Origin of the sequence: Arthrobacter sp. NPDC080073 (genome assembly GCF_040686575.1) — a bacterium.
Taxonomy (GTDB): Bacteria; Actinomycetota; Actinomycetes; order Actinomycetales; family Micrococcaceae; genus Arthrobacter.
Genome location: NZ_JBFBKR010000018.1, coordinates 1 through 57421 on the forward strand (window position 1 = coordinate 1; position 57421 = coordinate 57421).

Consider the following 57421-nt stretch of genomic DNA (forward strand, 5'->3'; position numbering starts at 1 on the left):
CGGACGTCGAGGCAAGCCACACCTTCCTCGTCCCGTGCGGCTGCAAATAATACTCATGCATGAACTCACGGATCTCTTCCCGCGTAAAACCCTTGCTATCAACGGCCATCGCCGGCTCCTTCAATCAACAGGTAATGAATGACTCACAACCAGCTTGACGAAGAGGGAGCGTCATCAAAACGACCCACATACGTGAGCGAGCGTCTCCGGGGGATGATGCAAAAATGCCCGCCGCCTCGGGAGGCAACGGGCATTCACGCTGTAGGAAGTATCTCTACTTCTTATTGCGACGCTGGTGGCGGGTCTTACGAAGCAGTTTGCGGTGCTTCTTCTTTGCCATACGCTTGCGGCGCTTCTTAATAACTGAACCCACGTAAGTTCCTAACCAAACTAGATTGAGACTCTGTCTGCTGGGTGAGGTCCTTGAACTGAGCAACAGACTTTACAACTGACAGATTCTTACAATGACGTAAAACGTTCCTTAACAGGGTACCGCCTATCGGGGGCACCCAATGACCGCTGGCCCTTTGGAGACCAAGCCAGACTCAAGCCGTCTCCGAGTGTCCGTCGACGACCGCGCCCTTGAGGTACTGGCTCACTGCATCTTCGGGGACACGGAATGATCGTCCAAATCGGACGGCCGGCAATTCTCCCGAGTGGACCAGACGGTACACGGTCATTTTGGAAACCCGGAGGACTTCGGCAACTTCAGCCACTGTCATGAAACGCGCGTTCGAGAAGTTAGTCTCTGCGGACATTTCTCCATATTCCTTTGCTCTCAGCGGTTAGCGGCGAACCCCAGCATTCATTACCTGGTGTGCCGATGCTGAGCCATCAAACAACCATGTGCTAGATACTCTAGAGGCTGCTGGTACCAAAGTGAAAGTCTTTCGGCCAAGTGGAGGCTACGTTTCCTTTAGTTGGAGGCGGCGGTCCGACGCTTGCGGGCCGAGGCCGCCAACTGGTTCAGGACCGACACCGTGACGTCCCATTCCATGCAGGCGTCGGTGACGCTCTGGCCGTACACCAGCTCCTGCTCGCCAGCCGACTGCCGCTCCACATCCAGGTTCTGCGCCCCGCCGACAAGGAAGCTCTCCAGCATGACTCCCGCGATCGGCGAATCAACGTCGTCTTCCAATTGCGCACCGATTTCCAAGGCGACTTCGGCCTGGCGATGGTGGCTCTTACCGCTGTTGGCATGGCTCGCGTCAACGATCAGCCGCGGATTCAGCCCCTTCGCTCCAAGCTTCTCCGAGGCGGCAGCAACCTGGTCGGCGGCGTAGTTAGGACCCTTGCGGCCACCGCGCAGGATCACGTGCGTGTCCGGGTTGCCCGAAGTCGCCACCAGGGCGGCGCGGCCATCGCCGTCGATCCCCAGGAACGCCTGGGGTGCGGCAGAGGCACCGCAGGCATCGATCGCTACCTGGAGGTCGCCGTCGGTCCCGTTCTTGAAGCCAATCGGCATGGACAGACCGGAGGCGAGCTGGCGGTGGATCTGGCTTTCGGTGGTCCGTGCACCGATGGCGCCCCACGCCACAAGGTCGGCCATGTATTGCGGACTGATGGGCTCCAGGAACTCGGTGGCCGTCGGCAAGCCGAGGGCCGTGACTTGCTGCAGGAATCCACGCGCAGCACGAAGCCCGGCCGCAATGTCATGACTGCCGTCCAAGTGGGGATCGTTGATGAGGCCCTTCCAACCCACCGTGGTGCGCGGCTTCTCGAAGTATGCCCGCATGACGATCAGAAGGTCTTCCTTGTGCTTCTCCGCCTGGCTGACCAACCTGCGTGCGTATTCAAGGCCGGCCTTCGGATCGTGGATGGAGCACGGGCCCACGATCACCAGAAGGCGATCGTCCACGCCGTCCATGATGGCGCGGACCCCATCGCGTCCGCGCTCGACGACGGCGGCGGACCTCGCGTCGAGCGGCAGTTCGGCGCTGATTTCCTGCGGCGTGGGGAGCGGCTCGAAGCGGCTGACGCGAAGGTTCGACGTCGACTGGGCGCCGGCATTCTCGACGTCGACGTTATGTGTGCTGGGCTCTGCTGCGATGCTGGTCATGAAAGGGGTCCTGTTCCGAAAAGGTGCGGACCCTACTCAGAGCCCGCCTGGAAATGGCGAAGGGCAGAGAATAATCTCTGCCCTGCTGGCTCTGAAGGAAAGTTGGATGCGTGTCAGTTAGACGCGGGCCCCTCCAGAGCCAACGAAAAATACGCATACCAACGGTTAGTCATAGCCAAACCATAGCGTCAGGCTCCGGATGCCCGCAAATCGAAATGCAACGACATCAAGGGAAACCGTTTCCCCACGCACTATAAACTTCACCTCAGAACAATTGTTGGCGCCGCGTTGGAGCAGGGCGGCCGCAGCTCAAGGAAGGAAACCATGCCAGGCAGAAGGAACACCCGGCGGGTGGGCATCGCAGATGTGGCATCCATGGCCGGCGTTTCGCATGCCACGGTTTCCCGCGTCATGAACGGAAATACAACCGTGGACGCGGACATTGCCGCTCGCGTGCGCGCAGCCGCCTTGGAGCTGAAGTACAAGCCGAACCCGGTGGGCCGCAGCCTGGCCCTGGGAAAAACCGACACTATCGGAATCGTGGTGCCGGACCTGTCCAACCCCACGTTCCAGGCCATTCTCCGCGGACTCAGTATTGCCGCGGCCCGCGACGGCTACCGCGTGTTGATCGCGGACTCCTCCGAGGTCTCCAGCGAAGAAGCGATCCTCGCCGGGGAAGCGCGGAGGCGATGCGATGGCGTCGTTCTTTGCGCCCCCCGCATGAGCGACGCGGAACTGGAGGAACTCGCCCCCACGCTCTATCCGCTCGTCCTCATCAACCGGACCACCGAGTCGGTGCCGACTCCCAGCCTCGTGGTGGACTACGGCCAAGGCATCCAGGAGCTCGCTGCCCATCTGGTGGAGCTGGGCCATCGCAAACTGGCCTACCTGACGGGACCGGACCGCAGCGGGTCCAACGTGCAGCGCCTCCGCGGGCTTGAGAAGTTCACGGCCGAATTCCCGAACATCGAATTGCAGTTCATTCCCGGAGGCAACACGTTCGACGCCGGGTTCGAGTCAAGCGATGCGGTCGCCTCATGCGGTGCCACAGGGATACTCGTCTTCAACGACGTCGCGGCGATGGGCCTCTTGAGCGGACTAAGCGAGCGCGGGATCCGCGTGCCGGAAGACTTGTCGCTCACCGGTTTCGATGACATGCCCTTCGCCCGGTACACCATGCCTCCACTGACCACCGCAGCCGTGCCGATCTCCGACCTCGGAGACCTTGCGTGGCGCCGCATGCGGGAGCAGATCCAGACCAACGACGCCGCCTCCCCCACGAACTACTTCCCGCCGCGTATTGAACTCCGGGGCAGCACCGGACCCGTCAAGGCCTAGGTTCCGCAGGGATCTGCCCCAGCCCTGCCTCCCGGTAGTACCCCAAGATGTGTTCGGCAATGAGGGTCGCTGCCCGGCCGCCGTCGGCGTCGTTCACCGCCGCCAAAATGGCGCGGTGCTCGGACCTCAGGCGCCGTGCGGTGCTATCCCAATCCGGCAGGTTTGCCGTGAGCGCCGCGGCGTAACCCTCAATCGCTTCCCGGAGCGATCCCATGATGGTGCTCACCACCGCATTTCCGGCGGCTTCCGCCAGCGCCAGGTGGAAGGCGACGTCCAGCGCGAGGAAGTCGTCGACGGCGGAACTCGCCTCCATTTCGGCCAGGAGCCTCGCTGCTTCCCCGAGTTCGGGGGCGTCGGCCTTGGCGCGTGACACCGCCCATGATTCGAGCAGGACCCGCGTCTCCACGATGTCGGCGATCGGCAAATGCTGCGTGGCCACATGGAGGCGGAGCGCGGAGCCGAGGGCCGTGGCCGGTTCCGCGATGACCACAGTCCCGGCATCCTTGCCGGAGCCGACACCTGCCCGCACCACGCCCATGGCTTCCAGGATGCGGATGGCTTCGCGGACCGACGTCCGCGAGACCTCCAACTGCTCGGCCAAAGCTCGCTCAGCGGGAAGCCGTCCCCCAAGCACCAATCGTCCCTCGGACAATTGCTTTTCGATCCAACTCAGGACGAGCTCGTGCGTTCGCATGGATAAATAGTAGTTGATGTGGTCGGACCACATGGCATAGAGTGTGGTCTAACCACACCAGCACACTGGAGACAGCACCATGACGCAGACCGTCCAGCCGAGCAACGCCCCTTCCCTTGAGGCGCCCGCGAACGCCTCCACCGCCGTCGGGCGCCCCGCAGCGCTCAAGCGCCGGGTACCCAAATACGCCGACCTGGCGCCGCTCATGAAGTTCAAGAAGCCCGAGTTCAGCAACGCGGCGAAGCTGCGCCGCGCATCCACCGTTTGGGAACTGCGGGACATGGCCAAGCGACGCACTCCCCAGGCACCGTTCGACTACACGGACGGTGCAGCGGAGGCGGAAATCACGCTTCGCCGGGCCCGCCAGGCGTTCCAGGACATCGAGTTCCGGCCCGGAATCCTGCGCGACGTCTCCAGCATTGACCTCAGGACCGGGATCCTGGGCAAGGAATCCCGGCTTCCTTTCGGCATCGCTCCGACGGGATTCACCCGCATGATGCAGTCCGAGGGTGAGTACGCGGGCTCGCAGGCGGCCGAAGCAGCCGGCATTCCGTACACCCTTTCCACGATGGGCACTGCCTCCATCGAGGATGTGGCCGCCGCGGCTCCGAACGGCCGCAACTGGTTCCAGCTGTACCTCTGGACCGATCGGGACCGTTCCCTGGAACTGATCGAGCGCGCCGCCAAGGCAGGAAACGACACCCTCATGGTCACGGTGGACACCGCCGTCGCGGGCGCCCGGCTGCGGGACGTCCGGAACGGCATGACCATTCCGCCGGCGCTCACCCTGAAGACGGTCCTGGATGCCTCGTACCGGCCCGCATGGTGGTTCAACTTCCTGACGCACGAGCCGCTGACCTTCGCCTCGCTCTCCCGTTATACAGGAACCGTGGCCGAGCTCATCAACTCCATGTTCGATCCCACCCTGACCTTCGAGGACCTCGACTGGCTGCGCGAAACCTGGAAGGGCAAGCTTGTAGTCAAGGGCATCCAGACGGTGGAAGACGCCCGCAAGGTGGTGGACCACGGCGCGGACGGCGTCGTGGTCTCCAACCACGGCGGGCGGCAACTGGACCGGGCGCCGATTCCGCTGCACCTCGTTCCGGAGATCTCCGCGGCACTGAAAGCGGATAACAGCGACGCAGCCATCATCCTGGACACGGGGATCATGAGCGGCGCCGACATCGTCGCGGCCTTGGCCCTCGGCGCCGACTTCACGTTGATCGGCCGCGCCTACCTCTACGGGCTCATGGCCGGCGGCCGGGCAGGCGTGGACCGCACCCTCCAGATTCTGGAGAAGGACATGGCACGCACCATGGCCCTGCTCGGAGTCACCAAGATCTCGGAACTGAACCCGGATCACGTGCGCCTGCTGCAGCGCTAGGTCGGGCTGCCCAAGTAACTCGCAGTAGGTGTCGTTTTCGGCCCTCTAAACGACACCTACTGCCAGTCAGTTGGGGCCTAGATGAGGCCCTGAGCCAACATGGCGTCTGCGACCTTCACGAAGCCGCCGATGTTGGCACCGAGGACATAATTGCCCGGCGCGCTATATTCCTCCGCGGTTTCGGCACAACGATCGTGGATGCCCACCATGATTTCCGTAAGGCGTGCTTCCGTGTGTTCGAAGGACCAGGAATCGCGGCTGGCGTTCTGCTGCATCTCCAACGCCGACGTCGCCACACCACCGGCGTTGGCCGCCTTGCCCGGGGCAAACAGGATGCCCGTATCCTGGAAAACCGCAACGGCTTCGCGGGTAGAGGGCATGTTGGCGCCTTCCGCGACTGCCAGCAGACCGTTGCTGACGAGCTTGGCCGCGGCCTCGCCGTCGAGCTCGTTTTGCGTCGCGCACGGCAGTGCAACGGTGCCGTTGACGTCCCAGACCGAGCCGCCGGCCACATAATTGGCACCCCGGCGACGCTCCGCGTATTCAGTGAGGCGGCCCCGTTCGACTTCCTTGATCTGGCGGAGCAGCGCGACATCGATTCCGGCCTCGTCCACGATGTACCCGGCGGAATCGGAGCAGGCCACCACTGTGGCGCCAAGGGCCTGGGCTTTGGCGATGGCGTAAATGGCGACGTTGCCCGAACCGGAGACCACGACGCGTTGGCCATCGAAGGACTGGCCCCGGGTCTTGAGCATCTCCTGGGCAAAGATGACCGTGCCGAAACCAGTAGCTTCCGGCCGGACCAAGGAGCCGCCCCACGACATTCCCTTGCCTGTGAGGACGCCCGACTCGTAGCGGTTGGTGATGCGCTTGTACTGGCCGAACAGGTAGCCGATCTCACGGCCTCCCACGCCGATGTCGCCGGCAGGAACATCAGTGTATTCGCCGATGTGGCGGTACAGCTCGGTCATGAAGGACTGGCAAAAGCGCATGACTTCGGCGTCGGAGCGGCCACGGGGATCGAAGTCCGAGCCGCCCTTGCCGCCACCGATCGGCATGCCTGTCAAGGCATTCTTGAAGATCTGTTCGAAGCCGAGGAACTTGACGATGCCCAGGTAGACCGAGGGGTGGAACCGCAACCCACCTTTGTAGGGGCCCAAGGCTGAATTGAACTCGACGCGGAAACCGCGGTTGACGTGAACGCGGCCGGCATCGTCGGTCCAGGGGACGCGGAAGATGATTTGGCGCTCGGGTTCGCACAGGCGCTCAAGGACGGCGCCTTCGAGGAATTCCGGGTGCCTGTCGTGTACCGGGCCGAGGCTTTCAAAGACCTCCGTAACAGCCTGGTGAAATTCCAGCTCGCCCGGGTTCCGCGCCAAGACGGTGTCCCGGACTGCTTCCAGCCTCGAATCCATGTGACTTCCTAAAACTTCAGCGCCGAGGGGCGGGTCTGCGTACGATCCCGCTTATGCTCCCATCAGACGCGCGGCAGTCTCCATCTGAACCGATTACGACCGGGCAGCGCTGAGGGCAGAGGCCAGTCGAAAAGCGGGATCACCGCGGCTTGCTGCTACTTCTTCCGCCCGAACTTCGGCAGGTTGGGTAGGTTCGGCAGGTTCGCCAAGAGGTCCGCAGCCTTGGTGGCGGCACGGCCAACTGTGCGGCCGATCTGCTGCGGCCTGGTGTCGTCGGCTCCTGCGGCGGAGGCAACAGCTCCGGAGGCGGGAACGGTTTCAGGCGCGCGCTCGACGTCGGTGCTCGCCGGAGAAGCGAGCGGCTCGCCGTCGGGCTGGGTCCGCGCGGCGCCCTGCTGGCCCGCCGCTCCCGGCTGGCCAACCGAACGTGTGCGGGGGCTGCGTGCCGGCGTGGCGGCTTCGGCTGCAGCATTGGCGGGTCCGACGTCGAACGTCTCCAGCCAGTTGGCAACCCCGGCGAGCGGCTTCGGGTTCAACGCGTAATAGCGTTTCTGTCCCTGTGCGCGCATGCTGACGAGATCCGCCTCGCGGAGTACCTTCAAATGCTTCGAAATGGTGGGCTGGCTCGCGGCGAGCTCCTCCACCAGTTCCCCCACAGCCTTGTCCCCAGAGCGGAGGGAAACCAGAATGTCACGCCGGGTTGCCTCAGCAATGACGGCAAATACGTCGTCAGTCACCATGCCTCCCACCCTAGCGACATATACGCCAAAAGGCATCAACTATTTCGCATGTGCGCGTGGCGTTGCCCTCGGCTTTGCGCCGGCTGGTCGAACACGCATCAGTCGAACCAGGGATCCAGTCCGTAGAGCGGGAAAATCTCCTTGCGGGTGGCGATGATCGTGCGGTCCACGGCATCCGCGGGGTCGTACCCGACCTCCCACGAACGCCACCAGGTGTCGACGCCGTCGCCCATGAATTCCGGTACCGCTTCCCCGTACTTTTCCCGGACATAGCTCCGGAAAGCCTCCGGGACCGGAGCCGTCAGCTGGACGGGGTGTTGGGCCACGATGCCTATCAAGTGGCTCCATGTGCGTGGTACCACTCCCGTGATGTCGTACCCCCCTCCCCCGGTGGCGATCCAACGGTTTTCGCAGAACCTGGCGGCGAGGCCCGCGACGGCGGTGGCCGCCTCGCGTTGGCCGTCCACACTCAGGTTGAGGTGAGTGAGGGGATCGAGTTTGTGGGAGTCGCAGCCATGCTGGCTGACGATGACTTCCGGTTCAAACGCCTGAACGAGTTGCGGCACCACGGCATGGAACGCGCGCAACCACCCGGCGTCGCCCGTCCACGCAGGCAGTGCCACGTTGACGGCTGTGCCGAGTGCGTCCTGGCCGCCGATCTCGTTGGCGAATCCCGTTCCGGGGAACAGCGAGAGGCCGCTTTCGTGCAGGGAAATCGTCAGGACCCTCGGGTCGTTCCAGAAGATGCTCTGGGTGCCGTCGCCGTGGTGGGCATCGACGTCGATGTACGCGACCCGGCGGACACCGCCGTCGAGCAGCCTCTGCACGGCGAGTGCGGCGTCGTTATAGATACAGAAGCCGCTGGCACGCCCACGGGAGGCATGATGCATGCCGCCGCCGAAGTTGACGGCGCGGACCGCGGTCTCGGACAGGATCGCCTCGGCCGCGAGCAACGACCCTCCGGCAAGCCGGGCGCTGGCTTCGTGCATGCCGGCAAATGCCGGATCATCTTCGGTGCCGAGCCCGCGTTCGGGGTCCGGCGTCGTCGGGTCTTCGCTTGCACGCCGCACTGCGGCGACATATTCGGCACTGTGCACTGCCTGGAGTTCGACGTCGGACGCGACCTCGGGCGCCTGGACGGACACATGCTCCAACTCGAAGAGTCCGAGCGCCGCTGCGAGCCTGGCCGTCAGTTCAAGCCGCGCGGGGGCCATCGGATGCGAGGGACCGAAATTGTATGCGGTCATGGCGGGATCCCACGCCACCGTCGTTGGCAGCGGGGACGGACGGAGGCCTGCCCAGGAAGTCATCAATGACAGGCTACCCGAGCGGCGGGAACGCACCTGCCCCGTTACGGCGGGCGATTAGTGGTTTACTACTCAGGAAAGCAGAATCAATCGACCAGAAGCGAACAGCACTGCCATGACTCAGAGCCAGTCGAGGTCCCGAGACCCGGCCAGCTGGCAAACCGTCCAGCCGGAGCGGGGAGGCCTGTGGATTTTCACGGGTATCCGCGACTTCATCGACAACATCGCCAACTCCTCACCGGCGCGATTGGCGCTCACGGCGTACGTCTTCGCGATTCTCTTCTTCACCGGCCTGCTTTCCCTGCCGGCGGCATCGGCCGACGGTGCGGTCACTCCGATCCACCAGGCCTTGTTCACCGCTGTTTCCAGCGTTTGTGTCACAGGCTTGACGGTTGTGTCGACGGCGACGCACTGGACCTTCTTCGGCCAGCTCGTGATTCTCGTGGGCATTTTCGTGGGTGGATTGGGAACCCTGACACTCGCATCCCTCCTGGCACTCATGGTCAGCAAACGGCTGGGCGTGAGGGGCAAACTCATCGCCCAGGAGGCCATGAACAACGCCGGACGCTTGGGCGAAGTGGGTACATTGTTGCGGATCGTCATCTCGACCTCCGTGACCATCGAAGCCGTCCTGGCCATCGCGATGATTCCCCGGTTCCTGACACTCGGCGAGGACTTCTGGCAGGCCGTCTGGCACGGGGCCTTCTACTCGATTTCGTCCTTCAACAATGCCGGTTTCACCCCGCATTCCGACGGAATCGTGCCCTACGAGACCGATCTGTGGATTCTTGTGCCGCTCATGCTTGGCGTATTCCTCGGCAGCCTCGGCTTCCCGGTGATGCTGGTGCTTCGACAGCACGGCTTCAATTGGAAGAAGTGGAGCCTCCACACCAAGCTGACCATCCAGGTTTCCCTGATCCTCCTCGTCGCCGGCGCAGCCCTCTGGGCCTTGATGGAGTGGGACAACACCAACACCATCGCCAACATGAGCGTCGGCGACAAGATCACGCATTCCATTTTCGCCTCGGTCATGACGCGCTCCGGTGGCTTCAACCTGGTCGACCAGGGCCACATGGATTCAACCACCAGGCTGTTGTCGGACGCGCTCATGTTCGCCGGCGGTGGTTCGGCGTCGACGGCGGGCGGCATCAAGGTGACCACGATAGCGGTCATGTTCCTCGCCATCGTCGCTGAGGCCCGGGGCGACGACGACGTCAAGGTCTACGGCCGCACGATCCCGGAAGGCACCATGCGGGTAGCCATCTCGGTGATCGTCGCCGGTGCCACCTTGGTGTGCGCATCCGCATTCTTGCTCTTGGCCATCAGCGGCGCCAGCCTGGACCGGGTGCTCTTCGAAACCATTTCAGCCTTTGCAACCGTGGGACTCAGCACGAACCTCAGCGCCGAACTGCCGCCGTCGGGGGTCTACGTCCTCGCCGCCCTCATGTTCGCCGGCCGCATCGGCACCATAACCCTTGCCTCCGCCCTGGCGCTCCGCCAGCGCAGGCAGCTATTCCATTATCCGGAAGAGAGGCCGATCATTGGCTAATTCAACAGGCGCCCCCAACCGGCCGGCGCACAACGCGCCCGTCCTGGTGATCGGCTTGGGCCGATTCGGTGCAGCCACCGCCGAGCAGCTCGTCAAACAGGGACGCGAAGTCCTGGCCATCGAGCGGGACCGCACGCTCGTCCAGAATTGGGCTTCCGTGCTGACCCACGTAGTCGAGGCGGACGCCACCAATATCGATGCCCTCCGCCAACTCGGCGCGCAGGAATTCAGCTCTGCCGTGGTGGGTGTGGGAACGTCAATCGAGTCCTCGGTGCTCATCACGGTGAACCTCGTGGACCTGGGCATCGAACACCTTTGGGTGAAAGCGATCACGGCCTCGCACGGCAAGATCCTCACGCGCATCGGCGCCAACCATGTCATCTACCCCGAGGCCGACGCCGGCGTCCGTGCGGCACACCTGGTGTCGGGGCGCATGTTGGACTTCATCGAGTTCGACGACGATTTTGCCATCGTGAAAATGTACCCGCCCAAGGAAACCGTGGGCTTCACACTGGATGAATCCAAGGTCCGGTCCAAGTACGGCGTGACCATTGTCGGGGTGAAGTCCCCGGGCGAGGACTTCACCTACGCCCGGCCGGACACGAAGGTTTCTGGCCGCGACATGCTGATTGTGTCCGGGCACGTGGACCTGCTGGAACGGTTCGCGGCGCGGCCGTAACTGACCTTGGGGCGACGCTAGGCGAGCTGCTGCGTGATTTCCGCGGCCCGGGCCGCGGCTGCCCGGGCTCCGTCGGCGATGATCGCGGGAAGGCCGCCCTCGTTGAATGCCGCAATGGCGCGTTCCGTGGTGCCGTTGGGGCTGGTCACTGCGATGCGGAGCGCGGTCGGGTCGGCTCCAGGCTCGGCAAGCATGAAACCCGCGCCTGCCACGGTCTCGCGGGAAATCATGAGGGAGAGCTCAGGGTCAAGGCCAAGTTCGACGCCGGCGGCCGCCATGGCCTCGGCAAGGTAGAACGCGTACGCCGGGCCCGAGCCGCTGATGGCGGACAGCGCATCCACCTGTTCCTCGGGGATTTCCACGACAGTGCCGGCGGCGGAGAGGATGTCCTTGGCCTGCTGGAGCTGCTCGGGCGTGCAGTTGGTTCCGGGCGAAACGGAGACCACCCCGCGGCCGAGCTTGGCAGGCGTGTTGGGCATCGTGCGAATGACAGGCTGGCCCGCCGGCAGGGCTGCCTCCAGCTGGGCGATGGACACGGCTGCGGCAACGCTGATCACAATGGTGTTCTTGGCAAGCGATGGCGAGATCTCCCGGGCGAGATCGGCAATTCCCACAGGTTTGACACCCAGGATGACAACCGAAGCGCCCTTCGTGGCCAGCTTGTTGTTGTCTGGCTCCTCGGCGCCGGCGATGGTCATCACATGGTGTCGCTGAGCAAGTTCGGCGGCGCGTTCTGCTCGACGTACCGTGGCGACGACGTCAGAGGGATCCGTGCCGGCGGCCAACAGGCCACCCAGGATGGCCTCGTTCATGGACCCACAGCCAAGGAATGCGATTCGGTTGCTCATGGCTCCATAATGCCAGTTCAGCTGCGCCGCTGCCGAACCAGTTCCAGGGTTCCCCGTAGGGCCCGGGATTCCCAGCTAGTTCCCAAGGTTATTGCAGGCTGCACCCAATATCGCTGCGTAACTTAGTAGTTACCTCATTGAGGGTGCGAGTGATGAGGCGGGCATGGGGATGTCCGCCACAAGCACCGGTGGTCGAACGGGTTTCCCCCCATTTTCCCGTATCGGCCGCCGGTGCTTTCTCGTTTAAGGATCCTAGATCTCGAAGGCTCCCACGAGCGGCGCCCCCAAGTGCTGGCGCGCGAAGCGGAGCGTTTCGGCGAGCCACTCCTCGCGTTCACCAGCAGCCTTGGCCTTGCGCGTTGAGATCTCGGCAACCACCGTGCCCTCGAAGCCGTTGGACGCGAGATACTGCAGCGCCTCGGCGCACTGTTGGGTCCCGTAACCGGGGATCAGGTGTTCGTCCTTGCCCGAGCCCGAACCGTCCGTGAGGTGGACGTGACGCAGCTTGCTCCCGAGCGCCCGTATCGCCTCAAGGCTGTTGGCCCCCGCGGTGGCCGCATGCGAGAAGTCCCAGGTGACGTCGTCGTAATCCTGCCCCATCGGATCCCAGTGCGGGAGGTAAGCGAGCGCCTCCCGGCCGCGCACTCGCCACGGGTACATGTTCTCTACCGCGATGTGCACTTGGTACATCGCGGCGATCTCGCGCACGCCGGCAGCGAAGTTCTCCGCATAGTTCGACTGCCACCGGAACGGCGGATGGACCACCACGGTGTTGCAGCCGACCTCGCGCGCCATCTGACAGGACATCTCGATCTTGTTCCATGCCGGGCCCCAAACCTGCTGGGTCAGCAGCAGGGTGGGCGCGTGGATGGAGACGATCTGCTGCTCGTAGCGATGGCTTAGCTGGATGAGGGCATCCGGGTTCTGGCTGGTGGCGTTGTTGGTCACCATCACCTCGACACCGTCGTACCCCAGGTCCTGGGCCACGGCGAAGGCGTCATGGACGCTGAGCGGATAGACAGAAGCGCTGGATAGCGCCACCGGGATCCTCGGCGTGTCTTCTTCGGAGTGCTCGACGTCGGTGCTCATGTTAGTTGGCCTGCCTCCCGGCGATGGGGATTGGTGTAGATACTGCCGCGGGCGCGGCCGTTTCGGTGTTGGCGCCTAGGCGTCGTACCGGTACCGTACCTCCGAGCCCCACATGCGGGGCCGGAGCAAGCGGGCCGTCGAAGATCAGCTGGTCGAGCCGGCGCAGGATCAGTCCCTCGCGCAATGCCCAAGGGCAGATCTCCATGCTGGGAAACTCGAACATTTCCAATGCGGCCTCGGCCACGAGGGCACCCGCAAGGATCTGTGCTGCCCGCGCATCCGAGACGCCCGGGAGGTACAGCCGGTCCTCGACGGTCATGGCCGAAATCCGCTGCGCCCAGAGTCCCAGGTCCGTGGCATGGAGTTCGCGCTTGACATAAGGGCCGGCCCCGCTGGGGGCCGCGCCTGCGATGCGGGCAAGCGAACGGAAGGTCTTGGAGGTTCCGGCCACCAGGTTGGCCCGGCCCAATTGCTTGAACTCACGCACGACGGGCTTGAGCGTGTGGCGGATATACTTGCGGAGCTCTTTGACGCTCTTGGCCGTGGGCGGGTCATTGTGGAGCCAGTCCCTGGTCAAGCGGCTGGCCCCAAGCGGTACTGACACCGCCAGCTCGGGCAGTTCGTCCTGGCCGAACGCCATTTCGAAGGAGCCGCCGCCGATGTCCAGGTCCAGGATCGGCCCGGCCCCCCAGCCGTACCAGCGTCGCACCGCGAAGAACGTCATGGAGGCCTCTTCGCTGCCGGTCAGTTCCTGCAGGGTCACGGTGGTTTCGTGCTTCACCCGGGCAAGGACTTCGATGCCGTTGGTGGCTTCGCGGATGGCCGAAGTACAAAAAGCCAGGAGGTCCTCGGCCTTGTGGCGGGCCGCGAACTCCCACGCTTCGAGGACGAACTCGATCAACTCGTGTTGGCCGGCGTCGTTGATGTTACCTTCGGCGTCCAGGAACTGAACCAGCGAAAGTGGTCGCTTGTGGGAGGCAAACGCGACCGGGCGTGCGCCTGGATGCGCGTCCACCAAAAGCAAATGGACGGTGTTGGAACCGATGTCTAGGACGCCAAGACGCATTCTGCCATTATTCCCCGATTCGAAGCGTGTGAAGCAAGTACGACCGCCGATTCGTACCGGCAGGTAGTCAATTAGTCTTGGGGTCCGTCGGTGCCGGCTTCTTCGGCCGGGGCAGCGGCTTCGTCGGCGGCCGGCTCGGCGGCCGGGGCGGCGGCCGGCTCGGCGCGGGTGAAGTCGCGGCGGACGTTGGCGATGCCTTCCGGGCCCATCTCGAAGCCGTGCTCGCTGCCGGGGTTGATTACCAGGCCCAGCTCGTCGCCGATGCTGTCCAGGATCGCAGAACCGTGGGTGCCCAGGACGTTGGGCGCTGCCTCGAGGAAGTGTGTTTCCACGCGGCTCGGGTGGCTGAACACCGCGAGGACAGGCTGGCCCTCCGAGTTGGCGAGGACAAGTGGCTCCACGGCGGCGTCAGGCTTATCCAAGGAGTCCGCGCTCAGGATGTAGACCTCGTTGTTCAGGAAGGCCAGGATGACGTCCACCGGGTTCGCGTCGGGTTGCCCGGCCTTTGCGAGCTTGGATTCGAGGTCGTTCAAAGGCAGGGATTCCGGGGCTGCAGGCTGATCTGTCATGGTTCCACTCGATCACGGTTCCCCTGCTCGAAGCAATTCCCGGTCCGCCCGTGCCCCGCTCCCGGCCCGCTCGCCCGCCGAGATCGTGGGTCCGGGCCGAGGGCTACGTTCCGGAACGTAGTCCTCGGCCCGGGCCCACGATCTCAGCCCCGAAGAAGCGTGAGCAGACGTACTTTCAGGCCGCGTTCGTCGAAAAGGTCCTTCCAATCAATGCGCAGGATCCGCCAGCCCTGCTCAGTCAGCAGCTTCTCCCTTTGCCGTTCTTCGAAGATCACTTCCGCAGTTGGCTTGTAGTCGAAGTATTTTGCCTTGCCGTCGAATTCGAGCGCAGCCCGAAGGTGCGGCCATGCGAAGTCGAACCGGTAAGCGCCACGAGGTGTCCGAACCCGCAACTGGAGCACGGGATCCGGGAATCCGAGCTTGGCGATCGCGTCGCGGGTCAATGTCTCCCCTGGGGATTCGGACAATGGGTTAGCGAAGGCCAGGGCTTTTCGGAACGCCGTGACTCCCCGGGCACCGACCAGATTGGCGCACGCTGACTCCAACCACTCGCGATTGCATCCGCGCCTCAAACCGTGGTCCAAGAGAATCAGGCCCTGCCGATAGTTCAGTATCTGCGCGCAGTCCAGAACGGTCCGGTCAAGTGATGTCACCGGAAGTCCATCAATCTCGATCCGTTGCCCGGGGAGGAGGAGGCCTGAATGAGCCCTGACGTCTGCAGCATGGGATCCACTAGCTGCGTGGTAGGGGATGATGACGTGGATCAACTGATCAGCCTTCCACAAGTACAAACGGTGCAGACGTGCGGCGGAGGTGTGGCTGAAGGTCAACCCGTCCGCCGTAACGCGGAGGGTCCGATGGCAATACGCCGCCAGTTGACCGCGTTCCCGGCCATCGTCCGAAAGCCCATTCCAGAAGCTGCCACGGACAAGGACGCCTGTGCGGACCCTCACCAGTGAGCCGGAGCGGAGGTGCGCATTGATCCATCGCTTGCTCAGTCCTTGGGACAGCAATTCCTCTGTCCTCCACATGTTTCCATGCAGGGGAAGCAAGGGCGCTCCCGAGCTTGTGAGCGCTGGGACGGCCGCGCGTGCCGGACGCGCGGGCGCTGAAGCCATAGGGGCTTTCGCCGGTTCCAACCGATCCCAAATTTCCGCTAGTGGGTCCACGGGGACAACAGAGTCAATGTTTCCGTAACTGTTCACTGCTCAAGCTTCGGCGAACAGCGGAGCGCGCAGAAGCAGTCAATCGAGCTATGTGGAAACCCCAGAAACCCCGCACGTGGGTGTGGGCCGGGGGCTGCGTTCCAGAACGCAGCCCCCGACCCACACCCACGATTTCGGCAAACGGAACTACTTCTTCGCAGGCGCCTTGCGGGCCGTGGCGGTCCGCTTGACGGGGCCCTTGGCGCGTTTCTCGGCAAGCAGCTCGATTGCCTGCTCCCGGGTCAGCTCCTCCAGGGACGTGGCCCGCGGGACGGTGATGTTGGTTACGCCGTCGGTGATGTACGGGCCGAAACGGCCTTCTTTCACCACGATGTTCTTCTCCGAAACCGGGTCCGGACCGAACTCGGCCAGGGGCGGCACGGCAGCACGGGCACCACGCTGCTTCGGCTGGGAGTAGATCTCCAGTGCCTGTTCCAGGGTGATCGTGAAGATCTCTTCCTCGGATCCGATGGACCGCGAGTCCGTGCCCTTCTTCAAGTAAGGCCCAAAGCGGCCGTTCTGCACCGTGATGGGGTTGCCCTCGGCGTCCTCGCCGAGGACGCGGGGCAGGCTCATGAGCTGAATGGCTTCATCGAGGGTGATCGTGTCAACGGACATTGACTTGAAAAGCGAGCCTGTGCGCGGCTTGGCCTTGACCGGCTTCTTCGGCGGCTTGGGTTTGCCGTTCTTGTAGTATTCCACCGGCTGGTTTGCCAGCTGCTCTTCCGTCATCTCCGGGATGATCTCGGTGACATAGGCACCGTAGCGGCCGTTCTTGGCCACGATGGTGTGCCCGGTGTGCGGGTCCGTGCCCAGGACACGTTCCTCGGGGGCAGCCGTTTCCATGAGCTCCACGGCCTTGGCCGCGGTGAGCTCGTCCGGAGCGAGGTCCTCGGGGACGTTGGCACGCGCCGCCTCCACGACTTCGCCTGTTTTGGGGTCGACGGTGGGGATCGAGCTTTCCAGGTACGGGCCGAACTTGCCGACGCGCAGCGTGATGCCCTCGGCAATCGGCACCGAGTTGATCTCGCGTGCATCGATTTCACCGAGGTTGTTGACGATGCTCAGCAGGCCGGGATCGGCGTCTTCACCGTAGTAGAAGTGCTTGAGCCAGGCGGCGCCGACAGCCTGCCCGTTGGCGATCTTGTCCAGATCGCCTTCCATGTCGGCCGTGAATTCGTAGTCCACGTAGTCGGTGAAGTGCTGCTCCAACAGGCGGATCACCGAGAAGGCGATCCAGCTGGGGACCAGCGCAGACCCCTGCTTCCGGACGTAGCCTCGGTCCTGGATGGTGGAGATCGTGGACGCGTAGGTGGACGGACGGCCAATGCCGCGCTTTTCCAGTTCCGCGGTCAGCGATGCTTCCGTGTAACGCGGCGGGGGCGAGGTCTCGTGGCCAACAGCAACGATTTCCGAAGCCGTGAGGGAATCGTCCTTCGCCACGTTGGGCAGGCGCCGGGCTTCGTCGGAATCGTCGTCGCCGCGGCTCTCGTCCTTGCCTTCTTCGTAGGCCGCGAGGAAGCCCGGGAAGGTGATGACGGTTCCGGAGGCCGAGAATTCGGCGTCGCGCCCATCGGCAGCCACCGCACCGAGGCGGATCGTGGCGGTGGAGCCCTTGGCGTCAGCCATCTGGGAGGCAATGGTGCGCTTCCAGATGAGTTCGTAGAGGCGGAATGCGTCGCCGCTCAGATGGTTGGCCACCTGGGCCGGGGTGCGGAAGGAGTCACCCGCGGGTCGGATGGCTTCGTGGGCTTCCTGTGCGTTGGCTGCCTTGTTGGCGTAGACGCGGGGAGACTGCGGCACGTACTCGGGACCGTACAGCTCGGACGCCTGGCGGCGTGCGGCCGTCAGGGCTTCGTCGCTCAATGCGGACGAGTCTGTACGCATATAGGTGATGTAGCCGTTTTCATACAGGCGCTGGGCGATCTGCATGGTGCTCTTGGAGGAGAAGCGCAGCTTCCGGCCGGCTTCCTGCTGAAGGGTCGACGTCGTGAACGGCGCCGCGGGACGGCGGGTGTACGGCTTCGTGTCGACTGAGCGGACGCGGAAGTCCGCGTTCTCCAGCCCGGCGGCCAACGACGTCGCGAGTTCCTCGTTGAGGTGGACCACGTTCGCGGAGGTGAGGACGCCGTCGTCGTTGAAGTCGCGGCCGCTGGCTACCTTCGCGCCGTCCACGGCAGCGAGCTTCGCTTTGAAAGTCGCGGAGCCGGTGCCGAACTGACCGGTCAGGTCCCAGTACGAAGCGGACTTGAACGCCATGCGTTCGCGTTCGCGGTCGACCACCATACGGGTCACGACCGACTGCACCCGGCCGGCGGACAGGCCACGGGCAACCTTGCGCCACAGCACCGGGGAGATTTCGTAACCGTACAGTCGGTCCAGGATGCGGCGCGTTTCCTGGGCGTCGACGAGGGCGCTGTCGACGTCGCGCAGGTTGTCCATGGCGCGGTGGATGGCTTCCTTGGTGATTTCACCGAAAGTCATGCGGTAGACGGGAACCTTGGGTTTCAGGACCTCCAGGAGGTGCCACGCGATGGCCTCGCCCTCGCGGTCCCCATCGGTTGCGAGATAGAGCGCGTCAGCGTCTTTCAGCTGGGCCTTGAGCTCGGCAACCTTTTTCTTCTTGTCCGGGGACACCACGTAATACGGTTTGAAGTCGTTTTCGATGTCGACGGCGAACTTGCCCACCGAGGTCTTCTTCAGTTCTGCAGGGAGGTCCGAGGGCTGCGGGAGGTCGCGGATGTGACCGATCGAGGCCTCGACAATGAAGCCTTCGCCCAGGTACTTGGCGATGGTCTTGCTCTTGGCCGGAGACTCCACGATCACGAGTTTCTTGCCGGTTTTTGCCTTGCTGGGCACGGTTCTCCTACAGAAAAATGAATTGCTTGGGCTCGTGCCCATATTGGCCTAGTTCACCATATTTTGCAGAATCGTGCGTTTTCATGTGCACAGCTGCTGTGGAGGAACAGTGAGCCTGGGCCCACGCCGCCAGGGTTCCCTGGCCGTGGGGCCCCACCGGCGAGGGCCCCTGCCTGAGCTTGCGAAGGCTGGGAGCCGGTGGGGACTTGCGAGGTTAGGGTGGCGGTGGGGACTAGCTTGAAGACGGCGTCCGGTCGTCCGGAATCATCGACCACATCGTAGCGATTCGCACCGCTCCCTCGGGAATCCGCGTGGGATCTTCGAGTTCATATGACCTGATGAGTTCCTGGAATTTGGCCTTGAGATCCGTCCGCTGTTCCGGAGTCAAGTAAAGCAGATCGCTCGATAACACCATGGCCGCTGCCTCATTCGCGGCCTCGCCGCGCTGGCGCCGCTCGCCACGGGCCCGGGTGAATGCGGTCGCCCGACGCCGGAAGGCGTCCAGTTCGAGTTCGACGACGGCGATCTCCGGGCTGGGAGCGTTGCCGCCGGATTTGATGGTGAAGTCCGAACCCGCGGCCTTCCAACGGCGTTCGCGCGCGTCGCCCTCGTTGTCCGCGGCAGTCACGATCCCCCATTTCTGGAGGGCCCTCAGGTGGTAGCTCATGGCGCTCGGCGTGAGCCCGGTCTGCGCGGCGAGCTCCGTGGCCGTACGGCTCAGCTGTGTGGAATACAGCTCCGAGATGACCTCCAGCCGGGCGGCATGCGCAAGCGCACGGATCGCTTTGGGGTCGGTGATCTCTACCGTCTTCTCGGGCCGTTTCCGGCGCTTCGGGGATGCCAGCCCTGTGGATACCCCGTTGTCTTCATTCACCGGAACAGTTTATCCGCCGGTGCCGCCGCATTTGTCCTATGCCACGGGAAGCAGGAAGCCATCGCGGACCAGATTCCCCACGTCGGAGAGCAACCCGGCGCGGAAGGCGTCGTCGTCGAAGTCGTCTCCTCCACCCAGGAGGGCGGCCAAGGCGCCGATCAGCTGGTGGACGGACAGCTCGCCGTCACATGCCGACACGAAGCCGGCAAGCTCGGTGCTCAGCAGATTCGTCCGGCGCAGCCCCGCGCCCTGGCGCAGCAGGATGACGCCGGGGTGTTCGGCGCCGGGCCGCTGGTGGCGTTCCTCGGTCACGTCCTCAGCCACCACCAGGTGGGCGTCGGAGAGCTCGTGGGTGCCCAGCCAGTCGGCACGTTCGACCGCGGCGGCAAGGTGCGGACCGATGGGCTGCTCGATGGGATACGTGATTTCCTCGAAACGGGCGGGTGCAGCTCCCGCAGTCAGCGGCCGCCGCAGCCAGATCATTCCAAAACCAATGGCCTCCACGTTGCGGGACGCGAAATCCTCCAGGTAGGCGGCGTAGGCATCTCGGTAGAGGTCGCGGTCGCGGCCCTCGGAGGCGTCCTGCAACCAGGTCTCCGCGTACAGCTCAGGACTCACCTGTTCCCGCTGAATGAACCACGCCTCCGTGCCGGACCCTGCGAGCCACGACGCGGGCCGCTCGCTCCAGCCGCTGCCCGCAGGGATCTCCCAGTTGCCGAGCATTTGCGCCGTGCCGCCGGGCGCGAGGACGTCGGGCAGCGTGCGGACGAGGTTGGCGACGATGTCGTCGCCGGGCAGCCCGCCGTCGCGGTAGGTGAACTGTTCGGAAGAGTGCTCGCCGGCACTTCGCGGCGTAATGACGAAAGGCGGATTGGACACCACCAGATCGAAAGTCTCACCGGCCACGGGTTCCAGGAGCGAGCCCAGCCGCAAGCTCACCCGCGATTCGAGATCAGCGGGGTCAAGGTGCAGGGCCTCCGCATTGAGCATCAGATTAAAGCGGGTGAACGCGAGGGCCCGTTCGGAGATATCCGTGGCCGTGACGTGCTCGCAGTGGTGCAGCAGGTGGAAAGTCTGGATTCCACAGCCCGTCCCGAGGTCAAGGGCGCGCTTCGAGTGCCGGCGGATGGTGGTCTGGACAAGCGTGGTGGAGGCCTGCCCGATGCCCAGCACGTGGTCATGCCGGAGCACGCCGGGCTGCTGGTGGGCGGCGAGATCGCTGGAAACCCACAGTTCGGCGCCGCCGCTGCCGCTGTTGCCCGCTCCGGAGTCGCCGTCCCAACCGTACGGCCGCAAGTCCACTTTGGCGGCGACAGCGCCGCCGTCGTTCTTCTCCACCAAGCCAAGCTCCATCAGGCCCGAGGTACGGACGCGCGGCAGGGCGGCGTCGAGGTCGCCTTCGGTTTGCGGTACAGCGAGAAGCCACAAGCGCACGACGACGGCGAGCGCGGCTTTCGCGCGGTCCGTCGCCGGGTCTGCCGTTAGGGCAGCCGGTTCGGTGACGATGAGCGCAGGGATGAGTTGATCCCGGGCGAGGGCCGCGTGCGCGGACTCCCCGAGAAGTCCTGCCACGCCGTCCACGGTGTACCCGACGTTCCGCAGGTCGTCGGCGAGCGCTGTGAGCAACTCGGGACGGTCGCTGCGGGGAGCGTCGAGCCCGGCTGGGGTGGTACCAAAGATGGCGGGCGTTACGGGATCAGTCACTGTGCAAGTCTATTGGGGCTGCGGCTGGCGGGTCTCGCTGGTTCCTGCGTCGTCGGTGGCTGTGTCGTCGGTGGCTGCGTCGGCCGGGAGGCGTTCGAGCAGGTAGCGTTGAATCATGGCATTTCACCCCTCCACTTGGCGTCGCGCTGCGCTTTTGGTCATTGGCGCAGCCACCCTGGCGATGACGGCGTGCTCCTCCGGGGGGTCTGTCTCCAACGCCGACATCCCCGCGTGGAAGGCGACCACCATGCCCTCGTCAGCCGGGGTCGTCGTGGAGGACTCCGGGAAAATCGCGAACCGCGACCCCCTGGTCAAGAACTTTGCCAGCGTCGCTGCGGGGAGCTACGTCTTGACTGTTGCCTGCGACGGCGGCGGTAAGGCATTCTTCGACGTTTCCTCGGGCGGTACGCGGATCACCGAGGCCGGGGCTGCATGCAATGGCAGCCGGGAAACGTCCCGCATCAAGATTCCATCGGCCGGGCCCCTGAGCATCAGCGCCAGCAGCGTAGATGCGCCGGTGATATACGCGTACCAACTGGTACCGGCTTCGTAACCGCCCCTCGTTCCCGGGCTGCAGCGCGGCGTAGAGTCGGATCATGGGGTGGGTAGGCGCCCTGAAAGTACCGACGACGCGGTCGGCGATTCCCGCCGTCGTGCTGTGCAGTGTGCTCGCGTGCGGCACCGTGGCGTCGTGCGAATACACCTACGACGACGGCCGTGCGCCGGTGAGCAGTCCGCCGTCGCCGGCCATCACGGATCCGGTACTGACCCGCGACCCTGCCTTGGGACGAACCGTCACGGGCGATGCGCTGAAGGCCTGGGCGCAGGACGTGCTTCCGGACGTGAACGGGCTGTCCTTCTATAGCAGCTTCGGCCTGTTGTCCGCCGGAGAGTCCCGCGACGAAGAGACCACCCAGCTTCCCGGGGGCACGTACTCGGTGACGCTGGCGTGCCGAGGTGCCCGCAGCGCCGAATTCACCGTGCGAAACGGGAGCGAAATCCTCATCGCGCTGACGCTGCGGTGCGGCACCACACGGGTCAAAGTCCTGCAGCTGGAGACGGACGCCGTCCTGGGTATCACGATCACCGCGAAAGCGCCGGCGAACTTCGCGTACCGCATGAGCCGGATCTAATGACCGGACCTAAGCTGCGCAGCCTTCCGGGCAACGCAACGTTTCCGGGCTCGAGGCACACTCGGCGCAATAAAGCGTGAGGTTGCGGCAGCTCAGATTGGAGCAATTTTCAAACTTGTTGGTGGGTGCCTGGCAACGGACGCATTGGCCGATGGTCTTGGCTTCCTCACTGAATTCCAGGTGCATGCGCTTGTCGAAAACGTACAAGGAGCCTTCCCACAGGCCTTGGTCCTTGTACGTTTCGCCGTAGCGGACAATTCCGCCGTCGAGTTGGTAAACCTCCTTGAAACCGCGGTTCACCATGAGGCTGGAAAGGACTTCGCAGCGGATTCCGCCGGTGCAGTAGGTGACGACAGGCTGGTCCTTGAGGTCGTCGTATTTTCCCGAGTCGAGTTCGTTGATGAAGTCGTGGGTCGTGGCGACGTCAGGAACAATTGCGTCCTTGAACTTGCCGATCTGGGCTTCGAAGGCGTTGCGTCCGTCGAAGAACTTCACATCCTGTCCGCCCGCCTTCTTTTCCTCCAGAAGTGCGTGAAGCTCTTCAGGCTGAAGGTGTATGCCGCCGCCGACGACGCCGTTCTCATCCACCTTCAGTTCGCCGGGGGCGCCGAAGGACACGATCTCATCGCGAACCTTGACGCTGAGCCTCGGAAAGTCGTCTGCGCCGCCTTCGGACCATTTGAAGTCGATGCTGTGGAAGCCCTTGTATTCCTTGGTGGTCTTCACATATTGCTTGACGTTGTTCAGTTCCCCGCCAACCGTGGCGTTGATGCCGTCCTTTGAAATAAGGATGCGTCCGGTCAGGCCGAGCTTCTCGCACAGGGCGCGCTGCCAGAGCCGGACGGCGTCCGGGTCCGCGATCGGAGTAAAGCCATAGAAGAGCACAATTCTGTTTAAAGCCACGTATTTAAGGGTACTTGCTGGCCCCAAACCCATGTGTCGGGCTGTCATCGGGCTGCCCTAAGTGTTAATGGAGCTGTTACTGACGGCCCCTGTTGATTACCAGACCGCTGGCATAGTCTCTCTACATGAGTCACGACGCCTTGGTTGAAGACATCGCTGAGCTGCTCGAAGTCTGGGTGGCTGGCTGGTCCGGGTCCCGAAGCTACGAAACGCGCAAGGAAGGCCGCTTCCCGGCAGCCCTGCGTGCGGACAAAACCGGCGACTGGGAATTCTTTGCGCACGACCCGTCGAATGCTGAATTCGCCGAACTGGCAGCCAAGACCGCCCAGGCGGACACCCGTATCCTGACGATCCTCACCAACGACGTCGCGCGCTACACCCAGTTGGCTCGCGAGAACGGACTGTACGTCACTTCGGATTCCCAGACCATGATGATCGTGGACATGGGGACGCAGGATGCGGAAGATCCGTGGCTCTCGGATGACGACCTCAAGCTCACGACTTCCGAAAGCAAAGGGGTCCATTACGCGGTGGTCCATGCCGGTGAAAAGGTGGCGGCCAGCGGTCAGGTCTTCGTGGTCAGGCAGACGGCGGTCTTCGACAAGATCGTCACCGAGCCCAACTACCAGCGCCGGGGACTGGGAAGTTTCATCATGAAAGCCCTCGCCGCGCAGGCATTTCAACACGATGTTGAAAGCGGCCTCCTCCTGGCTTCCTTGGACGGACAACATCTCTACTCCCACCTTGGCTGGAAGCACGTGTGCCAGGTACTTATGATGTCCACCAAACGGGTGGACGAGACTGACCTGTCGGTCGCGTAGCTGGGCCTGCGGCGCCGGAAGCTGCCGGCAGCGGGTCCGCAGCGGGTCCGGTAACAAGTCCGCGGCTGTACCGACAACCGTCGGCTCCCGGCGCGATGACAGAATGTTCAAGTGAAGGCAACTGAATCGATGATCTCCCTTCTGGGCCGGAGCCCAGACCCGGAGCAGTTGCGACATGTCCGCACTATTCCGGCACGCCAGGCCGTCCATGAGTCATGGCCGGGCTGGGCCCATCCCGATGTGGTTGCTGCCTACGGGGCCTTGGGCATCCACGAACCGTACCGGCACCAGATCGAAGCAGCCGAGCTCGCCCACTCGGGCCACAACGTCGTTATTGCAACGGGGACCGCCTCCGGCAAGTCACTTGCCTATCAGCTGCCTGCCCTCGACGCGATCCATCGTTCGGAGCTGCGGGTGCTGTCCGAACCGGGCAAGATCCACGACGACGGTGCCGTCACCCTGTACCTCTCCCCCACCAAGGCGCTTGCCGCCGACCAGCTGGCAGCGATCCGCGCACTCAGGCTGCCAACGGTCCGGGCGGAAACGTACGACGGCGACACCGAGCAGTCCCAGCGCCGCTGGATCCGCGATCACGCCAACTTCATCCTCGCCAATCCCGACATGCTGCACTTCGGGATCCTGCCCAACCACACATGGTGGGCCCGCTTTTTCCGCAGGCTGCGGTACGTCATCGTGGACGAGGCTCACAGCTACCGCGGGGTGTTCGGGTCCCACGTCGCCAACCTCATGCGCAGGCTCCGGCGGATCTGCGCCTACTACGGTGCCGGCACCTCCTTTCCTGAACCGGTATTCATCGCGGCGTCGGCGACAGCGTCAGACCCCGGCACATCCTTTGCCCGGCTCATCGGCACCCCCGTCCGGGAAGTTTCCGAGGACTGTTCACCGCATGGCTCCACCACGGTGGCTTTTTGGGAGCCTGCCCTGACCGAGCTGAAGGGCGAAAACGGGGCAAAATCCCGCAGGACAGCCGTGGCCGAGACCGCAGACTTGCTGGCCAATCTGGTGTCCTCCCGTGTGCGGACCATCGCCTTCATCAAATCCAGGCGCGGCGCAGAAACAATTTCCTCCATCACCAAGCGCCTCCTCGATGAGGTGGACCCCAGCCTGCCCCAGCGGATTGCTGCGTACCGCTCCGGCTATCTCCCCGAAGAGAGACGGGCTTTGGAAAGGGCCCTGCGTTCCGGTGAGCTGCTTGGCGTCTCGAGCACGTCCGCATTGGAATTGGGTATCGATATTTCGGGGCTCGATGCGGTCCTGGTAGCCGGCTGGCCCGGGACGAGGGCGTCCCTGTTCCAACAGATCGGACGGGCCGGCCGCGCAGGCCAAGACGCCATTGCCGCATTCGTAGCCAGCGACGACCCCTTGGACACGTACCTCGTCAACCATCCGGAGGCAATCTTTGATGTCTCAGTCGAGGCCACCGTCTTCGACCCCGGAAACCCCTACGTGCTCGGCCCCCATCTGTGCGCCGCAGCGGCCGAGCTCCCGATCGGCGTGGCCGAACTTGACATGTTCGGGCCAACGTCCGAGTCCCTGCTGAATCAGCTGGTGGAACAGGGGTACCTGAGGAAACGGCCCGCGGGCTGGTTCTGGACCCATCCCGAGAGCGCCGCGGCCATGGTGAACCTCCGCGCAGATGGCGGCGGCCCGGTAAGCATCGTGGACTCCGAGACCGGCTCCCTGTTAGGCACCATGGACTCGCCACAGACGCACTATCAGGCACACACAGGCGCGATCTATGTGCACCAAGGCGACAGTTACTTGGTCGAGGAACTGAACGAAGAAGACCACTGCGTGGTGGTTCGCCGAACCAACCCGGACTACTACACCACAGCACGGGACGTGACCCAGATCGAGGTCCTGCAGACTCTCCGGACCATGGAATGGGGGGATATCGCGGTCCACTTCGGCGAAGTGAAGGTAACAACACAGGTGGTCTCCTTCCAACGTAAGGCACTGATTTCCAATGAGGTTTTGGGGGAAGAACCGCTGGAACTCGGGGCCAGGGATCTCTTCACCAAAGCGGTATGGTTTGTGGTTCACAACCGTTCGCTGACTGGCGCAGGACTTGTCGAGGCCCAGTTCCCGGGCGCTCTTCACGCCGCCGAGCACGCCGCCATCGGGCTTCTTCCGCTGGTCGCTTCAAGTGACCGTTGGGATATCGGCGGAGTCTCAACAGCGCTCCATGCCGACACCGGAGTTCCCACGATTTTTGTGTATGACGGCCATCCAGGCGGCGCCGGATTTGCCGAGCGCGGCTTTGAGAAAGCCAAAGTGTGGTTGACCGCCACAAGGGACGCCATCAAAGCGTGCGAGTGTGACACCGGCTGCCCTTCCTGCGTCCAGTCCCCCAAATGCGGCAACAAGAACAATCCGCTGGACAAGGACGCCGCGGTCACCCTGATCGACGTGCTCCTGCGGGACGCGACCTAGGACGCTGCTGAAATATGCGTTGTTCGGCAGTCTCCTAGGGCGGCGGTCCGGCCCGAGAGCGGCCGGTTGCGGTCCCGAAGACTGCGCCGCGGTCCAGCTCAGTGCGGATCTCGACAATCCCGCCTTTGCCCACAGTGCACGCCGACAACGAAGCTCCGTGCCGCGCGGCTGTTGCGCTGGCGACCACGCAAGGATCCCCGGTTGTCAGGCCGCGTGCCGCGTCGGCTCCGGCGAGGGCAGCGAGATCGGCGGCGGATGCTGCACGGTGGGCCATCGCCATGGCCTGTGCCAGGGTCAACGCCGCCGCCATGCAGATCATGACAACAAGGCCCACGGCAACGGCCAGGATGGTTCCCGAGCCGCGCTCCACCGCGCCACATCCATCACCGGCGCGGGCGCCATCAGCCCTCACGCCGCGACCTCTTCAACAGCGGCCTGGAGCCCGAGGGACGGCATAGCCTCGTTGAAGTCGACAACTCCGTCTCCGCCCGTGAGGAGGCGCACAGTGGCCGCCGACGACTGCGGGGCCTCTCCCCTTGCAGATGCCGTCGCCGAAAGCCGCCACGGAATGAGAGAGCCCAACGGACCGGCGACCCGGGAGGAGACTGTGACGTTGATCCATTCGCCGTCTTCGGAAACGACGGCCGAGGCGGCATCGCCTGCCAGTCTTCGAACGATTCCGTCTACCGCCGCGTGGCCATCTCCGCGGGCGAGGGCCCGGGCTCCTGCCCTGGCCGCCTCTTCCAAGCGAAGCTGCGTAATTCCCGCGGCCGATGCTGCCAGAAGCAAGGCCAAAAGAAGCAGGACAGCGGGTAGTGCCACGGCGAATTCCGCAGTCACAGCACCGCGGTCTCTCTCAGGGAGAGCATCTCGCCGACGGTCCCCCTGCGGGCCATCCAGCTTCTCTGTCGGAGGAGGCCGTCTGATCGAAGGAGGCCACCGCCGCACAACGCCGGCAGCCGAACCTGCTTGCTTCTCCGTGAGCCGCCCTGCCGATGCCGGTTGACTCATCGAACGCTCCGCACCGCGATTTGAACCCCGGTGCTGTGTCATGGCAGGGAGAGTGCGCTGCGAATGAGGCCGAGGAGGAAGCCACGTACTTCCTCGCTGCGAAGAATGACCACCAGGAGTCCGGCGAAGCCCACGGCGGCAAGAGTGGCAATGGCATACTCGGCCGTTGCCATCCCCAGCTCGGACCCCATGAGCCGCTTCTTCGACCGTTTCGGAGCCGCAGAATCGTCGCTGGACCGCGCACGGCCTGTTTCAGGTCTGGAATGCGGCTGGATTGGCAGCCTGACAGGCTCGCTTCCCGGCGAACCCGGGAACAGTTCAATGACCTCGGCCTCCCGCCGAGGAGGAACTGCCTGGGCGAGGGACAGGGCGGTATGTGCAGTATCCACGGTTGCGTTCACTTCAGGTCCTTTCTTCGTGCCGACTCGGCCGGCGGCTGTACCTCGACTCTTCCGTCGGTATCCAGGCTCCGAAAGTCCCCAGGTCTCCTAAGTGGAAAACTCGCCTCTGACGGTTCGTGTGGAGGGAAACTCGGGCGGGATTGCCGGCTATCCCCCGGACGGAAGCATTGCCAAAAGAACCGGGACGACACCAAAACAGATGAAGGCAGGCAAGGAACACAGACCCAGCGGAATCACGAGTTTCACTCCGAGAGCGGCAGCGCGCTTCTCCGCCATCCTGAACTGTTCACGCCGCATGCGTGCTGCCTGGGCATAAAGGATTGCCGAGGACGGCGCGCCGGTCAGGGCAGCGAAGGCGAGCGCATCCTTGAGCTTGCGCGCTTCAGTGCACTTCTGGCCCGAACTCCGCCATGCCGTCTCCCAGTCCATTCCGATGCCGAGGGCTGCAACCACGGTTCGCAGTGAGCGGCTGAGCTGCGGGGACGCGCATCCGGCGATCAACTCGAGGGACCGTCCGAGTCCCGCCCCTGAGTCGAGCATGGCAGCCACCAGCTCAAGGATCATGGGCACATCGTGCAAGCCTTCCTGCCCCTCGGGATTCCGGAAAGTGCCGGCCGCCTCGCCCCTGCGAGCGTTGTTCTGCGGGCCGCTGCGCCCGGGTGAACCGCAAAGCATTCGCAAGGCTATGCGCCGCCGGGTTCTTCCCTGATACGCGAGCCCTAGAATTGCGGCGAAGATCAACGCCAGGGACACCGCGATGGCGGGGAGGCCGGGCCCATCAGTCAACGCCCACCGCGGCATTCACCAACCGAGATGACCAGATTCTGCCCGTGACGGTCAGGACGCACCCGGCCGCGAGCGCGGCCCATCCGACGCCGTTTGCCAGCAGGACCCCCAACGGATCCACGCCAAGCATCATGCCCAGCCCCAGGCCCAACACCGGCAGCCAGGTCAGAAGGCGCACAGTCGCCTTCGGGCCGGCCAAGGCAGTTTGCCGCGCATCACCGGCGTCGTCCTCGGCCTCAAGCTGGGCGGCGAATCGGCTCAGCACGTCGGCCAAGGGACAACCACTCGCCTCCGCGACGTCCAGGCAAGCGGCAAGTTCTCCCCAGATCCGGTGTTCCACGGAATCCCGGCCCTGGAGATCCTTTGCTGACGACACTCTGATGGCTTCGGCGACCGAGCTCCCCATCATCGATGCCGCCCGCGCGGCCGCGAGAACTTGCAGGGACCCAGACGACGGCTCGGGCAATCCCGGGGCATTTCCCCGCGCCTTGGGGAACCCCGCGTCGCCCGGACCATTGCGGCGATCCCTGGCTCCATGCACCATCCAGAGTTCCTCCCAGAGCCTTGACGTCGAACGGCCTCCCCGAAGGAGAGCGGCCAACTGCTGTACGAGTACCGTGAGCGGCAATGCGTCCGCGCGAGAGCCCCTCCGCGGCATGCGCGCCACGGCCCCAGCCACCACCACAGGCCCGGCCGAAGGGGCACCAGGCAAAGCGCGCACTATCCGCTTGCCAGATCCCCGGGACGGTTGGAAGGTCACCCAGGCAGCGGCCGCCAGGACGAGAATGAGGAATCCGCTCACGCGACCGCCCCAAGGTGATCTGATCGGGAAACCGGGCCCGGGGGCGCAAGCAGGAGCCCGGGGTCCAGCTCAAGGCGAGCTGCGAGCTCCTTCCAGGCGGGCCCGGCAACGGCGGCACCCGCCCGCAGTTCGACGGCAGGAACGATCGAGTGGGAGGACGCGTCCTCCGCCAACAATCCAATGCAGCACACTCTCCTTCCGGCGGGCGTCCGTTCGACGTGGACCACTGCGTCCAATGCCGTTGAAAGCTGCAGTCCAACGGCTTCCCGGCTCAAGCCTGCAAGCGCGCCCAAGGCCACGAGCCTGGCCGGGACCGCGGAGGCAGTGTTGGCGTGGATAGTTCCGCCGCCGCCCGTATGGCCCGTATTGAGTGCCGTCAACAGCTCTCGGACTTCGGCACCGCGGCACTCGCCCACGATCAACCGGTCCGGCCGCATCCGCAGCGCCTGCCGAACGAGTTCGCCAAGGTCGAGTGCGCCACCGCCTTCGAGGTTCCCGTGCCTGGACTCAAGGGAAACCACGTGAGGGTGCACCGGGTTCAATTCCGAAGCGTCTTCAATGAGGACGAGCCGATCATGCGGGCTGCTCAAGCCGAGCATTGTGGACAGCAAGGTGGTCTTCCCGGAACCGGTGGCCCCGCTGATCAGGAAACTCAGCCGGCGGTCAACCATGGCCTGCAGCACCTGCTGGACCGGCGCCCCGAACATGCCTCCAGCACGCAACTCGTCCATCGAGAAAACCTCCTCGCGCCGAATCCGCACGGAAAGCAAGGTTCCGGCAGTGGAAATCGGAGGCAGTACCGCGTGCACCCGGTATCCGCCGTCGAGACGGACATCGACGCACGGCGAACTGTCGTCCAAGCGACGCCCACCGGCCGCCACAAGCCGGGAGGCCAAGGCACGGATCTGCGATTCGCCGTCGAAATGCAGCTGGGCCCGTTCCAGGCCCTTGCCGCGGTCAAACCACACCGAGTCGGGGCCATTCACGAAGATGTCCGTCACTGCGGCATCGCGTGCGAGCTGTTGGAGGGGCCCAAGTCCGCTTAGTTCTGCGCTGATCGATTCGACGGCGGCAAGCGCCCCCGAGGTTCCGAGCAGCCTGCCCGTCGCGTGGACGGCCGCTGCCACGCGCGACGGAGTGACGGGTCCGGCGTCGGCCATGACGGTTTCCCGCACGGTTTCAAGGAGCGCGGCGTCCACGGGCCGGGTATTGCGTCGGCGCTCGCCTCTGGGGAATGCTGAGGCACTCATGCTTCGCCGTCGTCGAGTAGTTGAAGGACAGACTCCGCAAAGCGGCGCACGGCCTTGCGCTTGCCGGATTCCAGAAGGCGTCCGAGCTCAGCTGCCGCGGCCGTGCCGCGGAGTTCGGGGAGCACGCCGTGGAGAGGCAGTCCCAGAGATTCGGCGATGAGCGGTGCGTCCAGGGCCGTACCGGCATTCCCCCGGATCACCAGGGCAGTGTCCACGGGCGGCAACTCCTGCAGAAGCTTGGCTGCCGCGACTGCTGCCCGGAGTTGGGCCGGTGCCACGAGAAGGATCCTGTTGCAGTCCCAGGCGAAGCTGCCAAGCGATTCTGTTCCGCGGCCGATGTCGACAATGACTAGTTCAAATCCCCGCCTCGCCGCGTCAAGGACAGCAGCGACGGCCCCGGGCTCCACTTCCGGCGAGCGCTCGCGGCTGCCCGGCCAAGACAAGAAGGAGAATCCTCCGGCTGTGGGAAGTGAGTCGCTTAGCTGCCCGGTGCCGATGCTGCCGCTGGCACCTGCAAGATCGGGCCAGCGCAGTCCCGGCGCATCTTCAGCGGCCAGGCAAAGCTCGAGGCCCCCTCCCCGGGGATCCCCATCAACCAGGAGCGTCCGGACTCCGTGGACGGCCGCTTCCTGGGCCAGCCAGACCGCAGCCGTGGACGCGCCGGCACCGCCGCATCCTCCTGTCACCCCGAGCACGAGTCCGCCAGGGTCCGGGTCATGGGACCTACCGAGGTGCTCCGCCAGCCAGCCTGCAGCTTCCGGCAAGACAGCCACGCGCTCGGCCCCCAGCGCAGCTCCCAGTTGCCACAAAGAGTCCCCTTCACCGTTGAGGCCCAGCAAGACGGAAGGTGCACGACGACGGGGCGGAAGTTCGCGGACATCGCTGCCGAGAAGCACCATCCCAGCGGTGTCCCAAATAGGCAAGGCAGCGGACGAATCGACGACTGTCCGGAGACCGACGCCGACAGCGGCCGCGATCCTTTCTGTTTCAGCTCGTAACCTGACGTTTCCCGTCACCAAGAGGACTTCCCCGGAACTGGCAGGAAGCCACGGCTCTCCGGGCCGCGGACGGCCACGTTGAAGCGCCGTCGAGCCCCGCGCGCCGTTGGGCCCGGCCCCGCTTCCGCCGCTGTTGTGGTTCCGCTCGAGATGTTGCCCGCTCATGAAGCCACTCTCTGCGTTTCGCCACGGGCATTGAAGGCCCCGATCGGCGTATGTGGATAAGCACTCACAACAACCCCTGTGGGGGACGACTCTGAATCGCGGACGGCAGCAGTCCGCAAAGTGCAAGGTTCCACGGATTCACAGGGCAGAATTGTCAGCATGTACCTGCTGCTCGCCGCCCATCCAGACGGCGCAGCCATTCAGGAAAGCGATGCCGCCGGAGCAGCCGTGGCGGAGCCGCGCGTCGTGCGAAAGGCCGATCTCGCCGGCGTCGTCAGCATGTTGGAGAAGAGCCGCCCGCGCTGGGTCTGGAACCGGACCCAGGATTGGTACCCTGCGATGCTCCGGGCCGGAGTGGAACTGGAGCGGTGCCATGACCTCACGCTCTGCCGCGCCATTCTGGTCCATTCCGAGTTCACGGCGCACACCGACTACGCCCGCAGCGCGGAAAAACTCACGCAAGACGACGAAATGCCGGTTGCGCCGCGGGTCCTGCAACCTCCGCCTCCGCCCGCCGAGCAGGACGCGCTGTTCGACGACTTGGTCCCGCGCAGTACCCAGCCGAGCCTGAACGAGATCCGGGCCGAGTTCGCGGCCCAGCAACACGCGCTCGGCCAGGCCTCCAGGGAAGAAGGCCGGCAGCACCGCCTGAAGCTGCTGCTCGCAGCGGAATCCGCCGGTGCAATGATTGCCGCCGAAATGCGGTTCACGGGTGTGCCCTGGCAGGAGACGTTGCACGAAGAAATCCTGGAAGGCCACCTGGGTCCCCGGCCCCCTGCCGGCCACCGGCCAGCCAGGCTTCAGGCGCTCTGCAACGAGCTTCGCGGGATTCTGCACTCTCCGAAGCTGAATCCGGATTCACCCCAGGACCTCATGCGTGCCCTGCACCGGAACGGCATCGAAGTAAAGACCACCCGCCAGTGGGAACTCAAGGAATCCAAGCACCCGGCCATCGGGCCGCTACTGGAATACAAGAAGCTTTCCCGCTTGTTCGCTGCCAACGGCTGGTCGTGGCTGGACGCGTGGGTCAACGGCGGTCGCTTCCGCCCCGAGTACGTCGTGGGGGGCGTGGTTTCCGGCCGTTGGGCCTCCAGGGGCGGCGGTGCATTGCAGATCCCCCGCCAGATCCGCGGAGCGGTGCATGCCGACCCGGGACACAAATTGATCGTCGCAGATGCCTCCCAGCTCGAGCCCCGGGTCCTGGTGGCGCTCGCGCAGGACTCGAAGATGGCCGAGGCCGCGCGCGGCAAGGACTTGTACGCCGGCATCGCCGCGCAGGGCTTCGGGGGCGACCGCTCGAAGGCCAAGATCGCCCTGCTCGGCGCGATCTACGGTGCCACCACGGGCGAATCCGGGCGCCTCATGCCTCAGCTCACCCGCACTTATCCCCGGGCAGTCGGCTTCGTCGAACAGGCAGCCCGCGACGGCGAAGGCGGCCGCACCGTGACCTCAAGGTTGGGCCGCAGCAGCCCGCCGCCGTCGGAACGCTGGATCCGCAGCCAGCAATCCACGACGGCGGAAGAGCAGCGGCGCGCGGACAGCATCGCGCGCTCGCGGGGCCGTTTCACGCGGAACTTTGTAGTACAAGGTTCCGCTGCGGACTGGGCGTCATGCTGGCTTGCCGAACTTCGGCGGCGGCTGCGCACCGCGCGTGCCGACGGCCTGCCTGCCGGGGAACTCGTGTTCTTCCTGCACGACGAAGTCATGGTCCACGCGCCTGACGAGTCGGTAGAAGCATGCATCACCGCCATCGAAGAGGCCGCGGCCGCCGCCAAGGAACTGTTGTTCGGGCGGGTTCCGGTGGAATTTCCGGTGAGCGTCGCCGTCGTCGATTCTTACGACAAAGCGAAGTAAGAGGCGCTATTGCCCCGGGCGTAACAGCAGAGGACGATTGCCCCGTGGGACACAAAGGCCAGGCCCCGCTGGCCGCATACATCGCCTTCCAGCTGACGGAGTTGGAAGGACAATTGCCGCTGATCGCAACAGCCGATCCGGAAGCCGTACACAATGCCAGGCTTGCCCTTCGCCGGCTCCGTTCAGTCCTCAGCTGCTACCGCGGCATGATCCCGAAACTCCCCCGGCAGGCCCGCGAGGAAGTCGGCTGGCTCGCAACTTCACTCGGTGAGTCCAGGGACGCCTACGTCCTGGCGCAGAGGATCCGGCTATCCCTCGACACAAAGAATTCCTGGAAAAGCCCCGAGGCCGTGCGCCTGGCCGTGGAGGAACTGGAAGCGTCCAGCGCCCGGCTGGCCGCTTCCCTTGGCGGGCACAAGCGCGGCAGGCGCACGGTGCGTGCTGCAAGGTCCGCGCTCTTGGAAGTCCCTGCCGCAAGGGAATACAAGCACCCGACGGCGGAGCTTGCGGAGCGCCTCCAGGCACGGTGGGAGCGCTTGCAGCGGAGCCTCGCGGAGCAAGCGGGCAGCAGCGACCCGGAGGTGCGCAACGCGGCGCTCCACCAGGCACGCAAAGACGTCAAGTGCCTCCGCTACTCGGTGGAGGCGGTCGCGGACGCCTTCAGCCATCACGCCTCCGGTGTGATCCAGCCGGCCATCGGCCTGCAGCGGCTGTTGGGCGAGCAACATGATGCCGTCGTGGCCGGCGAATGGATCAGGGAACTGGCGAAAAACCCCGGCATTGACGCGGAAGATGTCCAAAGGCTGGAGTCGATGGAAGTCCGCCGGCGGCTCAACGCGGAGGAAGAGTTCCGGATGGCGATTGCCGAATATCCAGTTCCGGCTCCGAGGCGTGCATTGGTCTTTTGAAGTCCGGAACCATAGCCCCCAACGGGGCCGAAAGCGAGTCATACGGCGGAAACGAAGCTGGCATGACCCGGGCAAGTAATATACCCCAAAGTAACTTCAGCACTCCCTTCCTTCTGGATAGTCTCGCCTTATGGTGTTCGAAGTGAGGGACGCCACAGTGCAAAGACGCATTCACTGTGCGGGCAGTAAACAAGGGGGAACAGCAACGATGGCTGGACGATTCGAAATTCTCAAAGACGGCGAAGACGGCTACCGATTCCGGCTGGTGACAGCCGACGGAACGCTGGTAGCGGAGTCTCCGCAGTTCAAACAGCTGAAGGCCGTGTCGGCCGGCATCACCGCCGTGCGGGAAAATGCCGCCACGGGCATGGTCGTGGATCTTTCAAAAACGGCCCCGCACGCAGCGTAGGGCGAGGCTAAATCTCTATCTCGAGCAGGCGCTCCGCATCCCAGGGAACAGTCCATCCCAGCGCGTCGAACAGGCCGCTGAGCACCATCCCGGTGAAACCCCAGATCACGAGTCCATTGACTTTGAAGACGGGGCTCGAGAAGGTCCGGCCGAGCCGTGTGAGCGTCCCGGTGTAACGGTTGTCGGGATCAAGGAGGTCACGCACGGGAACCCGGAACACTTGCGCGGATTCGGCGTAGTCCACCACCCTCACAGGCGAGGGCGACGCCCACCACGCGAGGACCGGTGTGACCACAAAGTTGCTGCGGATCAGGCCAAGTTCCGGCATGACACCCAGCACCTGCACGCCTCCGCTGTCCAGGCCGGTTTCCTCCACTGCTTCCCTGAGGGCTGCCGCCACTGCTGACTCATCCCCGGGATCGATGCTGCCACCGGGGAACGCCACCTGCCCCGGATGGTCGTCCAGGGTGTGGGCGCGTTCCAGAAGCAAAACGTCCAAATCCGCCGGGGCCACCGGTTTCCCGGATTGGGCGGGGACGTCGTCCAAGACGCCGAAGAGCATGAGCACGGCCGCTTTACGCGCCTTGTCCGGATCCACAGTTGCAGCGTCAATCCGCGGATCAGGGCCCGGATGCAGGCCGGAATCAATCCTGGTGATAAGACTGACGAGGTCCTCGAGCGCGGTCATGCCGGCCTCCTCTGTGATTCCATCCGAATTTCGGCCGCGCGGTGGGTCTCGGCGAGCAGCTTTGCGAGAAGTGCTTCGTTGCCCGGCGCCAGTTCGTATTTGAGCAACTTGGCCGCTTTGACGGGATCCTTTTCGCCTTCGCCATAACTCGGGCACCAGGTTGCCAGCGCGCACGCTCCGCACGCGGGCCGGCGCGCATGGCAAACCCTGCGGCCGTGGAAAACCACTCGGTGGGACAGCATGGTCCAGTCCTTGGGCTCGAACAGCTCCGCGACGTCGAACTCGATCTTCACCGGGTCCTCGGACGTCGTCCAGCCAAACCTGCGTGCCAACCTGGCAAAATGCGTGTCAACAGTGATTCCCGGGACGCCGAAAGCGTTGCCCAGCACCACATTTGCCGTTTTGCGCCCGACGCCGGGAAGCGTCACCAGATCTTCGAGCCGGCCGGGGACCTCGCCGTCGAACTCGTCCACTAAGCGTGTGCTGAGCGCCAGGACATTCTTCGCCTTGGCCCGGAAGAAACCGGTGGGCTGCAGGATCGCCTCCAGCTCCGCAATCTCGGCTTCAGCCATGCTTCGGGCATCGGGATAGCGGGCGAACAGGATCTTTGTTACCTGGTTGACCAGCACATCCGTGGTCTGGGCGGACAGCACCGTGGCCACCAACAGCTCGAACGGGTTCCGGAAATCAAGCTCAGCGTGGGCGTAGGGATACAGCTCGGCAAGCGCCTTGTTGATTTTGCGCGCACGCCGCTTCAATGCCAGCGGGGTTTCGACGGTGTCCACGGCCGGCCTGTTTAGCCGCGTTCGATGTGGCTAAGATCGCGCAGGACGCCCACTTTGCCGTCAGTATCCTGCACGAGGAATTCCTCGCCGCGGTCTTCGAGGGCCAGGATCCACGCGCCCGGTTCGATGGTGAAGGCGGGCATTCCTGTGTGCTCATCGACAACGACGCGGGGATGGGCCACGGCGAACCAGAATGCCTCGTACCCGGAGTCGGGCTCGGATTCGTCCCTTCGGGTGGCTGGATCGACGGTGGCGCCGATGGTCTGGTACACGCGGGACTGATCGACCGTGCCGATGTGCTGGGTGGCGGGCCCGGCGTCGGCGTCCGGGCCGCCGACGGTTGGCGTAGCCATGGTGGCAGCAGGCAGGTGCTTGGGCTCCTCGGGTGTGGGGGCCTGCGCGTCCCGCCCGCCGTCTGCGACCGCAGCCTCTGCGGACTCGGCAGGCACAACGGCGGGTACAGCAGGGGCCGGCGCCGCAGCGGCGGGGGCCGGCGCGGCAGCGGCAGGTGCGGGCGCGGCAGGTGCGGGCGCGGCAGGTGCAGTGGCGGCTGGTGCCGGGCTGGCGGGTGCCGGCGCAGGCTTGGCCGGCTTGGGCACGGCAGGCTTGCGGGTTGGAATGGCTGATTCCCGGGCCACGACGTGCGCGGGCTGTTCGGCCCTGTCCTTGAAATCGTCGCGGAGAAGCGGAAGGTGGGGAGCCAGGACCGTCGAGGCCAGAAGTCCTACCGAGCCAACAAGTCCGACAAGCACGAAAACGGTAAACGCGCCTGCCGCGGATAGGAAGAAAAGGGTCAAGGCGAACGACGCCACAACCGAAGCGAACTGGTCAGTCGAGAGGGAACCGATTCTCACAATGTTCCCCGGCTGCATGCGCCGGGCAACGAACAACGCGGCAACAACGAGGGGAAGAATGATGCCCAGCGCCAGGAAGAAAAGGTTGTCCAGGTTCCACAGATTGTAGCGCCCGCCAAACATCGGCAGGAGGGACCCCACAAACATCAGCAAGGTGGAACCGAAAACGGACACGTCCCGGATAGTGAACGGACCCAGCACGGCTTGGTACTTCGGGGAGGTCATGCTGCCGGGCTCTGGCGCCCCGGATCCAGCTGCTGCTTCGGGGGCCGATCCTGGCGTCTGTGCGCCGTTCTTCGGACCTAGGCTCGTCTGGTTCATGTGCAAATCTCCTTAGTACGGCGGTGTTCCGGACGCTGCCTCCCAAGGCTGCACCCGGTACTTTCGGGGCCGGACCGGGCGGCAAGTTTTCGCGTCTCGAGACCTCTTCAGCCTATGCCAACCGTCTGACAGTCCACTAGTTGGCGCGGGTGCAGAGGCAGGGAACCGCTCCGTAATATTCCCCGCGTCGGGAGCCGGCCCAAGAGCCTTCGGCGCCGTTCGGCGCGAATCACCAGCCGCTCACGGTCCAGATTGTGACCGTAGACACTTGTTGTCAGCTCAAAACGCTAAGGTGGGTTCCGGAAAAGCTCTTTGCGGAATCCCGCGAGATGCCGCAGCCCAACGCCGTGCATGATTGGCGCCGCGGGGCGGCCTCGCTGCGGGACGACCGCGCGGCAGAGATCGATGAATGATGAGGTTCACATGTCCCAGGACGCCAATGGATCGATGGCCACCGCTGCACCCGGATCCGACGGGCCAGGCAACGGCGATGCCCTCGAGAATCTTCTCCATGAGGACCGGAGGTTCGCGCCCTCGGAAGACTTCGTCGCGGACGCGGTAGTCGACGCCGGGGTCTATGCGGAAGCGGACGCGGACCGTCCGGCGTTCTGGGCGAAGCAGGCCCGGGAACTGCTGGACTGGGACACGGACTTCGGCCAGGCGCTGGACTGGTCCGAGCCGCCGTTCGCGAAATGGTTCGTCGGCGGCAAGGTCAACGCCGCGTACAACGCCCTGGACCGGCACGTGAAGAACGGGATCGGGGACCGGGTGGCCATCCACTTCGAAGGCGAACCCGGCGACACCCGCACCTACACCTACGCCCAGCTCACCGAGGAGGTCAAGAAAGCCGCGAACGCGTTCGAAGCCCTCGGCGTGGCGAAGGGTGACCGGGTGGCCGTGTACCTGCCCATGATCCCCGAAGCGGTCATCACGATGCTGGCCTGCGCCCGGATCGGGGCCGTGCACTCGGTGGTGTTCGGCGGGTTCTCCGCCGACGCCCTGCGCTCCAGGATCGATGACGCCCAGGCCAGGCTCGTGGTCACCGCGGACGGCACCTACCGGCGCGGCAAGCCCAGCCCGCTCAAGCCCGCCGTGGACCAGGCCCTGACCGCCCCCGGGCACACCGTCGAAAAGGTAGTCGTGGTCAGGCGCAACGGCGAACCCGTGGACTGGGACCAGGGCCGGGACCGGTGGTGGGAGGACACCGTCGGCACCGCGTCGGCGGAGCACACCGCCGTGGGCCATGATTCCGAACACCCGCTCTTCATCCTCTATACCTCCGGGACCACGGGCAAGCCCAAGGGCATCCTGCACACCACCGGCGGGTACCTGACCCAGACCGCGTACACGCACAAGGCGGTCTTCGACCTGCACCCGGACACGGACGTGTACTGGTGCACCGCCGACGTCGGCTGGGTCACCGGCCACTCCTACGTCGCCTACGCGCCTCTGGTCAACGGCGCCACCCAGGTCATGTACGAAGGCACCCCGGACTCCCCGCACCAGGGCCGCTGGTGGGAAATCGTTCAAAAGTACAAGGTCTCCATCCTCTACACCGCCCCCACCGCGATCCGGACCTTCATGAAATGGGGCAAGGACATCCCCGGCAGGTACGACCTGTCCTCGATCCGGGTCCTGGGCTCGGTGGGCGAACCCATCAACCCCGAAGCCTGGATGTGGTACCGGGACGTCATCGGCGCCAACGCCGGCAGCAACGGCGAAAAGAAGGAACACCCCGCACCCATCGTGGACACCTGGTGGCAGACCGAAACCGGCGCCCAGATGATCGCACCCCTGCCCGGAGTCACCGCAACCAAACCCGGCTCCGCGCAGGTCCCGCTGCCGGGCATCGCGATCGACGTCGTGGACGAAGCCGGGGCCTCCGTCCCGGACGGGCACGGCGGCTACCTCGTGGTCCGCGAACCCTGGCCCGCGATGCTGCGCGGCATCTGGGGAGACCCCGAACGGTTCAAGGACACCTACTGGTCCCGCTTCGAAGGCATGTACTTCGCCGGGGACGGGGCCAAGAAAGACGAAGACGGCGACATCTGGCTCCTGGGCCGGGTCGATGACGTCATGAACGTCTCCGGGCACCGGCTCTCCACCACCGAAATCGAATCCGCCCTCGTCTCCCACCCCTGGGTGGCCGAGGCCGCCGTCGTCGGAGCCACCGACGAAACCACCGGCCAGGCCGTCGTCGCGTTCGTGATCCTGCGCGGGGACACCGCCAACAACGGCGACACCACCATCGCCGAACTCCGCAACCACGTCGGCAAGGAAATCGGCCCCATCGCCAAACCCCGGCACATCCTCGTCGTCCCCGAACTACCCAAAACCCGCTCCGGCAAAATCATGCGCCGCCTCCTCAAAGACGTCGCCGAAGGCCGCGAACCCGGCGACGCCACCACCCTCTCCGACCCCACCATCATGGCCCAGATCGCCCAGTCCCTGAAAAAGTAGGCTCTGCCCCAACCAAGCAAAGCCCCTCAAGCCAGCAAGCTAAGGCGGCGGTTCTCTCCAAGGAGGACCGCCCCTTCTGTCTTAAAACCCTCCGTCGCAAGAATGTTATATTTAGTGCTTTCATGTTCTCTTTTGAGCGGTTATAGTCGAGTTCTACGTGAGAAACCTCACAAGCACCACGCTTTCAAGGGAGAGAACATGGCAGCGAATCTTGACCCGATCCAGCCGGCCCACAATGCCGGCCCTGGACGCCGCACCATCCTGAAAACGCTCGGTATCGGCGCTGCGGGGCTCGCCGGCATTCCGCTGCTGGCTGCCTGCACCGGCGGCTCGGGGCCAGCTCCCGGAGCCACCTCGAACAGCCTGACCTTCGGCTCGGGTTCCTCGGACGACGTTCCCAAGGCCGCCTACAAAGCCGTCACCGATGCCTTCACCAAGAAGACCGGCATCACGGTGGCCACCAATGTCGTCCCGCACAACGACTTCCAGAACAAGATCAACTCCTACCTCCAGGGCAGCCCGGACGATGCCTTCACGTGGTTCGCCGGCTACCGCATGCAGTACTACGCGGGCAAGGGCCTCCTGGCTCCCGTGGACGACGTGTGGGCAACGATCGGCAGCAACTTCTCGGACGCCATGAAGAAGGCCTCCACCGGGCCGGACGGCAAGATGTACCTGGTCCCCAACTACAACTACCCTTGGGGCTTCTTCTACCGGAAGAGCTTCTGGGCCGAAAAGGGCTACGCAGTCCCGAAGACCTTCGATGAGCTGAAGACCTTGGCCGCCAAGATGAAGGCCGACGGCATCATCCCCATCGGCTTCGCCGACAAGGACGGCTGGCCGGCCATGGGCACTTTCGACTACATCAACATGCGCCTCAATGGCTACCAATTCCACGTGGACCTGACCGCCCACAAGGAAAGCTGGGACCAGAAGAAGGTCAGCGACGTCTTCGACACCTGGAAGGCCCTCCTCCCGTTCCAGGACCCCAATGCCCTCGGCCAGACGTGGCAGGACGCTGCCAAGGCCCTCGAAGCCAAGAAGACCGGGATGTACCTGCTGGGTTCGTTCGTGACCCAGCAGTTCACGGATCCTGCCGTGCTGGCGGATATCGATTTCTTCCCGTTCCCGGAAATCGCAGTGGAAGGCACCGACGCCGTCGAAGCCCCCATCGACGGATTGCTCCTCTCCAAAAAGGGCGGCGACAACAAGGCAGCGCACGACTTCCTGGCGTTCATGGGATCGGCCGAAGGCCAGAACGCCTACTCATCGGTGGACGGCTCCAACATCGCCACCGTCAAGGGCGCCGACACGTCGAAGTTCACCCCGCTGAACAAGAAGTGCGCGGACACCATCGCCAATGCCAAGTACATCAGCCAGTTCCTTGACCGGGACGCCCTCCCTGCCATGGCCAACAACGTGATGATCCCCGCGCTGCAGTCCTTCATCAAGGACGGCACCGTGGATGTCAAGAACCTTGAAGCGCAGGCCAAGACCCTTTACGCAGCCCAGTAGCTGAAGGAATCCCCATGAGTACTACCGCCGAGAAACCGGCAGCACCGGACAGCGAGCCCGGTGCTGCCGGGCGAACCACGGCCCGCAAGGGCCAGCCCGGCACCGCCAGGCGGACCGGCAAAGCAGGCAGGGTCCGCCGCCTCACCCGCCGCGACAAATTCATCCTCGCGATCATGGTGGGCCTGCCGACGCTGATCCAACTTGTGCTGGTCTGGCTGCCCACGCTCTTCTCCGTTGCACTGAGCTTCACGCGCTGGAACGGCCTTGACCTGAAGGACATCAAGGCCGCAGGGACGGACAACTACCGCTTCGTGGTCCAGGACTATCCCCCGTTCTGGCCTGCCATTCAACACAACGTGCTGTGGCTCGTCTTCCTGGCCCTGATCGCAACCCCCCTCGGCCTGCTGCTGGCCGTACTTCTGGACCAGAAGATCCGCGGCAGCAAGATCTACCAGAGCATTTTCTTCACCCCCGTCATGTTGTCGCTGGCCCTCATCGGCATCATCTGGCAGCTGTTCTACAACCGGGACAGCGGGCTTCTGAACTACCTCCTGGGCACGGCGGGCACACCGCATGCCGTGGACTGGTTTGGAGATTCCAACGTCAATATCTGGGCGGCCATGGTTGCGGCTACCTGGCGTCACGCGGGCTACGTCATGATCCTGTACTTGGCCGGGCTCAAGGGCGTGGACCCCTCGCTGAGGGAGGCGGCGTCGATCGACGGCGCCAACGCGGCGCAGACGTTCTTCCGCATCGTCTTCCCGGCAATGCGCCCCGTGAACATCGTGATCGTGGTGATCACGATCATCGAGTCGCTACGTGCCTTCGACATTGTGTACGTCATCAATCGAGGGACAAACGGCCTTGAACTGATCAGCGCCCTGGTGATCCAGAACCTGATCGGGGAAGGCCAGGTGATCGGGGTCGGCTCTTCCCTCGCGGTGATTCTCCTGGTCATCTCGCTGATCCCCATCGTTTTCTACCTCGTCCGCACCTTCGGCAAGGAGAGCAAGGCATGAGCGCCCTCGCCAACCCCATCCCGCGCACAACGGCCGCTGGCGCAGCCCGGAACTCCGGCAAGCGCCACTACGGGACCCATATCTTCCTGACCGTCATGGCAATCATGTGGCTGATTCCGCTGGTTTGGTCCTTGTTCACAGCGTTGCGTCCCAAGGCGGATACGGACAAGTTCGGCTACTTCAGCCTTGGCGGCACCTTCAATTTCGACAACTTCATCCAGGCCTGGACCCAGGGCGGATTCTCGAAGTACCTCCTGAACTCGGTGATCATCACTGTTCCGTCGGTGCTCCTGACCCTGTTCTTTGCCTCGATGATGGCGTTCGCCGTTTCCAGGGTGAGCTGGAAATTCAACGTCACCCTCCTGATCATGTTCACGGCAGGCAACCTCCTGCCCCCGCAGGTCCTTGCCGCCCCGTTGTTCGAGATGTTCAAGCATGTCACGCTGCCGTACTCCTTCAGCGATTCCGGCAACCTGCTCAACACCTACATCTCGGTGATCGCCGTGGACACGGCATTCCAGATCGGGTTTTGCACTTTCGTGCTTTCCAACTACATGAAGGCCCTCTCGTCCGACCTGACGGAGGCCGCGCTGGTGGACGGTGCCGGGATCTGGCGGCAGTACTGGAACATCATCTTGCCGCTGTGCCGGCCCGCCCTCGCGGCGCTCGGAACCCTGGAAGTCATCTTCATCTACAACGACTTCTTCTGGCCGCTTCTCTTTATCCAAAGCGGTAACCGGCTGCCGATCACGACTGCCATCAATAACCTGCAGGGCGAGTTCCTCAGCAACTACAACCTGCTGGCGGCCGGCGCCACCATCACCGTGATACCCACCCTGATCATCTACCTCGTGCTGCAGCGCCAATTCGTGGCCGGCCTCACGCTCGGTTCCAGCAAAGGATAAAACGCATGGCAATGGATTACATCGTCGACAAGCTCGGCGGCCGGATCGCCTTCGGCGGCGACTACAACCCCGAACAATGGCCCGAAGAGGTCTGGAAGCACGACGTCGCCCTCATGAAGGAAGCCGGGGTGAACCTTGTCAGCGTCGGCATCTTCAGTTGGGCCCTTCTGGAGCCCGAAGAAGGCCGGTACGAGTTCGGCTGGCTGGACAGGGTCCTTGACCTGCTCCACACCAACGGCATCAGTGTGGATCTCGCGAACGCGAGCGCTTCTCCCCCGCCCTGGTTCAGCCGCAAGTACCCCGATTCACTCCCGGTGGATGCCGACGGCGTCCGGCAAAGTTATGGTTCGCGTCAGGCCTTCGCGGCGTGCTCGCCGGACTATCGCCGGGCGGCAGCAGCCCTGACGACGGCGATCGTGCAGCGCTACGCGGGGCACCCCGCCGTCGTTATGTGGCATGTCCACAACGAATACGGCTGCCACAACCAACCGGACTTTGGCCCCCACGCGGAGCGTGGCTTCCAGGCATGGCTCCAGTCCAGGTACGGGAGCCTGGATGCGCTCAACGAGGCCTGGGGCACGGCCTTCTGGTCCCAGCATTACTACGACTGGGCCGAGATCCTGCCGCCGCGCCGCTCCGGAACGTGGGTGAACCCCACGCAGCAACTGGATTTCGCGAGGTTCTCCTCAGATGCCCTTCTTGAATGCTTCAACGCAGAGGCAGACATCATCAGGGCACATTCGAAGCACCCGGTAACCACCAATTTCATGGGTTTCAACATGGGACTGAACGCCCCCGTTGATTATTGGCGCTGGTCCGGACACATGGATGTCGTGTCCAATGACCACTATCTGATTGCCGCCGACGAGCGGAACTTCCAGGATCTGGCCATGACGGCGGACCTCACCCGCGGCTGGGCGCAGGGCAAGCCATGGCTCCTGATGGAACACTCCACCTCGGCAGTCAACTGGCAACCCCGAAACGTGGCGAAGGCGCCGGGCGAAATGCTGCGCAACTCCCTGCAGCATGTGGCCCGCGGAACCGATGGCGTGTTGTTCTTCCAATGGCGGGCCTCCCGTGCCGGGGCCGAAAAATACCACTCCGGGCTGGTCCCCCACGCCGGTCGCGACAGCAAGGTGTGGCGCGAAGTGGTGGAGCTCGGCCGGGCGCTCGGGAGCATTTCGGAGGTGTCCGGCTCCACGGTCCAGGCCAAAGCCTGCATCATCCACGACACCGACGCCCGCTGGGGCACCGAACTGGACTCGCACCCCAGCCAGGACGCACGGAACCTCCCGGAGACACGCCGCTGGCACGATGCCCTCTACCGGGCAGGCATCACCACGGACATCCGGCAAAGCACCGATGACCTTTCCGGCTACAAGCTGGTGATCGCACCCATGCTCTATCTGGTCACGGATGAAGGCGCGGCAAGGCTCCACGAATATGTCGAAGCCGGCGGAACCCTGGTGATCACCTATTTCTCCGGAATCGTCGACGAAAACGACCACATCCGCATGGACCCGGTCAACGGAGGCGGTTATCCCGGGGCATTCTCCGAACTGCTCGGCGTGAGCATGGAGGAATTCTTCCCCCTGCGTTCCGGCGATGCCGTGGGCTTGAGCCGATTCGGCTCCGGCACAGTCTGGAGCGAGCTGGGTAAGGCGACCGGGGCGGAGGTCCTGGCCACGTTCGACGGCGGCGCAGGCACCGGCAGCGCGGGCTCCGGCGTCGACGGCTCGCCAGCAGTGACCCGCCGGGCGGGATCCGCCGGACGCGGTGCCGCCTACTACGTGGCCACGAGTCTGGGCCGCGCGGGACTGGCCGAACTGGTCCAGCTCCTCTGCACGGACGCCGGGGTGGAGCCGGTCCTGGGCGTTCAGCCTCCGGAAGACGTGGAAATCGTCCGCAGGAGCAACGGCACCAAGGACTGGACCTTCGTCATCAACCACAGCGCGCAGGACGTGGAGGTGCCCCTCGACGGCGTCGAGCTCCTGAGCGGAACCGCCACCGGAGGTACGCTAAACCTTACTGCCGGAGGCGTCGCCGTCGTCGCCACTCCCGCCTAGCCACCCGCCGTCCTTCCAGAGAGGTTCCGATGCTTCAGGCAGCGCGCCACACCGCCATTGTCGACGCCGTCCAGCGTGAGCGGGTTGTCCGTGTCTCGGACCTCGCGCAACTGCTGGGCGTCTCAGCCATGACCGTTCGGCGCGACATCGAGTCGCTTGAGGAGTCCGGGCTCGTCGAGCGTATCCATGGCGGTGCCAAGATACCCGGCGACGCCCGGACCCACGAGCCCGGCTTTGAGCTGAAATCCACCCAGTTGATCGAGGAAAAACACGCGATCGCCGTCGAGGCCGCCACCTTGGTCCACGAGGGCATGGCCGTGGGCCTGAGCGCCGGAACCACCACCTACGAACTCGCCAAGGTGCTCCTGGAGGGCCCGCGGATCACGGTGGTGACGAACTCCATCAGGATTGCGGACCTCTTCCACAATGCCTCGGGTTCACGGGAGGGTTTCCCGGTCATCGTGACGGGCGGCGAGCGGACGCCGTCGGACGCTTTGGTGGGTCCCATCGCCACGGCCGCGCTGAAGCAACTGCACTTGGACGCCCTTTTCCTCGGTGTCCACGGCATGGATGCGGATGCCGGATTCACCACGCCGAACCTGCAGGAAGCCGAAACCAACCGGGCCTTCATCAGTGCGGCCCGCAACGTGGTGGTTTTGGCGGACCACAGCAAGTGGGGAACGGTGGGGATCGCCTCGATTGCCCAGCTGGAGGAAGCCGACGTGCTGGTGACGGATTCGCATCTCGGCGAGGATGCGCGGCGTATCCTCGCCGACGGCGTCGGCAAGCTCAGGATCGCCACGCCTTAGCGTCCGGAGGGGAATGCGCTACGGGCACCCGCACGATTGCCGGATGCGGAGCTGGGTGGGGAAGACCCTGTGCTGCGGCGGTTCGTTGCGATTCTCGCCCACCAGCGCGGATACTGCGGCCTCCGCCATCTGCCACACGGGCTGCTCCACGGTGGTCAGGGCCGGCCAGCTGTATTCGGCTTCGATCGAACCGTCGAAGGACGCCACGGCAACATCGTCCGGAACGGACAGGCCGGCCTCGCGGATTGCCCGCAGGAGCCCGATTGCCTGCATATCGGAACTGGCGAAGATCGCCGTCGGGCGGTTGTCCGCGGTAAGAAGGCGTTGTCCGGCGGCGTAGCCCCCGGGCCGGTCGAACCCGCCGCGGGCGAGCGGCCCAACAGGAAGCCCGGCAGCTTCGAGCGCCCGCCGCCACCCCTCCTCACGCCCGTCGGCCTCGTTGTCGGCGGTGATGCCCATGGCGAGTCCGATGTTGGTGTGGCCGTGCCCGATCAAATGTTCCACGGCCAGGCGGGCTCCGGCTTCAAGGTCCACCCCTACGCTGTTGAATCCCGGAGCGACCGAGGCATGGTTCAACAGGACCGAGGGGATCTCCGCGCCGAAAAGCTCCAGTAAATCGGGTTCGAACATGACACTCGCCAGGACCACCCCATCAACCTGCCGGGCGGCGAGGTTGCGGATGTGGCGGCGTTCTGAGTCCAGCTTGTTGTCGGAATTCGTCAACAACAGGGCATATCCGCGCTCGGCGGCGGCCACTTCCACGGCGTGTCCCAGCAGCGCCCAGAACGGGTTGCTCGAGTCCGGAATCACGAGGCCGAGGGTCTGGTTCGACCCCATTTTGAGCGCACGCGCAGCGGCATTCGGCCTGTACCCGAGGATCCGGATGGCGTCCTGGACCTTCGCTTCGGTCGCCGGCGCCACTTTCTTGGGACCACCGTTCACCACATAGCTCACGACGGCGGTGCTCACCCCGGCGTACCGGGCCACGTCTTTGCGGGTCACCGGTCCGCGCGGGGTATGCACTGCCGAAGTAGTCATGGTGATCATGCTAGCTACAAAGCCTCGGGGGCATCTCCAAAGTCCCTGATGGGGAGCCGTTCGCCGCCGCGGAGGGCGGACTCGTGCGCCACGACTCCGGGGAGCGTGAAGCGCGCGGCCACCCAGGCGTTTACCGGGGGAAGGCTTCCCTTGTTCACGGCAGTGACGAAGTCGTCCACCAGGAACTGGTGGCTGCCTTCGTGCCCGGTAGGAGCTCCCTCGAATTCAACGGGGAGCCGGCCGGCGTCGTGCACCGGAGCGAGGCCGGAGATGAACGCACCGCGAAGTTCGGGCGCGACGTCCGCCAACGAGGGGTCGTCGGCAGACATGCTCGGCTTGGTATCCACCTGGTCCGAGACGTCCAGGACTCCCTTTTTGTCCTGCCACAGCGTGGTGGTGGCCAACTGCTCGAAGCTTGCCTCGGTGCCGAAGAAGCGGAAGCGCGATTCGCGGATGTGCGAGGGGTAGCCTACGCGGCGCATCTCGTTGGTCCGCATCACGCCGCCGTCGTTCATTTCGAACAGCGCCGTGGCGTTGGAGAAGTCATTGTCGAACATGCTGACTTCCTTGTCGAAGACGCCGTCGCCGCGATCGTCCTTGACGCCGATGCAGCTGACGCTCACGGCATGTCCAGGCACGGCACCCAGGACGCCACCGATGGCGTGCGTGGGGTACAGCATGGGCGGGTAGCTGGCGGTTGCTTTCCAGTTTTCGCCGCCGCTGTACTGGTATGCCTCGTAGAAGCCCAGGTCCATGTCGTGGACATAGTCGCCTTCTGTGTAGAAGATGCGGCCGAACTTGCCGGCGGCGTGCTGCTTGCGGGCATAGACGGTGGCGGGGTTGTAGAAGCTCGTCTCTCCCATGGCATAGACAAGCTTGGTCTCACGCACGGCCTCGATGATTCCGGCGATCTGCTCTTCGGAGATTGCCATGGGGACGGCCGAGTAGACGTGCTTTCCGGCGCGCAGCGCCTTGATCACCAACGGCCCGTGCGTCCAGCGCTGCGTGAAGATGGCGACGGCATCGACGTCGGAAGCCAGCAACTCGTCGAAGCTGCCCATGGTGCCGTCCAGGCCCAGCTGTTCAACGGCTTTGGCAGCCCGTTCCGGGAGCTCGTCCACAGCGTAGACGGCGGAAACCCCGGGGTGGAGCTTGAAGAGGTGAGCGAATTGGCCGCCGAACTGGCCAAGTCCTACTACTCCCATTGAAAACGTCATTGTTAGCCCTTCGATTCAGTGTGTGGCTTCAGAATGCCATCGCCGCGCCGGGAGCGGTACGGCAAGTGACTCAGGCCAGTGAATCACCGGGATCTACTCGAGTCAACAAAAAGCAAGAAATCTAAAATAATCAAACAAAAATTCACAAACTTGCTTGACCCCTTCATATCTACTCGTGTAGATTTCCATCAGTTGTAACCCACATCACAGTCAGGAAAGGGTCGAAGATGACCACCCTTGCCAAACAAGCGGAGCCCGCCGCGCTTCCCAAACCGGGCAAACCAGCCAAGTTCGGCATTCGCCGGATCGGTGACTTGAAGATCGCCTTGCTCTTCATCTTCCCGGCGATGATCGGCTTCGTTCTTTTCTTCCTCGTCCCCACCCTCCGGGGGATCTACCTCAGCTTCACCGAGTACAGCATCCTGGGTGATCCCACGTGGATCGGCTTGAAGAACTACACGACGATCTTCAGCGACGATTTGTTCTGGAACGCCATGGCCGTCACCGTGCAGTACGTGGCCCTGAACATCGGCTTCCAGACCGTCATAGCCATCGGACTCGCGCTTCTCATGCACCGTGTGGCCAAATCGACCTTCATCCGCGGCGTTCTGCTGCTGCCGTTCCTGGTGGCGAACGTGATCGTCGCACTGCTCTGGTTCTGGATGCTGGACTACCAGCTGGGCATCGTCAATGAAGTCATCAGCTGGATGGGCCTGCCCCGTATCGCCTTCTTCGGCAGCGAACAGTGGGCCATTCCCACCATCGCCTTCGTCAACGTCTGGCGGCACATGGGCTACACCGCCCTGCTGATCTTCGCAGGACTCCAGTCCATCCCCAACCACGTCTACGAAGTAGCCAACCTTGACGGGGCCTCCCCCACCCGCACCTTCTGGAGCATCACCATGCCGCTATTGCGCCCGGTGTTGGCCCTGGTCCTGGTGGTCACCGTGATCGGTTCATTCCAAGTCTTCGACACCGTGGCTGTCACTACGCAAGGCGGACCTGTCAATGCCTCCCGGGTCATCCAGATGTACATCTACCAGAAGGCCTTCGGCGAGTCCGACTTCGGCTATGCCTCAGCGCTGTCCGTCATTCTCTTCATCATTCTCGCCCTGGTGGCCTTCATCCAGATGAAGTTCCTCAAAGGCAACGAGACGGACCTGGACTAAGGAAACCCCGCCATGAGTACCTCCACCAATTCCCGCCGTTTGCGGGAGTCCGCCGCCGCCGTCGTCGGCTCCCCGCAATCGCACCGTACCCCCACGAAACCTTTCAACTGGCGCCGCGCCGGCGCTTGGGTCCTCGTAGCGATCGCCGTCGTGGTCACCGTCGCTCCGTTCCTCTGGATGCTCCGGACAGCACTGTCCAGCAACCATTCGCTGGCCTCGAACGCCGGCAACCTCCTTCCGGCGGACTTCAGCTGGGGTGCCTTCCAGCGGGTCTTCGGGTTGCAAAGCCCCGAGCAAGCAATCGCCGAAGGCGGTTCCGGCGCCGACATCAATTTCTGGCTCTACCTGCGAAACTCGATCGTCTTCGCCACCATGACCACCGCAGGCCAGGTGTTCTTCAGCGCAATGGCCGCCTACGCCTTCTCCAGGCTGCGCTGGCCCGGACGGAACAAGGTCTTCGCGATCTTCCTGGCCACCATGATGGTCCCGCCGATCTTCACTGCCCTGCCGAACTTCCTGATGATCAAGAACCTGGGCCTGCTCAACACCTTCGCCGGACTGGCGCTGCCTTTCATGTTCATGACGCCGTTCGCCATCTTCTTCCTGCGCCAGTTCTTCCTGGGCATGTCCCGCGAAGTGGAAGAGGCCGCCATGCTCGACGGCGCCAAGCACCTCCGGATCTTCTTCCAGATCGTGATCCCCAATGCCGCAGCACCCCTGGCCACCCTGGCGCTGCTGACCTTCATCGGCCAGTGGAACGAGTACTTCTGGCCGCTCCTGGTGGGCCAGGACGAAAGCGTCCGCGTCCTCACCGTGGGCCTGGGTGTCTTCAAGTCCCAGTCCCCGCAGGGCGCACCGGACTGGAGCGGACTCATGGCCGCCACCCTCGTGGCTGCACTACCCGTCCTGATCCTCTTCATCGCCTTCGGCAAGAAGGTGGTCAACTCCATCGGCTTCTCCGGCATCAAATAAGTCATCCCCCAGCACCGCCCCGTTCCATCGCAACCCCTTGAAAGGTCCACCATGAAGAAATCCATTGGCACCGTCGCAGCTGCCGTCACCGTCGCTGTCGCGGCCGCGCTATCGCTCTCCGCTTGTGGCGGCGGATCCGCCCCCGCCTCCAGCGAAGCCAAGGGCGAGATCAACTACTGGCTGTGGGACGCCAACCAGCTCCCGGCCTACCAGCAGTGCGCGAGTGACTTCACCAAGGCCAACCCGAATATCACGGTCAAAATCACCCAGCGCGGCTGGGACGACTACTGGACCACCCTGACCAACGGCTTCGTGTCCGGTACCGCCCCCGACGTCTTCACCGACCACCTGTCCAAGTACCCTGAGTTCGCTTCCAAGAAGCAGCTACTGGCCCTCGACGACGCCGTGGCCAAGGACGGCGTCAAACTGGACAGCTATAACAAGGGCCTGGCCGATCTCTGGGTGGGCCAGGACGGCAAGCGCTACGGCCTCCCGAAGGACTGGGACACCATCAGCCTCTTCTATAACAAGGCCATGACCGACTCCGCCGGCATCACTGCCGAGCAGATGGCCAAGCTCGACTGGAACCCCAAGGACGGCGGCAGCTACGAGAAGACCATCGCCCACCTGACCGTGGACAAGAACGGCAAGCGCGGAGACGAAGCCGGCTTCGACAAGAACAACGTGGCCGTCTACGGCTTGGGCTTGGAGTCCTCCGGCTCCGGCCAGGGCCAGACCCAGTGGAGCTTCCTCGCTGCAACCACCGGCTGGACCGCTACCGACAAGAACCCCTGGGGCACCAAGTTCAACTACGACGACCCCAAGTTCCAGGAAACCATCGCCTGGTGGGCCGGACTGGCGGACAAGGGTTACATGCCCAAACTTGAAACAACGGTAGGCGCCAGCGTTTCGGACAACTTCGGTGCAGGCAAGGCCGCGATCAACACGAGCGGCTCGTGGATGATCGGCCAGTACACCGGATACAAGGGTATTCAAACTACCATCGCCCCCACCCCGACGGGACCGGACGGCAAGCGCGCGTCCATGTTCAACGGCCTGGCCGACTCCATCTGGGCCGGCACCAAGAACCCCGCGGCAGCCACCAAGTGGGTCGAATACCTTGGTTCCTCAGCTTGCCAGGACGTCGTCGCCAACAAGGCGGTCGTGTTCCCGGCGATCGGCACGTCCTCGGATTTGGCTGCCAAAGCTTTCGCGGCCAAGGGTGTTGACGTCTCCGCATTCACCCAGCAGGTCAAAGACGGCACCACCTTCCTCTTCCCCATCGCGGACAAGGCTGCAAAAGTTGACGGCATCATGAAGCCCGCAATGGACGCAGTACTCAGCGGCAAGAAGCCGGCCAGTTCCCTCTCCGACGCCAACAACCAGGTCAACAACCTCTTCAAGTAACACCAGCCCCTGAAACCAGTCCGGGCACCGCCGCTTCACTCCTTTGACGGCGGCGCCCGGACTCTCCACTCCCTCGTAACGGGACCCCTACTCTCTGAAAGTGAACCAGCCCATGGACCCGCTCCACCTCCGTTCCGCCGGCACAAGCCTGGTGGTCAGTTTCGACAGCGGAGAGGCCGAAGTCATCCACTGGGGTGCTGATCTCGGCGGCACCCTCCCGGACCTCGCCATCCTGGGCGAACCCATCCCGCACTCCGCCGTCGACGCCACCGTCCCGGCGACGCTCATCCCTCAAGGTTCCTCCGCGTGGCGGGGCCGTCCGGGCCTGCGCGGCCAGCGAATCGCCGACGGCGTCCCGGGACTGGACTTTTCGCTCCGGCTTCGCGTGACGGACGTGCAGGCTGACGCCAGTTCCGCCGTCGCCTCTGCAGTGGGCGCCTCTGCAGTGATTGTCCAGAAGGATCACGACGCCGGAATCACCGTGACGTCCAAGCTCACGCTTCATCCCGGCGGCCTTCTCGAGCTGCGCCACACCGCTGTCAACGACGGCACGTCCCCCTTCCAGCTCGACGAGCTGGCCACCGTTCTCCCGGTGGGACCGGACGCCGTCGAACTCCTCGACCTCACCGGGCGCTGGTGCCGCGAACGCCACCCACAGCGCCGGACCGTCCAGCACGGAACGTGGGTACGCACGGGACGCCACGGCCGCACGGGGCACGATTCCTCGCTGCTTTTCGCTGCAGGTACCGCCGGATTCGGCAACCGCCACGGGAAGGTCTGGGCGACCCACCTGGCGTGGAGCGGCAACCACGAACAATTCGCCGACACCTTGGCCGATGGGCGCACCATGATCGGCGGTTCTGAACTCCTGGGCCCGGCGGAAGTAGTGCTCCAGCCCGGCGAGGGCTATACCACGCCCGCACTGTTTGCCGCCTACTCGGACCGTGGCCTGGACGGCATCAGCGAAGCGTTCTACAGCTGGTTTCGGTCCCGCCCGCATCACGTCCTTCCCGCCGCTTCCACGGGGCTCCCGTCCGGCAAGCCCCGCCCGGTGGTTTTGAACACGTGGGAGGCCGTGTACTTCGACCACAGGCTGGACACCCTGATCGAGCTCGCCGAGTCCGCCGCGGAGCTGGGCGTGGAGCGCTTCGTGCTCGACGACGGCTGGTTCCGCGGGCGCCGCGACGACCATGCCGGCCTGGGCGATTGGTACGTCGACGAAACCCTGTGGCCCGACGGCCTGACACCGCTCATCGAGGCCGTGAACTCCCATGGCATGGAATTCGGGCTCTGGGTGGAACCGGAAATGATCAACCTGGATTCAGATGTTGCCCGGGCCCACCCCGATTGGATCGTGGGCCCCGCGGCCCTCTCCTACAAGGACGGCGGCCGTCTCCCGCTGGAATGGCGCCACCAGCACATCATCGACCTCGTCAACCCCGCGGCCTGGCAGTATGTCTTCGAGCGGATCGACACCCTGCTGGGGGAAAACAACATCAAATACCTCAAATGGGACCAGAACCGGGACCTCAGCGAGCACGGCCATGCGGGCCGCGCCTCCGTACATGCGCAAACCCTGGCCGCCTACCGGCTCTTCGACGAGCTCCGCAAAGCCCACCCCGGCGTCGAAATAGAAAGCTGCTCTTCCGGCGGTGCCAGGGTGGACCTGGGCATCCTTGAGCGGACCGACAGGATCTGGGGATCGGACTGCAACGACGCCCTCGAAAGGCAGACCATCCAGCGCTGGACCGGCGTCGTGGTTCCGCCGGAACTGGTGGGCGGGCACATCGGTCCGACCACCTCGCACACCACGGCCCGCACGCACGATCTCTCCTTCCGCGCCATCACCGCGTTGTTCGGGCATTTCGGCATGGAATGGGATGTCCGCCAGGTGCAGGGCGCCGAACGCGAGGAGCTCAAGCGCTTCATCGGCCTGTACAAGGCGCACCGCGGGCTCATCCACAGCGGGCGGATGGTCCGTGCGGACGTCCCCGACGACTCGCTGATGCTTCACGGCGTGGTCTCCGACGACGGCGACGCTGGCTTGTTCGCCGTGGTCAGTACCCGGACGTCGTTCGCCGAACAACCCGGGCGGGTGGCGATTCCGGGCCTCGACCCCGGGCGTTCCTACACAGTGCAGGCCATTTTCCCGGCCCCCGGCGACGCCGACTATGCCCGCACCTTCACCCAGGTGCAACCGCCGGCCTGGCTGCCATCCGGCGCTGAAGCAAGCGGCCGCTTCCTGGCAGAGGTGGGGCTCCCAGTGCCGGTCCTGAACCCGGAGCACGCGCTGCTGCTCCGCTTCACCGCGGTGTAGCTGCTGTCCGGCGTTTCTTACGCTGCCCTTTACCCTGCCGTGGGCTGCGTAAGAAACGCCGGACCGTCTCCGCACACCGATAGATTGGGAGTTATGACTGAAGCTCCCAACGCCACCGAAGCCGGTCGCGGCACCATCCTCGTCCTCAATGGCCCCAACCTGAACCTGCTGGGCACGCGCGAGCCGGAAAAGTACGGCACCTCCACTTTGGCCGACGTCGAACAGCTCGCCATGGCAGCCGCCGGAGCCCACGGATTCACAGTGGACTGCGTCCAGTCCAACCACGAGGGCGACCTCATTGACGCCATTCACGGCGCACGTGGAACCGCCGTCGGGATCGTCATCAACGCGGGTGCTTACACGCACACTTCCGTGGCGCTGCGGGACGCCCTTGCTGCGGTGCAGCTTCCCGCCGTCGAGGTCCACATCACCAATGTGCACCAGCGCGAGGAATTCCGTCACCACTCCTACCTGTCCCCGGTGTGCTCGGCGGTGATCGTCGGCGCAGGAGTCCAGGGCTACAAGCTGGCCATCGACTACCTCGCCACCGCGGTCTAGATCCGCGGACTGAGCAGGTTCCTTGGGACATGCTCATTCTTCGTCGCCAGAGCTGGACATGTGCACCCGCTCCCAAGGGACATGCTCATTCTTCGTGGCCGGGGCTGGACATGTGCACCCCCTCCCAAGGGACATGCTCATTCCTCATGGCCAAGGTTGGACATAATCGCAATATGTCCAACGCTCAGATCAAGCGCAGAGCATGTCCCATCGTGGGAAGCACCACTTTTCACATCCCGGCAAATGGGGACATGCTCATTCTTCGTGACCAGCGCCGGACATGTGCACCCCATCCCAAGGGACATGCCCATTCCTTATGGCCAGGACTGGACATAATCGCAATATGTCCAACGCTCAGATCAAGCGCAGAGCATGTCCCATGGTGGGCATCAAGCGCAGAGCATGTCCCATGGTGGGCATCAAGCGCAGAGCATGTCCCGTGGTGGGCAGGGCTACTTCTTGGTGCACTGGCCTGACGACACTCCCTCGCTCAGGGATGGTGCTTGCTGAGCGACTGGCGAGAGCTCGTCCATGGTCAGGGCGTAGCCCACTGCCACATCCGAAGTGGTCTTGGCGAAGACGACGCCGGCAACCTGCCCCTGGGTCGTCAGAAGCGGACCGCCCGAATTGCCGGGCTGCACGTCTCCGGCAAGCTTGTAGACCTGCTCCGGGGACGGGTTGTTGCCGTAAATGTCCGGCACCAGCAGGGTCGAGATACCCTCAACCGCCGCCGGCTTGGACTGGAACGGACCTCCGTGGGGGTAGCCGGCGAACGCCGCGGGTGAGCCGGCCGGAAGGTCGGCGCTCAATTGCAGCGGCGCCGTCGGGAGACCGTCGACGGCGACCACGGCCAAGTCGCGTTGGCTGTCGAAGTAGACGACGCGACCAGGCAACGCACCGCCGTCGGGGATTTCCACCACAGGCTGCGACACGCCGGCCACGACGTGCGCGTTGGTCACCACCCGGCCGGGGGACACAACGAAGCCGGAGCCGGTCTGGTTTTGGCCGCACTGGTAGGCCGTGCCGGCAATCTTCAGCACGGAATGGGCCGCGTTGTTGAGTGCCGGTGTGTCCGTGCTGGTGTTCGGAATGGGCATAGGTGCAACGGGGCCGATGCCCTCGATGAGTTGCGGAATGCCGTTGCCCATGACCGTGGAACGCAGTTGCGCCACGCTGGCCTTGATGGGTGTGGGCGTCATGGTGTCGATGAAGCGGATCACCTTGGAATCGGCCAGCTGCTGCGAGACGAACGGCACACCCAAGGAGCCGATGCTGAACGCCAGCATGGACATGACCAGCGCGGCAACGACCAAGCTGACGAAACCACCCAGCACGCGGTCAAGTGCGTGCAATGGCTGGATTCGCACGGCTTTGCGGACCCGCTGGCCGATCCAGGTACCGAGCCCGTGCCCCAGGACAATGAGCACTACGGCCGAGCCGATGATGGCGGTGAGCCTCCAGCCACTGTCCTTCACCCAGTCGCCGACGAGCGGGACCGCGATAAAGGCAGCCACCGCTCCCACGGCGAAGCCTGCGATTCCGCCGAGCGTCACGAAGAAGCCATTGCGCAGGCCGTAGATCAGGTAGGAAAGAAGCGTCAAAATCAACGCCAGGTCCAATATGGTCAAGCCGAACACCAAAGCTCCTCACAGCCGAGTAAGCCCCAATTGTAGTTGCACAGGCTGACAGCTTCCCTTCGTAAGCAAGCTGCAGCCCACATCGCGAAGCAGCCGCCCAGCCGGGGATTCCCGGCCGGTTGGGGAACGGTTTGTGCCTCTTCCGCGTGATTTAGGGCGTTTCGGCTGCCAAGTACGTCACAGACGCGACAAAATTCTGAAACAATGGCTGAAGCGCCCCAGCCGAACTTTTACTCAGGAGATTTCATGGACATCGAGGTATTGCGCCGCGCACCCCTCTTCGCCACCCTTGACGACGACGCTTTCCGTCTGCTGACGGACGAACTCACAGAGGTGGACCTTTCACGCGGAGCGTCTGTTTTCCGCGAGGGCGATCAGGGTGACCAGCTCTACTTCATCGTGTCCGGCAA

At 64.3% G+C, this 57421-nt stretch carries 53 protein-coding genes (1 of these 53 cut by a window edge); 24 read left to right on the forward strand and 29 right to left on the reverse strand.

Annotated elements, in window-relative coordinates; all coding sequences use genetic code 11:
* Window positions 1-274 precede the first annotated feature (274 nt).
* The 3 genes from AB0O52_RS17860 to AB0O52_RS17870 all read right to left on the reverse strand — a co-directional run bounded on the left by AB0O52_RS17860 (window position 275) and on the right by AB0O52_RS17870 (window position 2059).
* Complete coding sequence (locus tag AB0O52_RS17860) at window positions 275-373, reverse strand: AURKAIP1/COX24 domain-containing protein (protein WP_003792170.1); 99 nt, start codon at window positions 371-373, stop codon at window positions 275-277.
* 172 nt (window positions 374-545) lie between these two features.
* The gene (locus AB0O52_RS17865; RefSeq protein WP_059389516.1) at window positions 546-758 is read right to left on the reverse strand and encodes a helix-turn-helix domain-containing protein; all 213 of its coding nucleotides are present in this window, start codon (window positions 756-758) and stop codon (window positions 546-548) included.
* A 158-nt stretch (window positions 759-916) separates the two neighbouring features.
* Window positions 917-2059: a 3-deoxy-7-phosphoheptulonate synthase gene (locus AB0O52_RS17870; protein ID WP_364540268.1), complete on the reverse strand. Its 1143-nt coding sequence runs from the start codon at window positions 2057-2059 to the stop codon at window positions 917-919.
* Window positions 2060-2383: 324 nt separating this feature from the next.
* Here AB0O52_RS17870 and AB0O52_RS17875 point away from each other — a divergent pair, with 324 nt between their 5' ends.
* Complete coding sequence (locus AB0O52_RS17875) at window positions 2384-3397, forward strand: LacI family DNA-binding transcriptional regulator (protein ID WP_364540271.1); 1014 nt, start codon at window positions 2384-2386, stop codon at window positions 3395-3397.
* Here AB0O52_RS17875 and AB0O52_RS17880 read toward each other — a convergent pair.
* On the reverse strand, window positions 3387-4091 hold the full coding sequence (locus AB0O52_RS17880) for an FCD domain-containing protein (RefSeq protein WP_364540273.1): 705 nt from the start codon (window positions 4089-4091) through the stop codon (window positions 3387-3389). The genes AB0O52_RS17875 and AB0O52_RS17880 overlap by 11 nt on opposite strands.
* A gap of 205 nt (window positions 4092-4296) precedes the next feature.
* Here AB0O52_RS17880 and AB0O52_RS17885 point away from each other — a divergent pair, with 205 nt between their 5' ends.
* Window positions 4297-5475 carry an alpha-hydroxy acid oxidase gene (locus tag AB0O52_RS17885; RefSeq protein ID WP_364540453.1) on the forward strand — a complete coding sequence of 393 codons (1179 nt, stop codon included), beginning with the start codon at window positions 4297-4299 and terminating at the stop codon, window positions 5473-5475.
* 77 nt (window positions 5476-5552) lie between these two features.
* Here AB0O52_RS17885 and gdhA read toward each other — a convergent pair whose 3' ends face one another.
* The 3 genes from gdhA to AB0O52_RS17900 form a co-directional block, all read right to left on the reverse strand.
* Window positions 5553-6890, reverse strand: a complete 1338-nt coding sequence (gene gdhA / locus AB0O52_RS17890; RefSeq protein ID WP_364540276.1) for an NADP-specific glutamate dehydrogenase — start codon at window positions 6888-6890, stop codon at window positions 5553-5555.
* 155 nt (window positions 6891-7045) lie between these two features.
* Window positions 7046-7630 (reverse strand): metalloregulator ArsR/SmtB family transcription factor, encoded by a 585-nt coding sequence (locus AB0O52_RS17895; RefSeq protein ID WP_364540279.1) that lies wholly within the window; start codon window positions 7628-7630, stop codon window positions 7046-7048.
* A gap of 98 nt (window positions 7631-7728) precedes the next feature.
* Window positions 7729-8940: an acetoin utilization protein AcuC gene (locus tag AB0O52_RS17900; RefSeq protein ID WP_364540282.1), complete on the reverse strand. Its 1212-nt coding sequence runs from the start codon at window positions 8938-8940 to the stop codon at window positions 7729-7731.
* A gap of 112 nt (window positions 8941-9052) precedes the next feature.
* Between AB0O52_RS17900 and AB0O52_RS17905 the strand changes: the two genes are divergently transcribed.
* On the forward strand, window positions 9053-10486 hold the full coding sequence (locus tag AB0O52_RS17905) for a potassium transporter TrkG (RefSeq protein WP_364540284.1): 1434 nt from the start codon (window positions 9053-9055) through the stop codon (window positions 10484-10486).
* Window positions 10479-11165, forward strand: a complete 687-nt coding sequence (locus tag AB0O52_RS17910) for a TrkA family potassium uptake protein (protein WP_059389511.1) — start codon at window positions 10479-10481, stop codon at window positions 11163-11165. The genes AB0O52_RS17905 and AB0O52_RS17910 overlap by 8 nt, the downstream gene beginning before the upstream one ends.
* Before the next feature lie 17 nt (window positions 11166-11182).
* On the opposite strand, the gene proC is transcribed toward AB0O52_RS17910, so the two are convergent.
* From proC to AB0O52_RS17950, 8 genes are all read right to left on the reverse strand, one after another.
* On the reverse strand, window positions 11183-12013 hold the full coding sequence (gene proC / locus AB0O52_RS17915) for a pyrroline-5-carboxylate reductase (protein WP_364540287.1): 831 nt from the start codon (window positions 12011-12013) through the stop codon (window positions 11183-11185).
* Between the two features lie 252 nt (window positions 12014-12265).
* Window positions 12266-13102, reverse strand: coding sequence for a sugar phosphate isomerase/epimerase (locus AB0O52_RS17920; protein ID WP_284754077.1), 837 nt, complete (start codon window positions 13100-13102; stop codon window positions 12266-12268).
* Window position 13103: 1 nt separating this feature from the next.
* Window positions 13104-14168: a Ppx/GppA phosphatase family protein gene (locus AB0O52_RS17925; protein WP_364540291.1), complete on the reverse strand. Its 1065-nt coding sequence runs from the start codon at window positions 14166-14168 to the stop codon at window positions 13104-13106.
* Between the two features lie 71 nt (window positions 14169-14239).
* Window positions 14240-14737, reverse strand: coding sequence for an SseB family protein (locus AB0O52_RS17930; protein WP_364540293.1), 498 nt, complete (start codon window positions 14735-14737; stop codon window positions 14240-14242).
* A gap of 143 nt (window positions 14738-14880) precedes the next feature.
* A complete protein-coding gene (locus tag AB0O52_RS17935) occupies window positions 14881-15768 on the reverse strand; it encodes a hypothetical protein (protein ID WP_364540295.1) in 888 nt (295 codons plus the stop codon).
* Window positions 15769-16089: 321 nt separating this feature from the next.
* Window positions 16090-18801 (reverse strand): type I DNA topoisomerase, encoded by a 2712-nt coding sequence (topA, locus tag AB0O52_RS17940; protein WP_364540298.1) that lies wholly within the window; start codon window positions 18799-18801, stop codon window positions 16090-16092.
* A 232-nt stretch (window positions 18802-19033) separates the two neighbouring features.
* Window positions 19034-19675, reverse strand: coding sequence for a winged helix-turn-helix domain-containing protein (locus tag AB0O52_RS17945; protein ID WP_364540301.1), 642 nt, complete (start codon window positions 19673-19675; stop codon window positions 19034-19036).
* Between the two features lie 36 nt (window positions 19676-19711).
* Window positions 19712-21379, reverse strand: coding sequence for a methyltransferase (locus tag AB0O52_RS17950; protein WP_364540305.1), 1668 nt, complete (start codon window positions 21377-21379; stop codon window positions 19712-19714).
* Window positions 21380-21494: 115 nt separating this feature from the next.
* On the opposite strand from AB0O52_RS17950, the gene AB0O52_RS17955 reads away from it, so the two are divergent.
* On the forward strand, window positions 21495-21932 hold the full coding sequence (locus AB0O52_RS17955) for a hypothetical protein (protein ID WP_364540308.1): 438 nt from the start codon (window positions 21495-21497) through the stop codon (window positions 21930-21932).
* 43 nt (window positions 21933-21975) lie between these two features.
* Window positions 21976-22512, forward strand: coding sequence for a hypothetical protein (locus tag AB0O52_RS17960; protein ID WP_364540311.1), 537 nt, complete (start codon window positions 21976-21978; stop codon window positions 22510-22512).
* A 9-nt stretch (window positions 22513-22521) separates the two neighbouring features.
* On the opposite strand, the gene AB0O52_RS17965 is transcribed toward AB0O52_RS17960, so the two are convergent.
* Entirely contained in the window at window positions 22522-23415 is an 894-nt protein-coding gene (locus AB0O52_RS17965) for a rhodanese-related sulfurtransferase (RefSeq protein WP_364540314.1), read from the reverse strand.
* A gap of 125 nt (window positions 23416-23540) precedes the next feature.
* Here AB0O52_RS17965 and AB0O52_RS17970 point away from each other — a divergent pair, with 125 nt between their 5' ends.
* Window positions 23541-24236 carry a GNAT family N-acetyltransferase gene (locus AB0O52_RS17970; protein WP_364540317.1) on the forward strand — a complete coding sequence of 232 codons (696 nt, stop codon included), beginning with the start codon at window positions 23541-23543 and terminating at the stop codon, window positions 24234-24236.
* A gap of 111 nt (window positions 24237-24347) precedes the next feature.
* Entirely contained in the window at window positions 24348-26690 is a 2343-nt protein-coding gene (locus AB0O52_RS17975) for a DEAD/DEAH box helicase (protein WP_364540319.1), read from the forward strand.
* Between the two features lie 34 nt (window positions 26691-26724).
* Here AB0O52_RS17975 and AB0O52_RS17980 read toward each other — a convergent pair whose 3' ends face one another.
* The 7 genes from AB0O52_RS17980 to ssd form a co-directional block, all read right to left on the reverse strand.
* Window positions 26725-27102, reverse strand: a complete 378-nt coding sequence (locus AB0O52_RS17980) for an Rv3654c family TadE-like protein (protein ID WP_364540322.1) — start codon at window positions 27100-27102, stop codon at window positions 26725-26727.
* Window positions 27099-27590: a TadE family type IV pilus minor pilin gene (locus tag AB0O52_RS17985; protein ID WP_364540456.1), complete on the reverse strand. Its 492-nt coding sequence runs from the start codon at window positions 27588-27590 to the stop codon at window positions 27099-27101. Before AB0O52_RS17985 ends, AB0O52_RS17980 begins: the two co-directional genes overlap by 4 nt.
* Before the next feature lie 149 nt (window positions 27591-27739).
* A complete protein-coding gene (locus AB0O52_RS17990; RefSeq protein WP_364540325.1) occupies window positions 27740-28102 on the reverse strand; it encodes a DUF4244 domain-containing protein in 363 nt (120 codons plus the stop codon).
* Window positions 28103-28249: 147 nt separating this feature from the next.
* The gene (locus AB0O52_RS17995) at window positions 28250-28666 is read right to left on the reverse strand and encodes a type II secretion system F family protein (protein ID WP_364540328.1); all 417 of its coding nucleotides are present in this window, start codon (window positions 28664-28666) and stop codon (window positions 28250-28252) included.
* Window positions 28667-28880: 214 nt separating this feature from the next.
* Window positions 28881-29690 (reverse strand): hypothetical protein, encoded by an 810-nt coding sequence (locus AB0O52_RS18000; RefSeq protein ID WP_364540331.1) that lies wholly within the window; start codon window positions 29688-29690, stop codon window positions 28881-28883.
* Window positions 29687-30940, reverse strand: coding sequence for a TadA family conjugal transfer-associated ATPase (locus AB0O52_RS18005; protein WP_364540334.1), 1254 nt, complete (start codon window positions 30938-30940; stop codon window positions 29687-29689). The genes AB0O52_RS18000 and AB0O52_RS18005 overlap by 4 nt, the downstream gene beginning before the upstream one ends.
* Window positions 30937-32103 carry a septum site-determining protein Ssd gene (gene ssd, locus AB0O52_RS18010; RefSeq protein ID WP_364540338.1) on the reverse strand — a complete coding sequence of 389 codons (1167 nt, stop codon included), beginning with the start codon at window positions 32101-32103 and terminating at the stop codon, window positions 30937-30939. Before ssd ends, AB0O52_RS18005 begins: the two co-directional genes overlap by 4 nt.
* Before the next feature lie 159 nt (window positions 32104-32262).
* Here ssd and AB0O52_RS18015 point away from each other — a divergent pair, with 159 nt between their 5' ends.
* The 3 genes from AB0O52_RS18015 (at window position 32263) to AB0O52_RS18025 (ending at window position 35274) form a co-directional block, all read left to right on the forward strand.
* Window positions 32263-33957, forward strand: a complete 1695-nt coding sequence (locus tag AB0O52_RS18015; protein WP_364540340.1) for a bifunctional 3'-5' exonuclease/DNA polymerase — start codon at window positions 32263-32265, stop codon at window positions 33955-33957.
* Between the two features lie 44 nt (window positions 33958-34001).
* Window positions 34002-34865 carry a CHAD domain-containing protein gene (locus AB0O52_RS18020; protein WP_364540342.1) on the forward strand — a complete coding sequence of 288 codons (864 nt, stop codon included), beginning with the start codon at window positions 34002-34004 and terminating at the stop codon, window positions 34863-34865.
* A gap of 208 nt (window positions 34866-35073) precedes the next feature.
* Window positions 35074-35274: a DUF1508 domain-containing protein gene (locus AB0O52_RS18025; RefSeq protein ID WP_364540345.1), complete on the forward strand. Its 201-nt coding sequence runs from the start codon at window positions 35074-35076 to the stop codon at window positions 35272-35274.
* 7 nt (window positions 35275-35281) lie between these two features.
* Here the strand turns inward: AB0O52_RS18025 and AB0O52_RS18030 are convergent, their stop codons facing one another.
* The 3 genes from AB0O52_RS18030 to AB0O52_RS18040 are packed head-to-tail and all read right to left on the reverse strand — an operon-like array spanning window position 35282 to window position 37922.
* Window positions 35282-35962, reverse strand: coding sequence for a CoA pyrophosphatase (locus AB0O52_RS18030; RefSeq protein ID WP_364540348.1), 681 nt, complete (start codon window positions 35960-35962; stop codon window positions 35282-35284).
* Window positions 35959-36747, reverse strand: a complete 789-nt coding sequence (nth, locus tag AB0O52_RS18035) for an endonuclease III (protein ID WP_364540351.1) — start codon at window positions 36745-36747, stop codon at window positions 35959-35961. Before nth ends, AB0O52_RS18030 begins: the two co-directional genes overlap by 4 nt.
* An 11-nt stretch (window positions 36748-36758) precedes the next feature.
* Entirely contained in the window at window positions 36759-37922 is a 1164-nt protein-coding gene (locus tag AB0O52_RS18040; protein WP_364540354.1) for a hypothetical protein, read from the reverse strand.
* Window positions 37923-38176: 254 nt separating this feature from the next.
* Between AB0O52_RS18040 and AB0O52_RS18045 the strand changes: the two genes are divergently transcribed.
* The 7 genes from AB0O52_RS18045 (at window position 38177) to AB0O52_RS18075 (ending at window position 46696) form a co-directional block, all read left to right on the forward strand.
* On the forward strand, window positions 38177-38335 hold the full coding sequence (locus AB0O52_RS18045; RefSeq protein WP_364540357.1) for a hypothetical protein: 159 nt from the start codon (window positions 38177-38179) through the stop codon (window positions 38333-38335).
* Between the two features lie 10 nt (window positions 38336-38345).
* Entirely contained in the window at window positions 38346-40382 is a 2037-nt protein-coding gene (acs, locus tag AB0O52_RS18050; protein WP_364540360.1) for an acetate--CoA ligase, read from the forward strand.
* Between the two features lie 198 nt (window positions 40383-40580).
* Window positions 40581-41897 (forward strand): ABC transporter substrate-binding protein, encoded by a 1317-nt coding sequence (locus AB0O52_RS18055; protein WP_364540363.1) that lies wholly within the window; start codon window positions 40581-40583, stop codon window positions 41895-41897.
* Window positions 41898-41911: 14 nt separating this feature from the next.
* Entirely contained in the window at window positions 41912-42916 is a 1005-nt protein-coding gene (locus tag AB0O52_RS18060; RefSeq protein WP_364540365.1) for a sugar ABC transporter permease, read from the forward strand.
* A complete protein-coding gene (locus AB0O52_RS18065; protein WP_364540368.1) occupies window positions 42913-43821 on the forward strand; it encodes a carbohydrate ABC transporter permease in 909 nt (302 codons plus the stop codon). The genes AB0O52_RS18060 and AB0O52_RS18065 overlap by 4 nt, the downstream gene beginning before the upstream one ends.
* A 5-nt stretch (window positions 43822-43826) precedes the next feature.
* Window positions 43827-45887 carry a beta-galactosidase gene (locus AB0O52_RS18070; RefSeq protein ID WP_364540370.1) on the forward strand — a complete coding sequence of 687 codons (2061 nt, stop codon included), beginning with the start codon at window positions 43827-43829 and terminating at the stop codon, window positions 45885-45887.
* Between the two features lie 29 nt (window positions 45888-45916).
* On the forward strand, window positions 45917-46696 hold the full coding sequence (locus AB0O52_RS18075; protein WP_364540373.1) for a DeoR/GlpR family DNA-binding transcription regulator: 780 nt from the start codon (window positions 45917-45919) through the stop codon (window positions 46694-46696).
* Between the two features lie 18 nt (window positions 46697-46714).
* Here AB0O52_RS18075 and AB0O52_RS18080 read toward each other — a convergent pair whose 3' ends face one another.
* The gene (locus tag AB0O52_RS18080) at window positions 46715-47734 is read right to left on the reverse strand and encodes a LacI family DNA-binding transcriptional regulator (protein WP_364540375.1); all 1020 of its coding nucleotides are present in this window, start codon (window positions 47732-47734) and stop codon (window positions 46715-46717) included.
* Window positions 47735-47748: 14 nt separating this feature from the next.
* On the reverse strand, window positions 47749-48951 hold the full coding sequence (locus AB0O52_RS18085) for a Gfo/Idh/MocA family oxidoreductase (protein ID WP_364540378.1): 1203 nt from the start codon (window positions 48949-48951) through the stop codon (window positions 47749-47751).
* A gap of 227 nt (window positions 48952-49178) precedes the next feature.
* Between AB0O52_RS18085 and AB0O52_RS18090 the strand changes: the two genes are divergently transcribed.
* The 5 genes from AB0O52_RS18090 (at window position 49179) to aroQ (ending at window position 55374) form a co-directional block, all read left to right on the forward strand.
* Window positions 49179-50120, forward strand: coding sequence for a sugar ABC transporter permease (locus AB0O52_RS18090; RefSeq protein ID WP_364540380.1), 942 nt, complete (start codon window positions 49179-49181; stop codon window positions 50118-50120).
* Window positions 50121-50132: 12 nt separating this feature from the next.
* Window positions 50133-51092, forward strand: a complete 960-nt coding sequence (locus AB0O52_RS18095; protein ID WP_364540382.1) for a carbohydrate ABC transporter permease — start codon at window positions 50133-50135, stop codon at window positions 51090-51092.
* A 51-nt stretch (window positions 51093-51143) separates the two neighbouring features.
* Entirely contained in the window at window positions 51144-52499 is a 1356-nt protein-coding gene (locus tag AB0O52_RS18100) for a sugar ABC transporter substrate-binding protein (RefSeq protein ID WP_364540385.1), read from the forward strand.
* A 112-nt stretch (window positions 52500-52611) separates the two neighbouring features.
* Window positions 52612-54816 carry an alpha-galactosidase gene (locus AB0O52_RS18105; protein WP_364540459.1) on the forward strand — a complete coding sequence of 735 codons (2205 nt, stop codon included), beginning with the start codon at window positions 52612-52614 and terminating at the stop codon, window positions 54814-54816.
* Between the two features lie 93 nt (window positions 54817-54909).
* A complete protein-coding gene (aroQ, locus tag AB0O52_RS18110) occupies window positions 54910-55374 on the forward strand; it encodes a type II 3-dehydroquinate dehydratase (protein ID WP_364540388.1) in 465 nt (154 codons plus the stop codon).
* Between the two features lie 452 nt (window positions 55375-55826).
* Here the strand turns inward: aroQ and AB0O52_RS18115 are convergent, their stop codons facing one another.
* Window positions 55827-57011, reverse strand: coding sequence for a MarP family serine protease (locus AB0O52_RS18115; protein WP_364540390.1), 1185 nt, complete (start codon window positions 57009-57011; stop codon window positions 55827-55829).
* A gap of 246 nt (window positions 57012-57257) precedes the next feature.
* Here AB0O52_RS18115 and AB0O52_RS18120 point away from each other — a divergent pair, with 246 nt between their 5' ends.
* A protein-coding gene (locus tag AB0O52_RS18120; protein WP_011775987.1) for a Crp/Fnr family transcriptional regulator crosses the window boundary here: on the forward strand, window positions 57258-57421 show its beginning. 514 nt of this gene lie beyond the right edge of the window; 164 of the gene's 678 nt are visible here — the first part of the coding sequence; its start codon is at window positions 57258-57260; its stop codon lies beyond the right edge, outside the window.

What these genes read in the sequence shown, in the direction of transcription:
- AB0O52_RS17865 (WP_059389516.1), bottom strand. Translation starts at nt 758, where the DNA reads ATGTCCGCAGAGACTAACTTCTCGAACGCGCGTTTCATGACAGTGGCT.
- AB0O52_RS17870 (WP_364540268.1), bottom strand. Translation starts at nt 2,059, where the DNA reads ATGACCAGCATCGCAGCAGAGCCCAGCACACATAACGTCGACGTCGAG.
- AB0O52_RS17875 (WP_364540271.1), top strand. Translation starts at nt 2,384, where the DNA reads ATGCCAGGCAGAAGGAACACCCGGCGGGTGGGCATCGCAGATGTGGCA.
- AB0O52_RS17880 (WP_364540273.1), bottom strand. Translation starts at nt 4,091, where the DNA reads ATGCGAACGCACGAGCTCGTCCTGAGTTGGATCGAAAAGCAATTGTCC.
- AB0O52_RS17885 (WP_364540453.1), top strand. Translation starts at nt 4,297, where the DNA reads ATGAAGTTCAAGAAGCCCGAGTTCAGCAACGCGGCGAAGCTGCGCCGC.
- gdhA (WP_364540276.1), bottom strand. Translation starts at nt 6,890, where the DNA reads ATGGATTCGAGGCTGGAAGCAGTCCGGGACACCGTCTTGGCGCGGAAC.
- AB0O52_RS17895 (WP_364540279.1), bottom strand. Translation starts at nt 7,630, where the DNA reads ATGGTGACTGACGACGTATTTGCCGTCATTGCTGAGGCAACCCGGCGT.
- AB0O52_RS17900 (WP_364540282.1), bottom strand. Translation starts at nt 8,940, where the DNA reads ATGACTTCCTGGGCAGGCCTCCGTCCGTCCCCGCTGCCAACGACGGTG.
- AB0O52_RS17905 (WP_364540284.1), top strand. Translation starts at nt 9,053, where the DNA reads ATGACTCAGAGCCAGTCGAGGTCCCGAGACCCGGCCAGCTGGCAAACC.
- proC (WP_364540287.1), bottom strand. Translation starts at nt 12,013, where the DNA reads ATGAGCAACCGAATCGCATTCCTTGGCTGTGGGTCCATGAACGAGGCC.
- AB0O52_RS17920 (WP_284754077.1), bottom strand. Translation starts at nt 13,102, where the DNA reads ATGAGCACCGACGTCGAGCACTCCGAAGAAGACACGCCGAGGATCCCG.
- AB0O52_RS17925 (WP_364540291.1), bottom strand. Translation starts at nt 14,168, where the DNA reads ATGCGTCTTGGCGTCCTAGACATCGGTTCCAACACCGTCCATTTGCTT.
- AB0O52_RS17930 (WP_364540293.1), bottom strand. Translation starts at nt 14,737, where the DNA reads ATGACAGATCAGCCTGCAGCCCCGGAATCCCTGCCTTTGAACGACCTC.
- AB0O52_RS17935 (WP_364540295.1), bottom strand. Translation starts at nt 15,768, where the DNA reads ATGTGGAGGACAGAGGAATTGCTGTCCCAAGGACTGAGCAAGCGATGG.
- AB0O52_RS17955 (WP_364540308.1), top strand. Translation starts at nt 21,495, where the DNA reads ATGGCATTTCACCCCTCCACTTGGCGTCGCGCTGCGCTTTTGGTCATT.
- AB0O52_RS17960 (WP_364540311.1), top strand. Translation starts at nt 21,976, where the DNA reads ATGGGGTGGGTAGGCGCCCTGAAAGTACCGACGACGCGGTCGGCGATT.
- AB0O52_RS17970 (WP_364540317.1), top strand. Translation starts at nt 23,541, where the DNA reads ATGAGTCACGACGCCTTGGTTGAAGACATCGCTGAGCTGCTCGAAGTC.
- AB0O52_RS17995 (WP_364540328.1), bottom strand. Translation starts at nt 28,666, where the DNA reads ATGATCCTTGAGCTGGTGGCTGCCATGCTCGACTCAGGGGCGGGACTC.
- AB0O52_RS18005 (WP_364540334.1), bottom strand. Translation starts at nt 30,940, where the DNA reads ATGAGTGCCTCAGCATTCCCCAGAGGCGAGCGCCGACGCAATACCCGG.
- ssd (WP_364540338.1), bottom strand. Translation starts at nt 32,103, where the DNA reads ATGAGCGGGCAACATCTCGAGCGGAACCACAACAGCGGCGGAAGCGGG.
- AB0O52_RS18015 (WP_364540340.1), top strand. Translation starts at nt 32,263, where the DNA reads ATGTACCTGCTGCTCGCCGCCCATCCAGACGGCGCAGCCATTCAGGAA.
- AB0O52_RS18025 (WP_364540345.1), top strand. Translation starts at nt 35,074, where the DNA reads ATGGCTGGACGATTCGAAATTCTCAAAGACGGCGAAGACGGCTACCGA.
- AB0O52_RS18030 (WP_364540348.1), bottom strand. Translation starts at nt 35,962, where the DNA reads ATGACCGCGCTCGAGGACCTCGTCAGTCTTATCACCAGGATTGATTCC.
- AB0O52_RS18040 (WP_364540354.1), bottom strand. Translation starts at nt 37,922, where the DNA reads ATGAACCAGACGAGCCTAGGTCCGAAGAACGGCGCACAGACGCCAGGA.
- acs (WP_364540360.1), top strand. Translation starts at nt 38,346, where the DNA reads ATGTCCCAGGACGCCAATGGATCGATGGCCACCGCTGCACCCGGATCC.
- AB0O52_RS18055 (WP_364540363.1), top strand. Translation starts at nt 40,581, where the DNA reads ATGGCAGCGAATCTTGACCCGATCCAGCCGGCCCACAATGCCGGCCCT.
- AB0O52_RS18060 (WP_364540365.1), top strand. Translation starts at nt 41,912, where the DNA reads ATGAGTACTACCGCCGAGAAACCGGCAGCACCGGACAGCGAGCCCGGT.
- AB0O52_RS18065 (WP_364540368.1), top strand. Translation starts at nt 42,913, where the DNA reads ATGAGCGCCCTCGCCAACCCCATCCCGCGCACAACGGCCGCTGGCGCA.
- AB0O52_RS18070 (WP_364540370.1), top strand. Translation starts at nt 43,827, where the DNA reads ATGGCAATGGATTACATCGTCGACAAGCTCGGCGGCCGGATCGCCTTC.
- AB0O52_RS18075 (WP_364540373.1), top strand. Translation starts at nt 45,917, where the DNA reads ATGCTTCAGGCAGCGCGCCACACCGCCATTGTCGACGCCGTCCAGCGT.
- AB0O52_RS18080 (WP_364540375.1), bottom strand. Translation starts at nt 47,734, where the DNA reads ATGACTACTTCGGCAGTGCATACCCCGCGCGGACCGGTGACCCGCAAA.
- AB0O52_RS18085 (WP_364540378.1), bottom strand. Translation starts at nt 48,951, where the DNA reads ATGACGTTTTCAATGGGAGTAGTAGGACTTGGCCAGTTCGGCGGCCAA.
- AB0O52_RS18090 (WP_364540380.1), top strand. Translation starts at nt 49,179, where the DNA reads ATGACCACCCTTGCCAAACAAGCGGAGCCCGCCGCGCTTCCCAAACCG.
- AB0O52_RS18095 (WP_364540382.1), top strand. Translation starts at nt 50,133, where the DNA reads ATGAGTACCTCCACCAATTCCCGCCGTTTGCGGGAGTCCGCCGCCGCC.
- AB0O52_RS18100 (WP_364540385.1), top strand. Translation starts at nt 51,144, where the DNA reads ATGAAGAAATCCATTGGCACCGTCGCAGCTGCCGTCACCGTCGCTGTC.
- AB0O52_RS18105 (WP_364540459.1), top strand. Translation starts at nt 52,612, where the DNA reads ATGGACCCGCTCCACCTCCGTTCCGCCGGCACAAGCCTGGTGGTCAGT.
- aroQ (WP_364540388.1), top strand. Translation starts at nt 54,910, where the DNA reads ATGACTGAAGCTCCCAACGCCACCGAAGCCGGTCGCGGCACCATCCTC.